This window comes from Coprococcus sp. AF16-22 (assembly GCF_003461545.1).
Taxonomy (GTDB): domain Bacteria; phylum Bacillota; class Clostridia; order Lachnospirales; family Lachnospiraceae; genus Coprococcus; species Coprococcus aceti.
Genome location: NZ_QTXH01000005.1, coordinates 1 through 57,671, shown reverse-complemented (window position 1 = coordinate 57,671; position 57,671 = coordinate 1). Strand labels below are relative to the sequence as shown.

Below are 57,671 nucleotides of genomic sequence, written 5' to 3'. Positions count from 1 at the left end.
CACAAGGTCAGCGATGGTGGTGGTGTCTACCACGTCCCGGATCGCTTTGTCCAGTCTGCGCCAAAGACCTATGGTGGAGCATCTTGCCTCGCGTTCGCACTGGAATTCATCTGCATCAAGGCACGCAACAGGAGATATGCCGCCCTCAGTGAGCCTTAAAACCATTCCAACTGTTATGTCTTCAGGGGCTTTTCGGAGAAGATAACCTCCCTGTGGACCTCTGGTGCTCTTCACCAGCCCGCCGGAGTTCAGCACAGAAGTGATCTGTTCAAGGTATTTCTCGGATATTTCCTCCTGTGCGGCAACATCCTTGATGCTCACTGGCTTGCCGTCTGTCCTCGATGCTATATTTATAAGAAAACGCAGAGCGTAACGCCCTTTTGTGGATACTTTCATAATATAAACCTCCCAAATGCCTGTATTTACTGATGATTTCACATCATTTACACGTCTATTATAACATCTGAAAAAAAACAATCAAGATAATTCATAAAAAACCTATTGACAAAGTGGGAATTAGGCTGTAATATACAGCTATGCTTAATTCATAGTTTCCGAGTAGGAATTATGTGAAAAGTAAAAATAATCACAGAAATGATACGATCAAGTCAAATTTCAAAGACGAAAATTGAGAAAGAGGTGTTGATATGCTGGGAAGTACATTTAAACCACAGTACCTTAACGAAGACAGACGAATGTGTTTCATAGAAGTCATGTGTTGCTGCTGTTAAAGCGAACACAGAACAAATAATCATGACACAGATATAAATAACAGATCATACATAATAGACAGAGAATAATAAAGAAGAGTATAATGCCACATGAGCTCATATACATGACAAGATGAATGGGCAGGTGCGCATGACAGATAAAATATTTGAATTTAAGGAGAATAAGATCATGGCAAAGAAGACAAGAGCAGAGAGAAATTTAAAGTTTGAGACATTACAGTTACACGTAGGACAGGAGACAGCAGACCCGGTTACAGATGCAAGAGCGGTACCAATCTACCAGACATCATCATTCGTATTCCACAACTCACAGCATGCAGCTGACAGATTTGCACTCAAGGATGCCGGCAACATCTACGGAAGACTTACAAATCCAACAGAGGATGTATTTGAGAGAAGAATCGCAGCCCTCGAGGGTGGCGTTGCAGCATTGGCAGTTGGCTCAGGTGCAGCGGCAGTTACATATACAATTCAGAACCTTGCACTTGCAGGAGACCACATCGTAGCAGCAAAGAATATCTACGGCGGAACATATAATCTCCTTGCACATACACTCAAGGATTACAATGTAGATACAACATTCGTTGATCCACTTGATCCACAGGCATTTGAGGATGCTATTCAGGAGAACACAAAGGCCCTCTACATCGAGGTTCTTGGAAATCCTAACTCAGAGGTTTCAGATATCGAGACAATTGCAAATATCGCTCACGCACACAAGATTCCACTTGTGATCGACAGCACATTTGCAACACCATATCTCGTAAGACCTATCGAGTACGGCGCTGACATCGTAGTTCACTCAGCAACAAAGTTTATCGGTGGACACGGAACAACTATCGGTGGCGTCATCATCGACAGCGGTAACTTCGACTGGAAGGCATCAGGCAAGTTCCCACAGCTCACTGAGCCAAATGAGAGCTACCACGGTGTAAGCTTTGTAGACGCAGCAGGTCCTGCAGCATTTGTCACAAGGATCAGAGCTATCCTCCTCCGTGACACAGGTGCTACGATCTCACCAATACACTCATGGATATTCCTTCAGGGACTTGAGACACTGTCACTCCGTGTTGAGAGACATGTATCAAATGCACTCAAGGTAGTTGAGTACCTGAACAACCATCCGCTTGTTGAGAAGGTAAATCACCCTTCAGTATCCACAGATCCTGAGCAGCAGAGACTGTACAAGAAGTACTTCCCTAACGGCGGTGGTTCGATATTCACATTTGAGATCAAGGGTGACGCAGAGACAGCCAAGAAGTTCATCGACAACCTGGAGATATTCTCACTTCTTGCAAATGTCGCTGATGTTAAGTCGCTGGCTATCCACCCGGCATCAACAACTCACTCAGAGCTGAACGAGGCTGAGCTTATCGATCAGGGAATCAAGCAGAACACGATCAGACTTTCAATAGGTACTGAGAACATAGACGATATCATCGAGGATCTTGACGAGGCATTCAAGGCAATTCAGGAGTAATATATTTGCGGTGCGGCTTGCGACAGATATACTTGGTTTTCGCACCGCAAATCATATATTAAAATTTTGCAGTTAGAAAGAGAGGTTTTATACAATGAGCAATATTTATAAGAGCGCAGCAGAGCTTATAGGTAAGACTCCACTTCTGGAGCTTTCAAACATAGAGAAGAAGGATAATCTCAAGGCAAATATCCTTGCAAAGCTTGAGTATTTCAACCCAGCAGGAAGTGTAAAGGACAGGATCGCATTCCAGATGATCGAGGATGCGGAGAAGGATGGCACACTTAAGCCGGGCGCAACCATCATCGAACCTACATCAGGCAACACAGGTATCGGTCTTGCATCCATAGCAACAGCCAAGGGTTACAAGGCGATCATCGTTATGCCTGAGACCATGAGCGTTGAGAGACGTAACATCATCAAGGCATATGGTGCTGAGATAGTTCTCACAGATGGAACAAAGGGAATGAAGGGAGCCATCGCAAAGGCTGATGAGCTTTCAAAGGAGATCCCTGGCAGCTTTGTAGCTGGACAGTTCGTAAATCCATCCAATCCAAAGGCACACAGACTTACAACTGGTCCTGAGATCTGGGAGGACACAGACGGCAAGGTAGATGTATTTGTAGCCGGTATCGGAACAGGTGGAACTATCACAGGCGTTGGCGAGTATCTGAAGGAGAAGAATCCAGATGTAAAGGTCATCGCTGTTGAGCCTGCCACATCACCAGTCCTCTCAAAGGGCGTTTCAGGAGCACACAAGATACAGGGAATCGGTGCAGGATTTGTTCCTGACACTCTGAATACAAAGGTATATGACGAGATCATCGCCGTTGAGAATGATGACGCATTTGCAGCAGCAAAGGAGATCGCATCAGCAGAGGGAATCCTCGTAGGAATCTCATCAGGTGCAGCTTACTTTGCAGCAAAGCAGATCGCAGAGCGCCCTGAGTATGCAGGCAAGAACATCGTAGTTCTTCTTCCAGACAGTGGAGACAGATATTACTCAACTCCGTTATTCGGCTAAATGGATAGATAGTAATTGCTGTGATATAGAATTTATATGAAAAAGCCACCACATCGTGTTTTGATGTGATGGCTTTTTTTGAAAGTACCCTTAATTAGCTGCATAAATAGTATACAATTGGATAACCTTAAAACTGATAGAACTTTGAGGGGAAATGCCCTTAATCGGGTTGACTTTCCCTTAAAATGTGCTAATATTTAAGGGAAAAGGAGTAAATTAAGGGAATGAGAACTTTTAATTACAGTAAAATAAAAGAAGAAAAATGGGATTCTGAAGTGCTTGGACTCATAGCTGCAATATATAGATATGCAGGTAAACAGGAACTGTATTTAAGACAGCGTCCAGATGAACTGGATAAGCTTGTGGAGATAGCAAAGATCCAGAGCACGGAGGCGTCCAATGCTATAGAGGGTATAGTCACAACAAATACAAGAATAAAGCAGTTGGTTGAGGAGAAGACCACACCGAAGAACAGAGCCGAGGAAGAGATAGCAGGTTACAGGGATGTGCTGGGGGTTATACATGAAAGCTTTGATGCAATACCTATAACTCAGAATTATATACTTCAGCTGCATAAGATGTTGTACAGTCATATGAATAACCCATTTGCAGGAAGAACAAAGACGGTGCAGAATTATATCAGCGCAACTTATCCTGATGGGCAAACGGAAGTCCTGTTCACGCCGATGGCTCCATTTGAGACACCGGAAGCGCTGGACAGGATATGTGGGGAATACAACAGGGTGATCGGTAATTTCGAGGTGGAGCCGCTGATCGTCATTCCTGTTTTCATACATGATTTTCTGTGCATACACCCGTTTAATGATGGCAATGGCAGAATGAGCAGACTGCTCACAACGCTTCTGCTATATAGAAGTGGATTCTATGTTGGAAAGTATATTTCTCTTGAGGCAAAGATAGCGGGGAATAAGGAGTTATATTATAAGTCGCTTGGGAAAGCCCAGGCAGGCTGGCACGGGGGCACAGAGGACGTGATCCCGTTTATAAAATATCTCCTTGGGACAATACTGGCTGCTTATAAGGATTTTGAGGAGCGCTTTGAAATCGTAGAGGAAAAGTTGCCGGCGATTGAGATGGTGCGAAAAGCAATACTGCTGAAAATAGGAAAGTTTACAAAGCAGGATATAATGGAACTTTGTCCGTCTCTCAGCATCAGTTCGGTAGAGGGAGCACTCAGAAAACTCGTAAAAGAGGGCGATATAGGCAGAGGCGGTACAGGCAAGTCTACCTATTATGTCAGAATGAAATAACAAATGCTTGTTTTTTTCACTTTAGCTTGTTAATCTATTGTACGAAACATGAGATCAGCCGCTAATTGCCGGTGCATTTGAGATGGTGGGCAGATTGGGATAAGACTGATCTGAATGAATTGATATTAGGGGAAAAGGGATATAAGACTATGAAAAAACTATCAGATAGACAGAAAACACTTATAAAATGGTTGTGTGTGCTGGTGCTGGTCGGACTTATCATATATGTGTTCCGTGACATGGCAGGCCCTATAATGTCGCAGCTTGTAAAGACAAGTCCTGTGGTCGTGGCAGCTATTCTCGGAGCGACGCTTTTATACGGAGTGATAGAGAGCTGCATAACGTTTATCCTCATGCGACAGGTGGAGAACAATATGACATTTTTCGATGCAAATATTATGACGTATTTTGTGTCATTTTACAGGGTGTCAACGCTTGGGAGCGGTACCATAGTGGCATCCACATTGTTCATGAAACACTGCAGAATACAGCCGTCGAAAGCTCTTGGTCTGTACTCTATTGATTATGCGATACACAAGATGACCATATGTGTTATGGCGGTGGCATTGTTTCTTGCGAACAGAGAATATATGCTTGGAGTATTTGGCAAATACAGTTCATATGTTGTCCTCGGCGTTATAGCGACCATACTCATAACGATGGCGATAGTGCTCTTTGCGTGCTGGCCGCCGTTTCACAGATTCCTCAGATGGCTTCTTGAAAAAGCTGATGCTTTGTTTAAAGGACGATTTGCAAAGCAGATTGACAGTTTAAGTGGGCAGACAGCTATGATGGAGGATGCCACCAGGGTTGTACTTAAGAAACCGTGGCTTATAGTGGTAGTCATGCTGCTTGATATATGCAAGTTCGCGTGCTGGTTTGCCATACCTTATATAGTGTGTCACAACTTGTGTGATATGAATATTGTCACGTCAATAGGTATAACAGCCATGAGTGTCATGCTGGCGGCAGTCATTCCTATGCCGGGAGGAATCGGATCAAGTGAGCTTGTTATGACAGCAATCTATTCGGGACTTGTTGGTTCTGCTGCAGCCGGAGCCATGGCACTTCTCTATAGATTTGCCACATTCATGTTCCCTTTTATCATAGGTGCATTTACAGCCATATTCTTCAAGAGGTTCAAGAGATATAAGGCGGCGCAGAATGAAAAACAGGGAATCTAGTATGGCGATAGTATGGCGGATACAGACTCATAGCTGAACCGTTAAATGAGTTTATAAAGAACCGATATATATCAATGGTCAGCAAGATGCGTGGCAGGTGATATATATCGGCTGGTGAAGGGAAAAAGATACATATGAAGAACATAGTCGCGGGCATACTGGCCCACGTTGATTCGGGTAAGACCACCCTGTCGGAGGCGATGCTCTATCAGGCAGGACAGATAAGAAAGCTTGGGCGGGTGGATCATCAGGATACATATCTAGATATGGACAGTCAGGAAAAGGACAGGGGGATCACGATATTTTCCAAGCAGGCGGAGCTTGCATATGCTGATATGCATATAGCACTGCTTGACACTCCAGGACATGTGGATTTCGGAACGGAGATGGAAAGGACTCTTCAGGTCCTCGATTATGCAGTTCTGGTCATCAATGGCATGGACGGAGTGCAGAGCCACACGGAGACGCTGTGGAAACTGCTTGAGAGATATGAGATTCCTGTATTTATATTTGTAAATAAGATGGACATGACGGGGTATGACAGGGAGTATCTCATGGACAATATCAGACACAGACTGAGTGATGGCTGTGTCGATTTTTTATGTGAAGATTCAGGAGAGCAGATCGCCATGTGCGATGAGGCCATGCTTGAACATTTCCTTGAGACTGGGGCAAATGATGAACAGGACGTGGTAAATGCCATTGCGGGCAGAAAGCTGTTCCCATGTTACTTTGGCTCTGCACTCAAGAATGAGGGCGTGTCAGAGCTTCTTGACGGCATGAACAGATATGTAGTGGAACCTGTGCGCGGGGAAGAATTTGGCGCCAGAGTGTTCAAGATAGGACGTGACGATAAGGGCGAGAGACTTACCTACATGAAGGTCACTGGAGGAGTGTTGAAGCTCAAGGATGTGCTGACGCTCAGAAACAGTCAGGGGGAGGATAGCCATGAGAAGGTCAACCAGATAAGGGTATACTCCGGTGCAAAGTATGACATGGTGGATCATGTCACTGCGGGCTGTGTATGTGCTGTTCCGGGACTGGTGAATACCTACGGCAGACAGGGAATCGGTGCCTGCCCGGATGGAGAGCTTCCAAGTCTGGAGCCGGTTCTCAGCTATAATGTCATGTACCCGACTGATGTGGATGCGGTCACGATGGTGTCAAAGCTCAGACTGCTTGAGGAAGAGGATCCCCAGCTCCAGGTGCAGTGGAATGAGACCGCAGGAGAGATATACATCAAGGTCATGGGGCAGGTACAGCTTGAGGTAGTGGCTCAGATGGTAAGAGACAGGTTTGGAATTGCCATCACATACGGACAGGGCAGGATATCATACAAGGAGACGATCGCGGCTCCAGTCATGGGTGTAGGACATTTTGAACCGCTCAGGCACTACGCAGAGGTACATTTGTTGCTTGAACCTATGGAGAATGGAAGTGGAATGTGCTTTGACAGCATTTGCAGCGAGGATGTACTGGATAAGAACTGGCAGAGACTGATACTCACCCATCTTCAGGAGCGTGAGTTCAGGGGAGTGCTTACGGGATCCCCGATCACGGATATGAAGATAAGCATCACTGCGGGGCGCGCACATCAGAAGCACACTGAGGGTGGAGATTTCAGACAGGCGACATACAGGGCGGTGAGACAGGGCCTTATGATGGCGGAAAGTGTCTTGCTGGAACCTGTGTATGCATTTAAAATAGAGGTACCACAGGAGTATGCCGGAAGGGTTCTTGCAGACATAGTGAAGATGAGCGGAACTATGGATGGTCAGGAGATATCCGGTGAGACGACAGTCATCACGGGACATGCCCCGGTATATACCATGAGAGAGTATTACAGTGAACTCACAGCATTTTCCAGAGGTACAGGCAGGCTTCAGGTGGATATAGACGGCTATCAGCCGTGCCACAACACCGAAGAGGTTCTGGCTGAGAGACATTATGATCCTGAGCTTGACAGGTTTAATCCATCATCATCGGTATTCTGCGCTCACGGTGCAGGTTATCTGGTTGACTGGTACGATGTGTATGAGAACATGCATGTGAAGGAGGATCCGGGATTTGAGATCTCAGGTCAGCTGGGGTATACAGAGGATGGTGATGTTACGGATATTCCTGTGAACAGGCCGGGAAAGAGCGTGTCGGATATGTCTATCACGGACGAGGAACTCAGCGAGATATTTGCAAGGACATTTGGCGGAGATTACAAGGATAAGGATGTGGCACTGAACGGAAGATTCAGGAGAACTACATCTGAATATAAGGTAAATGGAACTTCCGGCAGAGGAAGTGATGGCACAGCCGGAAACGGTATGTCTGCTGGTGCCGCAGGGACCTCGGTCCAGTCTGAATATCGAGGCGGTGCACGGTACAATAGAAGTCAGTCGAGAGACAGGCAGCCCGGAAATGGACCGTTTGTGGGCAGCAGACCCGCTGATAGAGGTATAGCCACGCCTGGAGCATTCAAGCGCAGAAAGAGTGGCGAGGACTATGTCATAGTGGATGGCTACAACGTCATATTTGCGTGGGATACACTTCGGGAACTGTCGGAGCACAACATAGACTCCGCCAGAGGTAAGCTCATGGACATACTGTCAAACTATCAGGGATATATGAACTGTAAGTTAATAGTGGTATTTGACGGCTACAAGGTGAAGGACAACAAGGGCGAGAGATTCCCTTATGATGATATAGAGGTGGTGTACACCAAGGAGGGTGAGACCGCGGATGCGCATATAGAAAAGCTCACACATGAGCTTGCGAGAAAGCACAAGGTCACTGTGGTCACATCGGACGGACTGGAGCAGATAGTCACCATGGGACAGGGCGCGATCCGCATGTCCTCACGGGACTTCAAGGCAGAGGTTGAGAGGGTGAACGAACATTTGAGAGAGAACTATCTGAAAAACGATTGAGAAAATTTGATCAAAACAATTAAGCTGAACTATTTGATTCTGGCTTATTTGATAGATACTTAAAAGAAAGAAGGAAAAAAGGTTTGTCAGGGCAAAAATGCCCGACGAACCATACATAATTACGGAGAACAGCGAGGCTTAACAGTGTATATAAACCAAGCTGATGGGTATGCCTTCGCAGGGGCATTTGAGCCCGCCGGTCCTTAGATGGTGCGCTAAGCAGCATCTTAGTACCGCTGCAGGGCGAAACGAGCGGGAGCGTCCCCTGAGAAGGCATACCCATCAGTTTGGTTGCAAAACACTAGAACCGAGCGTCCGTGTTAATAGGAGGGCAATTTGGCAGATTATATAATGGCGCTGGATCAGGGAACGACCAGCTCAAGGGCGATAATATTTGATAAGGAAGGCAGGATATGCTCAGTGAAACAGAAGGAGTTCACCCAGCATTTCCCGAATAACGGCTGGGTGGAGCATGACCCAATGGAGATATGGGCAACCCAGATGTCGGTGATGATGGAGGCGAGGGAGACCATGGGAATCCGCACCGAGGACATAGCCGCCATAGGAATCACCAACCAGAGAGAGACAACCATAGTGTGGGATCGAAAGACCGGCAATCCGGTGTATCATGCCATAGTGTGGCAGTGCAGGAGAACTGCGGACAGGATAGAGCAGCTTAAGGCTGAAGGATATGACAAGGTGATAAGAGAGAAAACGGGACTGATAGTAGATCCGTATTTCTCTGCAACGAAGATAGAGTGGATACTTGACAATGTGCCGGGAGCCAGGGAACGCGCAGAGGCAGGGGAGCTGATGTTCGGAACTGTTGACACATGGCTTATATACAAGCTCACAGGCGGAAGAGTCCATGCAACGGACTACACAAACGCATCGCGTACCATGCTATTCAACATTCATACACTGGAGTGGGACAGGGAATTGCTTGCAAAGTTCAACATACCGGAGAGCATGCTTCCGGCAGTGAGAAATTCCAGTGAGATATACGGATACACGGACAGAGAGATATTTGGCGGTGAGGTGCCTATAGCGGGAGTTGCCGGAGATCAGCAGGCCGCGCTGTTCGGACAGTGCTGCTTTGAGGCCGGTGATGTGAAGAACACCTACGGAACAGGTTGTTTCCTCCTCATGAATACGGGGGATAAGGCAGTTGACTCGCAGCAGGGACTTCTCACCACCATAGCCATAGGACTTGACGGAAAAGTCAGCTATGCGCTTGAGGGAAGTGTGTTTGTGGCTGGAGCAGCCATCAAGTGGCTCAGGGATGAGATGAAGCTCATAGACAGTGCGGCGGATACTGAGCGCATTGCTCTGTCGGTGCCGGACAGTAATGGTGTATATGTGGTACCTGCGTTTACTGGCCTTGGCGCTCCTTACTGGGATGCGTACGCCAGAGGGGCAGTGTTCGGCCTCACAAGGGGAACAAATAAGGCGCACTTTGTCAGGGCGACAGTTGAATCACTGGCATATGAGACATCGGATGTTCTTGCGGCTATGGAGATGGATGCAGGACTTTCAATCACAAGCCTTCGAGTGGACGGTGGTGCAAGTGCCAACAACTTCCTGATGCAGTTCCAGGCAGATATAGAGAATGCCGAGATAGTGCGGCCTGTGATCACGGAGACAACAGCTCTGGGAGCTGCATATCTGGCTGGACTTGCGGTTGGCTACTATGACAGTCTGGATGAGATCAAGGGCTACTGGAAGGCCGACAGAAGATTTAAGCCGGGGATAACTGAGGATAAGAGGGAGAAGCTCCTTGCAGGCTGGAAGGATGCTGTGGAGAGAACGAGAGTGACAAGGTGAATATAAAAATATATATAGAAAGAAAAAAACAATGGGTAATGAGAAAAGTAGGAGGGACTTATGTATTTAGTATTTGATGTAGGGGCAACATTTATAAAGTATGCGTTAATGGACGATGAGGGCAATATATCGGGAAAGGGTAAGACTCCAACCGACAGATATGCCGAGGCTGGAACTCCGGCATTTGTGGCGCAGATCAAGAAGGTGTATGACGAGAAGGTACTGGACTGTGACATAACAGGAATTGCCATGGGGCTTCCTGGACAGATAGATGTCGAGCGCGGCATAGTGTACGGCGGTGGCGGGATCAAGTATCTTGATGGTGCACATCTTGGTGATCTCATATCAGAGGCATGCGGCGGTGTGTCTGTAGCCCTTGAGAACGATGGCAAATGTGCGGCCCTCGCAGAGTTGTGGCTGGGCAATGCCAGCACGGCTACAAATGCAGCAGTCGTTGTCGTGGGTACAGGAATCGGCGGTGGAATAATCATTGACAGAAAGATCCACAGAGGCAAGAGACTTCTGGCAGGTGAATTGTCATATGCCCTCATGAACATGACAAGGGAAGAAGCTGATAATGTCAGATGCTGTGAAGAGCTGACTGTTGAGGAGACATTTGAATATAACCCGTTCATGGTAACCTCAACATGTACTGCAAGTTCCATTACATACAAGGCATCCAAGATCATGCATATGAAGCCTGAGGAGGTGACCGGTGAGATGGTATATCAGTGGATAGATGAGGGCAATCAGGAGATCGTAGATATGGTTGAGGATTCATACTTCTCCATAGCAAAGCTCTGCTGTAACCTGTACATGACGATAGATCCGGATGTCATACTTATTGGAGGCGGAATGAGTGCCAACCCGAACTTTGTTCCGGGGGTTAAGAAGTATGTGGACAAGATAAGAAAGATTACAAAGACCTACGATGGCATGGTTATCGACACATGCAAGTTCCGCAATGATTCGAATCTTCTTGGCGCGCTTTACAACTATAAGCAGAAGTATGAGGGTGTGAAATAAAATCGCAATAAAACAAACGTAAGGTGGAGATGAACTGGAACAGATGGTTCATCTCTTTTATAAATACTACTGAAAATGTAAATCTATGGAGGGAAAATTATGATAATCACAAAGAGACATGGACTCCCGGAGAATTTTCTCTGGGGAGCATCGACAAGCGCATATCAGGTTGAGGGTGCCAATCTGTCACACGGCAAGGGTCCAAGTGTGCAGGATATCAAGACAGTTCCAGCGGGAACAAGTGAGCTGGATGTGTGTGCTGATTTTTATCACAGATATGCAGAGGACATAGCCCTCATGGCTGAGATGGGATTCAAGACATTCAGATTCTCCATCGCGTGGAGCAGAGTCCTCCCAGAGGGAACCGGCAGAGTCAACCAGGAGGGAATTGACTTCTACAACAATGTGATAAATGAGTGCCTCAAGTACGGAATCGAGCCGCTTGTCACAATGTTTCATTTTGATCTTCCTGCGGCTCTTGAGAAAAAAGGTGGCTGGTCGAGAAGAGAGAGTGTTGACGAGTTTGTTGAATTTGCAAAGCTTCTCTACACAAATTATGGCGACAGAGTAAAGTACTGGCTGACTATCAATGAGCAGAACATGCTCACACTTGTGGGTGACGTGATCGGAACCTGCAACATGGAGGGCGTGACAAATAAATACAAGAAGCTTTATCAGGAGAATCACCACATGCTCCTTGCTCAGGCAAAGGCCATGAAACTTCTCCACGAGATGTGCCCTGGAGCAAAGATTGGTCCTGCCCCGAACATCTCTCTGGTATATCCTGCCACATGTAAGCCGAAGGATGTCCTGGCAGCACAGAACTTCAACGCGATAAGAAACTGGCTTTACCTTGATATGGCAGTGTATGGAAGATACAACGACCTGGTGTGGAAGTTCCTTGAAGAGCATGACGCTATCCCTGTTATTGAGGCTGGAGATATGGATATCATGGCGCAGGCAAAGCCTGATTTTATAGGTTTCAATTATTATAACACTGCAACGGTTGAGTGGGATGACAGCCCGGTTGCTGTGACGGACTCAGAAAAAAAAGATCAGCAATCAGCCGGTATTGAGCCGGGGGTATACAAGGCGTATCCAAATCCAAATCTTCTCCGCACAGAGTTTGGCTGGGAGATAGACCCTGACGGCTTCAGGGCAACTATAAGAGAGATGTACAGCAGATATCACCTTCCTATGATTGTGACAGAGAATGGTCTTGGCGCATATGACAAGCTTACAGAGGACGGCAAGGTACACGACGACTATCGTATAGAGTACTTAAGAAAGCATATAGAGCAGATTAAGCTGGCAGCAGATGAGGGCGCAGAGATGATGGGTTACTGCCCTTGGTCAGCAATTGATCTCGTGTCAACTCACGAAGGAATCACCAAGAGATACGGCTTTATATATGTCAACAGAGATGAGTTTGACATGAAGGATCTTGCGAGATACAGAAAGGATTCCTTCTACTGGTACAAGAAGGTCATCGAGACTAACGGCGAGGATCTGAGCTAAAAATTATCCAGAAATCAACAATTTAGGCCTAAAAGATACAAAGTTCCAGAAAGTTGTATCTTTTGGGCTATATTTCGCTTGTTTAGGATAAAATTATCCTAAGACTTTGCTTTCCCTGCGAAAAAGGATAAAAACAGAATCACCAAAGATTGCATTTTTGAATAAAGTCCTTGCATTAATTTATTTGTGTGCTATACTAAATAAAGTTACTAACATACACCAACGCGTTAAAGTGACGTAAGTTTAAACCGAGAAAACTGAGGAGAAAATCAAAACAAAAAACAAGAAGGAGGACACTATTATGATAGGCGGAGATCTGATCACCTACAGACCTGACATTCAGGTACTTGACGCAACAATAAGAGATGGAGGACTTGTCAACGATTTCTATTTTACTGACGAGTTTATAAGAGCCCTCTATGAAGCGAACATCAAGGCGGGGGTTGATTATATGGAATTCGGCTATAAGGCCTCCAAGGAAATGTTTGATGTGAACAAATTCGGCAAATGGAAGTTCTGCAACGAGGAGGATATAAGAGCCATCGTTGGAGAGAACAATACAGATCTGAAAATTTCAGTTATGGCTGATGTCGGAAGATGCGACTACAAGAAGGATATCATCGACAGAGCCGACAGTGTTATCGATCTGGTGAGGGTGGCGACATACATCAACACCATGCCTGCAGCCATCGAGATGATTGAGGATGCACATGCAAAGGGATACGAGACCACATGCAATATCATGGCAGTTTCAAAGGATCAGGAGTCGGATATCGATCTTGCTCTTGAGCTGCTTGGTAAGAGCAATGTAGATGGAATATACATTGTTGACAGCTACGGCTCACTGTACCCTGAGCAGATCAAGAAACTCGCGGAGAAATATGTCGCAGTTGGAGAGAAGTATGGCAAGAAGATAGGAATACATGCACACGACAACTTAAAGCTTGCCTATGCCAACACTGTTGAGGCAATGAGGAGTGGTGCGAGCATGCTCGATGGAACTGTAAGCTGTATGGGCAGGGGCGCAGGAAATTGTGCGCTTGAGCTTCTTCTTGGATTCCTCAGAAATCCAAAGTACAACCTGTACCACATCTTGAAGTTCATAGAGCAGTACATGGTTCCGCTCAAGGCAAAGGGAGATGCAGTATGGGGCTATGATGTGCCATACATGCTGACCGGAATGCTGAATCAGCATCCAAGGGAAGCCATCGATTTCATCAAGAATGAGAGACATGATTATGCAGATATGTACAGCTACCTTATGTACAGAGAGTAACATGCGGATTGTGGAACAACATATTTTACACTGTAGAATATGTGTAGCCGATAGAGATGCATAGTACAACATATATAGTGGGTTGGGTGCTTATTATGGTGCTCAAGATAAAGGGGAGGACTCCTGGTGTCAGTTATCGCTGGCATCAGGAGTTTTTCTTCTATTTTCCCGTCTGTGTGTTATAATCTGATATGGAGTGTCAAAATATGTCGAAAACAAAAAGAGATGTACTTTTGAAGATATATATGCAGTGTCAGCGCTGGAAAACAGATAGAAAAAACAGGAGGATGACAGCATATGAACATAGGAATATTAGGCGCAGGCAAGATCGCCGGTGTCATGGCAGATACGATAAATAAGATGGATGATGTGGAGCTGTATGCGGTAGGTTCAAGAACTTTGGAAAAGGCAAATGCATTTGCCAGGGAATTTGATATAGATAAGGCTTATGGAAGTTATGAGGAACTGGTAAGTGATGACGCGATAGATCTTATATATATTGCAACGCCGCATTCACATCACTATGAGCATATGAAGCTCTGCATAGAACATGGAAGAAATGTACTCTGCGAGAAAGCATTTACCTACGATGCTGCGCAGGCTGAGGAGATCGCAGCTCTGGCAGCGGAGAAGAAGGTGTATGTGGCTGAGGCAATATGGACGCGGTATATGCCGTCCAGACAGATAATAAATGAAATTCTTGAATCAGGTGTGATAGGGGATATCAGGACAATGACCTGCAATCTGTCCTATCCGATATCAAAGATAGAGCGCCTGATCAGACCAGAGCTGGCAGGGGGTGCCCTTTTAGACGTGGGAGTTTACGGGCTGAACTTCATTGTCATGCATATGGGAAAGGATATCTCGGATATTGAGTCCTCTGTTATGATGCACGAGACTGGAGTAGACGGACAGGAGAGTATAACCGTCAAATACAGAGACGGCAGGATGGCAGTGACAACCCACAGCATGTACGGAAGATCAGACAGAAAAGGCATCTTTTACGGTGAGAAGGGATACATGATAGTCCAGAATATAAATAATCCACAGTGGATAGATGTATTTGACTGCGAGGACAGACTGATAAGACATGTGGATGTGCCAAAGCAGATAAGCGGCTACGAGTACGAGGTCATGGAAAGCCTTGATATGATCAGACAGGGACAGTTCCAGAGTAAATCGATGCCTTTGTCAGAGTCTATATATATGATGAAGCTTATGGATGACATTAGAAAAGGGTGGAATAAAAAGTGATAATTATATATATACTTGGCGGAATCATAGCCATATTTCTGATGTACATACTTTTTCTCTTCGTGTGCAGTCTGTTCGTGAGAACTGACAGGCAGTATACGGAGGACAGCAGGTTCTACAGGCATCTGCTGTATGGTGCCACCGGATTTGCCATGTGGTTTCTAAGAGTGAAAATGCATGTGACTGGCATGGAGAAGATTCCAGTGGATGTCAAACCACTCTTTGTGGGAAATCATCTGTCAAATTATGATCCGCTGATAGAATGGCATGTATTTAAGAAGTGGGATGTGGCATTTGTATCCAAGCCGGAGAATTTTAAGATACCGATATTCGGCAGGATCATCAGAAGATGCTGCTTTATGCCGATAGACAGATCAGATCCGGGTAAGGCATTGTCTACGATCAAGACGGCTACCGAGATTCTCCAGAAGGGAGATATGGCAGTTGGAGTATACCCGGAGGGAACGAGAAACAGACAGGGCGGACTTCTGCCATTTCACACGGGTGTTTTCAGGATAGCCCAGAAAGCGCATGCGCCGATAGTCGTCATGGCGATACACGGAACGGAGAATATCTACAGGAATGTGCTGAGGCGCAGATCTGACGTCTATATAGATGTGGTGGATGTGATACCTGCCGATGAGGTAAAAGCAATGAAGAAGAATGAGATCAGCGACAGGGTGAGACTTGTCCTTGAGAAAGATGAAAAGGGTAAAAACTATGGGAAAGAAGTACATTTTATATAATTCACTGGCGGGCAACGGCAAATGTATGTATGACGTGCAGGCACTTGCAGATACATATCCTGATGCGATACTCAAGAAGATGACAGAGATCGCTTCATATGCGGAGTTCATGGGATCGCTTGCAGAGGATGACGAGGTTATCCTGTGCGGCGGTGACGGAACGCTGAACATATTTGTGAATGACATAAAGGACATGGATGTGAAGAATACCATCTACTATTATGCCTCCGGAAGCGGCAATGACTTTGCAAAGGACATAGGACATAACAGTCATGACACTCCGGATTACCAGATAAATCAGTACATACAGCATCTGCCGGAGGTGACGATCAACGGCAAAAAGTGGCTGTTCATGAACAATGTTGGATTCGGAATAGACGGTTACTGCTGTGAGGAGGGCGACCGCCAGAGGACAAAGAATGAGAAAACTCATAAGAACAAGCCTGTGAACTACACGGCTATAGCTATCAAAGGCCTGTTCTACGCATTCAAACCGAGAAATGCTGTGGTGAAAGTGGATGGAGTCCGTCATGAATATAAAAATGCCTGGCTCGTGCCAACCATGAATGGCAGATATTATGGCGGCGGAATGATGGCTACCCCCGGGCAGGACAGACTGAATCCGGAGCATACAGTTTCGGTTATGGTGTTCCACGGCAAGGGCAAGCTTGGAACCCTTATGATTTTTCCTTCTATATTCAAGGGGGAGCATGTCAAGTACGAAAAGCATGTTGATATATTCAACGCAAAAGAGGTTGAGGTTGAATTTGATCGTCCGACACCACTTCAGATAGACGGTGAGACGATACTTGGAGTTACATCATACAAAGTTAAAGCGTGGAGCCTGGATCAGAAATAAAAAAGTTTTGAAAATCCGAATAATATAAAGTTCAAAAAACTTGCAAATATGCTGACGTCATTTATACTATTTTAATAGATTGTACGCTGAAAAAGGAGGTATTGTATGCGGGAGATGCGGAGAAGTGACAGGATGATAACAGATCGTGAAGAGATAGTGGATGTACTTGATTCGTGTAAGGTGTTCCGGATGGCGGTTCACGATGAAGAGGGAATGTACATAGTTCCGCTGAATTTCGGTTATACCTACGAGGAGGATGTTCTGAAGCTTTATTTCCACTCTGCCGGTGAGGGCAGGAAGGTGGATGCTCTGGCAGCGGATCCGAAGGTGGCCATAGAGATGGACACAGATCACTATCTGGTTGAGGGACCAAATGCCTGCAGCTTTGGTTATCTCTACAGCAGTATCATGGGAAATGGCACAGCCAGAAAGCTGACAGATCCTGAGGAAAAGTGCGAGGCACTCAACTGCCTTATGAATCATCAGCTTGCGAGAAATACCGAGAATATGAGATCGTTTGACAAGGTAGAAAAGAAGAAGTATAACTACTCAGACCAGATGCTTGCAGCGGTAAATGTGTATGAGATAGTTGTGGAAAATTTTACGTGTAAGTCAAGGCGATAAGTATATGGAATCTATGCAATTGCCATTGTGGTTTAAGGAATTGACGTAAAACATAATACAAATTATAATCAGACAGGATATAATGAAGCGATCATCAAGCAGACTCTTGATGATAAGTGATATAGCAGAAAGGTGAAAACAGGAGATGGATTACAACAAATTAGCGGATTTGATATTTGCAGATATAACAGATACAGTGGATGACCTTGAGAAGAGATTTCCGGAGAGAAATCTTCCAGAGGGAGCAAGGGTAACAAGATTTGCGCCAAGCCCTACAGGATACATGCACATCGGTGGACTGTATGCAGCCATGATCTCAAGAAAGCTTGCAAAGCAGAGTGGCGGCGTGTTCTACCTCAGAATAGAGGACACTGACAGAAAGAGAGAGCTTGAGGACGGTGTAAATGAGATCATCAATTCGCTGAAGAAGTTTGACCTTGGATTTGACGAGGGACCATTTGAGGGCGGTGAGACTATATATGGTCCATATAAGCAGAGTGAGAGAAAAGAGATATATCAGACATGTGTCAAGAAGCTTATGCAGGAGGGATATGCATATCCTGACTTCACAACAGCCGAGGAGCTTGATGAGATCAGGGCAAAGCAGGAGGCTGCAAAGGTTGACATAGGATATTACGGCGAGTATGCAGTAGGAAGAAATCTGACATACGAGCAGATAGAGGAGAAGCTTGCAGCGGGCGAGCCATATGTTGTTAGACTCAAGAGTCCGGGCGAGGCAGGAAAGACTGTTATCTACAGCGATCCTATCAGGGGCAAGATCGAGATGCCTGAGAATGTCATGGATGTGGTACTTCTGAAGTCAGACGGAATACCTACATACCATTTTGCACATGCAGTTGACGATCATTTCATGAGGACAAATCTTGTCATCAGAGGTGACGAGTGGCTTGCATCATATCCACTTCACAAGCAGCTCTTTGATCTGTGTGGATTTGCGCTTCCAAAGTATGCGCACATCGCACCTATCATGAAGCTTGAGGTTACAGTGGACGAGGAGGGCGAGCACCAGAGAAAGAGAAAGCTCAGCAAGAGAAAGGACCCGGAGGCTGCGGTTGGCTTCTATGCAGAGCAGGGATTCCCATCAGTCAGCGTGCTTGAGTACCTTATGACAATAGCAAACTCCAACTACGAAGAGTGGCATGCAGCACATGCAGACAAGACAATAGACGACTTTACATTATCACTCAAGAAGATGCCTGTCAGCGGCGCACTTTTTGACATGGTGAAGCTTAATGATGTCAGCAAGGAGATGATCTCAAAGCTCACAGCCGAGGAGTGTTACGACCTCATCATGGAGTGGGCAAAGGAGCATGACGAGAACATATACACATTTGGCACACAGGATAAGGACGGCTTCATGAAGACCATCAATCTGTGGAAGATGTCAGGCAAGAAGGTCCGCAAGGATGTCGGCAAATGGTCAGATCTGCGCGCTATGTTTGGTTATCTGTACACTCCCGAGGACGAGTTGGATCTCCAGTATGAGATAGACGAGAAGTACACACCGGAGATGATCACAGAGGTTATCGAGGAGTACAAGAAGGATCTCTTCCTTGACTCAGAAGACTGGTTCTCAAGCATGAAGGTCATGGGCGAGAAGATCGGCTACTGTCCAAATGTCAAGGAGTACAAGCAGAATCCTGACGGATACAAGGGTAGCATCACAGATGTATGTACTATAGTCAGAGTTGCCATCACAGGCAAGCAGAACTCACCTGACCTGTTCACGATCATGAACGTGATCGGAAAAGACAAGACCATGGGTAGACTGGACAAGTTCCTTGCGTGGGTGAATAGATAGGATGTATCAATTGGATGTGCACATTAAGTTGACATAGTCTGTATCGTGTTTGACATAACCATGCAGGAGCGCTCCCGCTCAACTCAGGCTGCAGCGGCACTAGCGCTCGCAGGCTCACTGAGAGCCGGCGCCTTCGTATGTCCTGCATCAGTTAATGTCAAAACGATTACAGATTGTACTATATACTTGTGCACATCCAATTGATGAAGATTGGTTAAAATATATTTAGAAGGGATTGGATTACTATGAACAAGAAGATATATGACGGTTATACATATGTAGACGGTGGCGTGTGTGCGGCCAAGGGTTTCACGGCAAATGGACTTAACTGTGGACTGAACCCTGATAAGAACAAGAATGATCTCGGAATGGTATTTTCAGAGGTGCCATGTGTGGCAGCAGGCGTGTATACACAGAACAAGGTGAAGGGCGCGCCGGTTACAGTTACCAAGGAACACCTGAAGAAATCTGGCAACAAGGCACAGGCAGTCATTGTAAACTCCAAGAATGCCAACACATGCAACGCGGATGGAATAGAGAAGGCTGAGAAGATATCCCAGCTTGCAGCGGATGCCCTGGGTATAGATGTGAACCTTGTCATCAATGCTTCAACAGGCGTCATCGGACAGATCATCCCTATCGAGCCATTTGAGGAGCATATGAAAGAACTTGCAGACGGTCTCACAGCAGACGGCAACGACAAGGCGGCAAATGCTATCATGACCACAGACACAGTTGATAAGCAGGTTGCTGTCCAGTTTGATATAGACGGTGTGACATGTACTTTAGGCGGTATGGCAAAGGGAAGCGGAATGATCCATCCAAATATGGCTACAACGCTTAACTTCATCACATCAGACATAGCCATCACATCAGAGCTGATCCAGAAGGCGCTCTCAGAGATCGTAAAGGTTACATACAACTGCCTCTCCGTAGACGGAGATCAGTCCACAAATGATACCCTGACAGTCATGGCAAATGGCCTTGCTGGCAACAAGCTCATCGACACGGAGAACGAAGCTTATGAGAAGTTCAAGAAGGCCCTCTATATAGTTATGGAGTGCATGACCATGATGCTTGCATCAGACGGTGAGGGAGCAACCAAGATGATCGAGTGTACAGTTGCAGGGGCACCTGACCTTGACACAGCCATTATCGTGGCAAAGAGCGTTATCCGTTCCCCACTTACAAAGTGTGCTATGTTCGGCGAGGATGCCAACTGGGGACGTATTCTCTGTGCCATCGGATATGCGGAGGCTGACTTTGATATAGACAAGGTTGCAGTAGATCTCGAGTCGGAATTTGGCGTGGTTCCAGTATGCCGCAACGGCGCAGGCGTACCATTCTCAGAGGAGAAGGCAGCCAAGGTATTGAGCTCAGATGAAATCCACATCAACATAGATCTCGGAATCGGCGATGTTACAGCCAAGGCATGGGGCTGTGACCTGACATATGATTACGTGAAGATCAATGGGGATTATCGTTCATAATATATCAAACAAATCAGGGAGACAGCCGAATGCCATTTAAGATTATTAGAAGTGATATAACAAAAGTTCATGCAGATGCAGTAGTAAATACGGCAAATCCGCACGTTGCCGTGGGAGCTGGCGTGGACTCTGCAATATATGCGGCTGCGGGGCGTGACAGGCTTCTGAAGGCAAGGGCAAAGGTTGGAACTCTGGCGGCTGGAGAGGTTGGAATCACAAAAGCATTTGATCTTCCGGCGAGATACATCATTCATTCAAGCGGACCTGCCTGGGTGGATGGAAGACATCAGGAGCCGGAGCTTCTCAGAAGGTGTTATGACAAAGCATTAGTTATGGCATATGCACACAGATGCAAGTCGATTGCATTTCCACTGATGGCTATGGGCTCTTACGGCTTTCCTAAAGAGCTTGGAATTCAGATCGCAATTGATGCATTTACATCATTTCTGCAGGAGCATGAGATGGACATCACGCTTGTGGTGTTTGATGATCATTCATATCATGTATCAGGAAAATGGTATGATGATGTGAAGAGTTTAATAGATGACGAATATGTTGCTGAAAAAAATCTGAGTGAATATCGTACTTTGTCATCGTATGATGAATGCCAAGACACTGCAAGGTTCGATGAAGAATATCTTTGCGGTCAACATAGACCTCAGTTTATGGAATATGGAACACTGGCACAGTCAGGTAAGAGTTCGGGAATACATGAAAACAACTCAAATGGTTCTTTGGACGACATGCTTAAGGGCATATATACGGACAGCTTTGAAAAACATCTGCAGCAGTTAATCAACAAAAAGAGACTTAAGAATTCAGAGGTCTACACTGCGGCAAATATAAGCAAGCAGTATTTCTCAAAGCTCCTGAAGGGCAGGATAAAGCCGTCGAAGGAAAAAGTTCTGTCACTGGCAGTCGGGCTTCGCCTGAATCTTGATGAGACTGTTGACTTCCTGGGGCTTGCCGGATATGCACTCTCACCGATCTCTCAGACGGACAAGATCGTGGAGTATCATATAGTACATAAAGAATACAGCGTCATAAAGATCAATATAGTTCTGTTCGACTATGGACTTGCCTCGCTGTCAGAATAAAACAAAGTAAAATGAGAAGGTCGCCTGCGGGGTGACCTTTTTGTTTGTTATACAGGTTATTATTAACTCATATTAAGGGAAAGCAGAGTGGACATGCCAAGGTTAATTTCTAAAACGCACGTGCATGCAGATTGTTTACACATTTGCATTTCCTGACACATAAAAACAATAAGATAAAAGAATGTGAGGTTGATGATTATGAAAAAAGGACTTACGGAGATAGTATTTATTCTGGACAGAAGTGGTTCAATGCACGGACTTGAGGCTGACACGATAGGTGGATTCAATTCAATGATGGAAAAGCAGAAGAAAAATAGCGGTGATGATGGAGAGGCGTACGTTTCGACTGTGCTCTTTGACGACTTCAGCAGAGTACTGCACGACAGGATTCCTATTGAGAATGTACCAGAGATGACGGACAATGACTATTATGTGGGTGGCTGCACAGCACTGCTTGATGCGCTTGGAGGTGCGATTCACCATATCGGCAATATCCACAAGTATGCAAGAAAAGAGGATGTGCCTGAGAAGACATTGTTCGTGATAATCACAGACGGAATGGAGAACGCCAGCCGGAATTACAGCTATGAGATGATACAGAAGATGGTTAAGCGCCAGCAGAAAAAGTATGGCTGGGAATTCATCTTCATCGGAGCAAATATCGATGCTGTCATGGAGGCAGGACGCTTTGGAATAAGACCGGAGCGGGCGGTGAATTATGTGTGCGACGAGGCTGGAACAGAGAATGTGTATGGAGCTGTAGGGAATGCGGTGCATGCGATGCGCTCATCCGAGCCGATGGCGGGGGCTGCCGCCCTCGATGACAGGGAATGGAGTACAAAGCTTGATGAGGATTATATAAAGCGTGGCAGATGACAAACAACTATATCTTCCGTTTCCGGCAGTATGAATGGGGAGCAAACTGTCTGACTCGCTTGCGTTTTGCACAGCAAAAAGTTAAAGTTTTCCATATCAAAGTTTACTTGTATGATGTACAATATCACCATATGGAATTGAGCAAAGATATATTGGGAGGTAGGAAGATGGAAGATAGAGTACTTGACTGGGCAGTATATGAGAAGACAGCCCGTGAGATGGCTGCAGAGGGACTGGTTCTGTTAAAGAACGACAACAAAGCTCTGCCACTTAAGCAGGGAGAGACGGTTTCTGTATTTGGACGTATGCAGAACCATTATTATAAGAGTGGAACCGGTTCGGGCGGCATGGTGAATGTTGCCAGAGTGGTAGGAATCCTTGATGCACTTAATGAGTGCAAGGATGTGAATGTCAATCAGAAACTGGCAGAGACTTATGCCGCATGGGATAAGGAACATCCTGTGGAGTTGGGACTTGGCTGGGGACAGGAGCCGTGGTCACAGGCAGAGATGCCGGTTACAGAGGAGCTCGTGCAGGAGGCTGCCGGCGAGTCGGATTCGGCCATAGTGATAATCGCTAGGACGGCAGGCGAGGACAAGGACAATACACTTGAAAAAGGAGCATTTATGCTCACTGATATAGAGACTGATATGCTTAGACTTGTCAGAGAGAATTTCCAGAAGATGGTCGTTCTCTTGAATGTCGGCGGTCTTATAGATATGTCATTTCTTGACACGATTTCCCCGGATGCCTGCATGTATGTATGGCAGGGTGGAATGGTCGGAGGATATGGAGTGGCTGATGTCCTCGTAGGAGATGTCAGCCCTTCAGGAAAACTCACAGACACGATAGCCTACGATATCAAGGATTATCCTGCGTATGACAATTTCGGCGGCGAAGAGAGAAACTTCTACGCTGAGGATATCTATGTGGGATACCGTTACTTTGAGACATTTGCAAAGGATAAGGTCAGATATCCGTTTGGATACGGATTGTCATACACAGACTTCAAGATCGGCGTAAAGCATGCAAGCATGGATTTTGAAAAAGGTGTGGCGAATATCTGTGTCAAAGTCACAAATACAGGAAAGAGACTTGGCAAGGAGGTTGTCCAGGTGTACGGTGAGATGCCTCAGGGCAGGCTTGGCAAGCCATCCAGAGTACTCATTGATTTTGCGAAGACAAAGGAGCTTGTTCCGGGACTCAGCGATGAGCTGAAGTTTGAGATCCCGCTTGACCGTATGGCATCATTTGACGATTCAGGGGCGACAGGCCATAGAAACTGTTATGTGCTTGAAGCTGGAGACTACACTATCCATGTAGGAAACAGCATAAGAAATACAACAGAGTGTCTGTTCTTTGAGCTTGCCGAGACTGTGGAGCTTCAGAAGCTTCAGGAGGCACTTGCACCTTATGAGAAGTTTGACCGCATGAAACCATTCTGTGATGAAAACGGCAGGATGCTTATAGAGTATGAGGAGACACCTCTAGTCACTGTTGATATGTATGACAGGAGAGAGCAGGAACTGCCGGAGGAGATACCGGTTACCGGTGACAAGGGAATTACGCTTCTTGATGTAAGGGAAGGTAGGGCCACCATGGATGAGTTCATAGCGCAGTTTGATGATGAGGATCTGGCATGCTTTGTCCGCGGAGAGGGAATGGGAAGTTCTCTTGTGACGGCGGGAACAGCGTCAGCATTTGCCGGGGTATCGCCAAATTTGATCGCACATAAGATTCCATCGGTGTGCTGTGATGACGGACCATCGGGAATGAGACTCGACTCAGGTATGAAGGCATTCTCACTTCCAAATGGCACTCTGTGCGGATGTTCATTTAACAAAGAATTGAACACCAGACTGTATGCACTTCTCGGACTTGAGATGACAGCAAATAAGGTTGAGGTTCTTCTTGGACCGGGAATGAATATCCACCGTCACCCGCTTAATGGACGAAACTTTGAGTATTTCTCCGAGGATCCATACCTTACGGGTTACATTGCAACTGCACAGTTAGAGGGACTTAAGTCCAGCGGCGTGTCCGGAACGATCAAGCATTTCTGCGGAAATAATCAGGAGTATCACCGCCATACAACTGACTCGGTCATCTCCCAGAGGGCACTCAGGGAGATATACCTGAAGGGATTTGAGATAGCTGTCAAGTCAGGATATGCCGACTCTGTCATGACAACATATGGTCTGGTAAATGGTCTCTACACCGCAGGAAGTTATGATCTGAATACCACGATACTCAGAAATGAGTGGGGATTTACAGGCGTGGTCATGACAGATTGGTGGGCATCCATCAACCGTAGGGGTATGGAGCCGGATGCAAATGACTTTGCGACTATGATACAGGCACAGAATGACATGTATATGTGCTGCCCGGACGGCTCGAAGAACATGGGCGGAGATAATGTCATAGAGGCACTTCAGGACGGACGTATATTGAGAGCTGAGCTTCAGAGAATTGCAAAGAATGTGTGTAACTTTGCCATGAATACGAATGCATTTAAGCGTCTTGTGGGAGAGCCTGTAGAGGTAGAGATAATAAACCGTCCAAAGCAGGCGGACGATTTTTCAATTGATGATGTGGAATACATCAATGTCGACAGAGACATACTTATAGATCTGACAGAGAAGGCCAGCACCGCCGACACGAATTATGTCATAGCACTTGATGTTGAACATCCGGGAGAGTATGAGGTGAGCCTGAGGGGAAGCTCGACACTCGAAAAGCTTGCCCAGTTGCCGTGTACCCTGTTTTTCAACGGATTCCCTGTGAGCAACTTCACATTTAACGGAACTGACGGCAAGGATGTTGTGATCAGGAAAGAGGTCAAATTTTACGGCAGATTCAATGTGCTCCGACTGTATGTGAAATCGAATGGACTTGATCTCAAGGATATTAAGTTCAGTTTTGAAAAAGAATTTTGATCTGAAAATAAATATTGACATAGACTGCCATAGATGGTAACCTAAATTAACTCTTTGCACTGCATATAAATCTACAGTACAAACTGAGCAGACCATTGGCGAAAGCCAAGGAGTCGGGCCATCATGGCAGTGGAATCTTTACATCCACGGGACAGTAGTTACTAATACTGAGTCGTGGGTGTTTTTTTATACTCTTTTAGACATTCTATAAAATCTCCCACATATATTTAGTGATAAGAGCTTTCTGAAATTTATTGATCGCACAGCATCGGTCTTTTGATTAAGGTGATTATCAATAGACTGGTGTTCATTTAAGAAAGGATGGCTGATTATATGGAAAGCGCAAACAAAATAAACACGATGGCGGCATCTGCCGTATCAGAGGATGAGTTTAAAAAGGTTGCAAATAAAGTATCGTTTATAACGATAGTACAGAACGTACTGTTGTCAGTATTCAAATTATTTGCGGGAATATTTGCACATTCAAATGCAATGATAAGTGATGCGGTACATTCAGCATCAGACGTGTTCAGCACCATAATAGTGATAATTGGAGTAAAACTAGCGTCGAAGGAATCCGACAAGGAGCATCCTTACGGCCATGAGAGGCTTGAGTGTGTGGCAGCGATCGTGTTGTCTATAGTGCTGCTGTATACCGGTATCAAGATCGGCTCGCAGGCGGTTAAGGACATAATCGGAGGCAATTACCAAAGCCTGCAGAAACCGGGGATGCTGGCACTGGTGGCGGCTGTTGTATCCATTGTCACAAAGGAGATAATGTACTGGTACACAAGACACTATGCGAAGAAGATAGATTCAAGCGCACTTATGGCAGATGCATGGCATCACCGATCAGATGCGCTGTCATCGGTCGGCGCGCTTGTCGGTATCGGTGGTGCGATGATGGGATTCCCGGTTATGGATTCCATTGCAAGTATTGTTATCTTTGTATTCATAGCTAAGGCGGCATACGATATCTTCAAGGATGCCATGGATAAGATGGTGGATCACTCCTGCGATGAAGAGACAGAGAAAGAGATGAGGGATTTTGTGCTCGCCCAGAAAGAAGTTCTCAGTGTTGATCTTCTCCACACAAGGATATTTGGCAACAAAATATATGTAGATGTGGAGATAGGTGTAAACGGTTCATATACATTAAGACATGCGCATGAGATAGCGGAAGAGGTCCATGAGGGAATAGAGAAGAATTTTCCAAAGGTAAAGCATGTGATGGTGCATGTCAATCCTGCGGATGTGGCAGAATAATCATAGATTGATAACGCAGAGTAAGGCACGGATCAGATTTGGTCTGTGTCTTATTTTTGTGTGCTGGAAGCTGCAAAACGAGTACAAAGCCTGCAAATAGTCAAAAACAATCAAAATAATTCAAAAATCTTCAAAGATATGCAGAATAATGATTGACAATCTTCATTTGCGATGATATTATGCATATAGATTGATTGAAAGTGACTGAAATCAAGTGAAAACCACCTTGAAACAATCACAAATAATTGAAAACAGTCAAAAAATATGTTATCCTAAAGAAAAGTTAAAAGCACCGGATGCAGATATATGCATTCTGAAAAGCCACGAAAAAAGAAAATACACAAACACGAAAAACACATATACAGGAGACATACTTAAAAGGCAGGAGGCAATTATTATGATGACCGAGGATAGATACACAGCGATTTTAGATGCACTGAAAGAGAGAAAGTCTATGACAGTTGCAGAGTTCACGGAGATCACGGGAGCGTCAGAATCTACTATAAGAAGAGATTTGATAGCTCTGGACGATATGGGTAAGATCAAGAGATTCCATGGTGGTGCCAAGGCGATCGAGCATGAATATATCACCAATGAGGCACCGGTTTCAGCCAAGGCACAGCTCAACGTCGAAGAGAAAAGTGCCATTGCAAAATATGCGGCAACGATGATCAATGATGAAGATTTCATATTTATAGATGCAGGAACCAGCACGGAGCTCATGATCGACTATATCGGCGAAACAAATGCTACATTTGTCACCAATGGAATAGCACATGCCAAGAGACTTCTGAAGAAGAACCTCAGAACATACATGATAGGCGGACTTGTTAAGCCGATCACAGAGGCGATCATCGGAGCCGAGGCAGTCAATTCCATGAAAAAGTTCAATTTCACAAAGTGCTTTCTTGGAACGAATGGAATCCATATGGATTACGGATTCACAACGGTTGATGTGGAAGAGGCTATGGTGAAGATGGAAGCGGTGAACAGATCTTATGCGAGCATAGTCCTTGCTGACAGCAGCAAGTTCGACAAGGTGACGGCAGTGACATTTGCAGCAATCGAAAAAGCCTGTATTATCACTGACAGACTTGTAAATGATAAGTACATAGACGCCACAGTTGTAAAGGAGGTACTCAGATAATGATTTATACGGTGACATTCAATCCGGCGCTCGATTATGTTGTCAAGATGGACAGCCTTGAGCTTGGAATGGTGAACAGAAGTAAGTCAGAAGCCATATTCTATGGCGGTAAAGGTATCAATGTCTCCACCGTACTTAAGAACATAGGAGTTGATTCCGTAGCTCTCGGTTTTGTTGCTGGATTTACCGGTAAGGAGATTGAGGACGGAGTCAAGGCCATGGGAGTTAAGACAGATTTTATCCAGCTGAAGAATGGTCTCAGCAGGATAAACGTCAAGATCAAGGCAGAACAGGAGACGGAGATCAACGGACAGGGACCCGACATTAAGAAAGATGAGCTTCAGCAGATGTTTGACAATCTGGACAAGCTCCAGTCGGGAGATTGCCTGATACTTGCGGGAACCATCCCTGCTTCACTTCCATCTGACATATACGAGCAGATCATGGAGAAGCTTATGAACAGGAACATCGACATCGTGGTGGATGCGACAAAGGATCTTCTGCTCAATGTATTGAAGTTCCATCCATTCCTCATCAAGCCGAATAACCATGAGCTTGGCGAGATGTTCGGAGTAGTCTTAAAGAGCGACGACGAGATCGTTGAGTATGCGAAGAAGCTTCAGGTCATGGGTGCACGAAATGTACTCATATCCATGGCAGGGGATGGAGCAATACTTATCACAGAGACAGGAGAGGTTCACAAGATCGGAGTTCCAAAGGGAACAGTTGTGAACTCAGTAGGGGCAGGTGATTCTATGGTGGCAGGTTTTACAGCAAGCTACCTGAAGGATCACGATTACATGGAAGCGCTGAAGAGAGGAACAGCAACCGGAAGTGCCACAGCATTTTCAGAAGGCCTTGCCACAGCGGACAAAGTAGAAGAACTCTACAAGCAGTTATAGTAAAACGTACGTGTTCCGTCGTGAGAGGGAATACTTAGGAGATTCAGATATCGCACAGCAGCATATGTGGATGCGGCTGATTATTTAAGAGGAGGTTACGCTTATGAGAATCACAGAGCTTTTATCAAAGGAAAGCATTGCTCTGGGTGTAAAGGTAGATTCAAAGGATGCAGCGATCGACTACCTTGTAAACCTGCACGATGCAGCAGGCAACATCTCAGACAAGAAAACATACAAAGAAGGAATACTTAAGAGAGAGGAAGAGGGCTCAACAGCTATAGGAGAAGGAATAGCGATCCCTCACTCCAAGAACAAGGCAGTCAAGAGACCTGGACTTGCAGCTATGACAGTTCCAGATGGAGTTGATTACGACTCACTTGACGGACAGCCATCAAACCTGTTCTTCATGATCGCAGCACCAGAGAGCGGATCAGATGTACATCTTGAGGTACTTTCAAGACTGTCTATGCTCCTCATGGATGAGGACTTCAGAGCAGAGCTTCTGAAGGCAGCAGACAAGGATGCATTCCTTGCAGTCGTTGACAAATATGAGAACGCAAAGTTCCCAGAGGAGACAGCAGAGAAGCCTGAGGAAAAGGCAGTTGAGAAGGCTCCTGAGAAGAAAGGCTTTAGAGTGCTTGCCGTTACAGCGTGTCCTACAGGAATAGCTCACACATATATGGCAGCTGAGGCACTTGAGAAGGCCGGCGCCAAGATGGGATATGCCTTAAAGGCTGAGACAAATGGCTCAGGCGGAGCAAAAAATATACTTACTGATGAAGAGATCGCAAACTGTGATGGTATCATAGTTGCAGCTGACAAGAGTGTTGAAACAGCAAGATTTGATGGAAAGCCGGTTCTTTTCACAAGAGTGGCAGACGGAATACACAAGCCTGAGGAGCTCATACAGAAGATCGTGGATGGTCAGGTTCCTGTTCACCACGAGGAGGGCGGCAGAAAAGAGTCAAGCAGTGCAAATGGCAGTGTGGGAAGCAGAATATACAAGCATCTTATGAACGGAGTATCACACATGCTCCCATTCGTAATCGGCGGTGGTATCCTCACAGCTCTTGCATTCCTTATAGATACACTTTGCGGATTTGGTGCAACAGGTGGATCCAACTTCGGTTCCATGACCCCGCTCTCAGCATTCTTCAAGTATGCCGGTGGCCTGGCGATGGGCGTGATGGTTCCGGTGCTTGCAGGATTTATAGCAGAGTCTATAGCAGACAGACCGGGACTTGCGGTTGGTTTCCTTGGCGGTATCCTGGCATCTTCCGGAAATGCAGCCTTGTCTGGTTATGTATGGGCAGGAGATAACCTTGGCGGATTCCAGTCATTTATATCAAAGTTTGGATTTGTAGCAGAGGGCGGCGGAAATACAGTATCAGGTTTCCTCGGCGGTATCGCAGCAGGTTTCCTTGCAGGATATGTAGTTCTTCTTCTTAGAAAGATCTGCTCCAAATTCCCTAAGTCACTGGAGGGAATTAAGCCAACACTTATATATCCACTTGTTGGTATGTTTATAGTTGCAGTACTTATGATATTTGTACTCAATCCAATTATTGGACTTATCAATACAGAACTTTCAGATATGCTGACAGCCCTTGCAAATAAAAATCTTCTCATCCCACTTGGAATTATCCTTGGCGGTATGATGGCGATAGACATGGGCGGCCCTATAAACAAGGCAGCTTATGTATACGGAACAATGGTTCTCGCAACAGCGTCAGAGCTTGTCGCAGGCGGCGCACAGCTCTCAGATCCAGCAGTTCAGGCATGCTATATCTCAATGGCATCAGTTATGGTAGGTGGTATGGTACCTCCACTTGGAATTGCTCTTGCATGTATCTTCTTCCCTAAGAAGTTCACAAAGGCAGAGAGAAACTCAACAGTATCAAATATTGTAATGTCATGTGGATTCATCACAGAGGGTGCAATACCATTTGCAGCTGCAGATCCACTCCACGTAATACCATGTACACTCGTAGGCGCAGCAGTTGCAGGTGGAATGTCAGCAGCATTCAAATGTACACTGATGGCACCTCACGGCGGAATCTTTGTATTCGCAACAGTAGGCAACTGGTTACCATACATCTTCTCATGGCTTGTAGGATCAGTGATCACATGTATCATGCTCGGTCTTATCAAGAGAAACGTGCAGGAGTAAAAAATGCACAAAAGTAATGCACAAAAAACGACAGAATGTTATAATTTATACAATTGGGGTTTGCGAAAGAAATCTGATAAAAATATGGATCAAGTAAAGATGGCAGGTCATCTGGCTGTGATACCATATGGTTAGAATGAAACAGGATTATTTCACGAAATTCCACAAATATAAGATTTTATTAAGAGACAGGACCACGCACAGAATAGATTGGCTGCTGGATACTGACACATCCTTTGAAGGGAATTTGAGACCGCCGGTCCTTAGGTGGCGCGATAAGCGGCACCTTAGTACCGCTGCAGGTCGAAATAAGCGGGAGCGACCCTGAAAAGGATGTGTCATTAGCCCAAAGCTTCATAATGAATACCGGTGGTCCGTCCGTAAAAGAAGGAGAAGAAATTATGGTAGCACAGACAGTAAAAGTAGTAAATGAACAGGGACTTCACATGAGACCAGCAGGAGTATTTGCAAAGGAGATGACAAAGTTCTCATGCGCAGTAACTCTCGACGTAGCAGGCAAGAAGATCAATGCCAAGAGCGTAATGCTCATCATCGCAGCATGCATCAAGTGCGGTGCAGAGGTTACAATAGAGTGTGACGGTGCGGATGAGAAGGAGGCTCTTGCAAAGGCAGTTGAGCTCATCGAGTCAGGATTCGGCGAGTAATATAAGTACATTGCCCTGACGTCGAAGCGGACTATTTATATATGAAATCTGAAATCAGACTTCAGTACAGGTTACAGGCAAATGGTACTCGGCTGGAGTACCATTTGTTGTATAGAGAATAATTGGAGGTTTTCTTATGAATAAAGGAATCGCGGGTTCAGCCGGCTACGGCGTTGGAAAGGTTGTGATCATATCTGACGCAAAGCCGGAATATGAGAACAGAACAATCACAGATACAGATGCAGAGATTAAGAGATATGACGATGCAGTTGCAGCATTTACAGAGAAGACACATGCCATGGCAGAGGCCATGAAGGAGAGTGTCGGAGAGCACAATGCGGAGATCCTTGAGGGGCACATACTGCTCCTCACAGATCCGGGGATGGATGAGATCACAAAGGGCGCGATTATGAGCGGAACCTGTGCAGAGGCTGCATTTGAGAGCACATGCGATATGTTTGCCGGAATGTTCCAGATGGCGGATGATGAGCTCACAAGACAGAGAGCAACGGATATCGGCGACATCAAGGTGAGAATGCTCAAGATACTTACTGGCACGCCGGACATGAACATATCAGAGGTTCCAGCTGGAACTATCCTTGTGGCTGAGGATCTCACCCCTTCCATGACAGCAGGAATCGTCAAGGAGAATGTGGCAGGAATCATCACTGCGGTTGGCGGCAAGACATCCCACTCAGCTATTCTTGCGAGAGCACTTGAGATACCGGCGGTACTCAGCGTGGATGGAATAGTTGACATGGTTTCAGATGGAATGACAGCAGTAGTTGACGGATGCGATGGAATCTGCATACTTGATCCGTCCCAGGAAGAGGTAGATGAATATCAGGCAAAGAGAGAGAAGTACTTAAGTGACAAGGCTCTTCTTGAGGTATATAGAGGCAAAGACACAGTCACAGCTGATGGCGCAAAGGTACATTTGTATGGCAATATCGGTAATCCGGAGGATGCAAAGCAGGTTGCTGCATGTGATGGAGAGGGCGTTGGCCTTTTCAGAACAGAGTTCCTGTTCATGGGCGCATCGGAGCTCCCATCTGAGGAAGAGCAGTTCCAGGCGTACAAGGCGGCTGCCGAGACCATGGAGGGCAGAGAAGTCATCATCAGAACCCTTGATGTGGGTGGTGACAAGGATATCCCATACCTTGGACTTGAGAAAGAGGACAATCCGTTCTTAGGTTTCAGAGCAGTGAGATATTGTCTGCGGAATAAAGATTCATACAGAGTACAGCTGAGGGCACTTCTCCGCGCAAGTGCATTTGGCGATATCAAGATCATGGTACCGCTTGTCACATGTGTTGATGAGATCAGAAGCGTGAAGGCTCTTGTTAAGGAGCTCATGGCTGAGCTTGATGCAGAGAATATAGCATACAATAAGGATATCCAGGTCGGTGCAATGATAGAAACGCCTGCGGCAAGTCTCATAGCAGACCTGCTCGCAAAGGAGGCAGACTTCTTCAGTATAGGCACAAATGACCTGACACAGTACACCATGGCGGTCGACAGAGGCAATGCAAAGGTTGCGTATCTGTACTCGTCCTACAATCCTGCAGTTCTCCGCTCCATGAAGAATATCATCGAGGCGGCAAATGCAGCGGGCATCATGGTAGGCATGTGCGGTGAGGCGGCAGCAGATCCGTTGCTCATACCTCTCCTCATATCATTTGGACTGGGAGAGTTTTCAGTCAGTGCCACTTCAGTCCTTGCGACAAGAGGAACGATAGCCAAGTGGTCGAAGGCTGAAGCAGATGAGTTGGCAGCAAAGGCACTCTCACTTGCAACAGAGACGGAGGTTGCGGAACTTCTCAAAGCAAATGCAAGATAGATAAAAGTGCACAATATGGCTTGGTAAAAATATGAGTACATTTTTGTATGGTTCATGTGTTTGAGAAATCAATAATGAACAAAAACCATGACTCGTAGTGACTATTTTCACGAAAATAAAAAAAGTCGGCATTTTTAACTGGAAAAAGTGCCGATTTTTTTGTTACAGTATAATTAGTAGCAGGAAGAACACATAGTGAACAGAGTCAGCCTTGCAGATCGAAACAGACAGGTGCATCATATCGTAATTTTAGTGAGTTTGTTTTAACAGTATTGTAGATGGAAATAATATGGATAGGAGGATGTAATAATGTTTGAGAATGAAAAAGTAAACCATGTGAAGTTTGGTGAAGGCAGTGTGATGGAATGTGATGGAAGCCATATAAGAATTGTATTTTCTTATAATAATGTAGAAAAGACATTTGCCTATCCGGGAGCATTTGACAAGTTTGTCACCTTCCAGAGCAAAGAGGCACAGCAGGCAGCGGAGAGCGAGCTTGAGCAGATAAGGCTGAACCAGAAAAAGCTGGAGGGAATGAAGAAGCTTATAATTCAGGAGAACGAGAGACGGAAAGAGGAAGCGCTCAAGGCCAAGGCGAAGAGGAAGAGACAGTAATATAAAGTAAGATATAATAGTCCCTGCCAGAGAGAAAATTTTCTCTTTTGGCGGGATTTTTTGCACCTGAGGATCATTTTTAGAACAGTGCTATTTTTACATATACCTTGATTTTGTTGATATTTTTTGCTAAATTAAGTACGTACGTGTATAAATAGGGGCGTTTGCACCCATTTACAGAATAAAATGATCATAACAGTCAGAATTTGGCTGTCGGAAAGGACGGAGCACAGAGTGTATAAGATTACTAAGGTTGAACAGTTGACAGAGACCATATACCTCATGGACGTGGTTGCACCACGAGTTGCAAATAAATGTCTTCCGGGACAGTTTGTAATTGTCAGAGGTTCTGAGGATGGAGAGAGAATCCCTCTCACTATCTGCGATTACTCAAGAGAGGACGGAACCATCACTATAGTATTCCAGGTAGTTGGAGCTGCTACAGAGATGATGAAGAATAAGAAGGTTGGAGATTCATTTGCGGATTTCGTTGGACCACTTGGATGTCCATCAGAGTTCTGCAAGGAGGATATAGAAGAACTCAAGAAAAAGAAGATCCTCTTCGTTGCAGGTGGTGTTGGAACAGCACCTGTATACCCACAGGTAAAGTGGCTCCATGAGCAGGGCATCGATGCTGATGTCATCATCGGAGGAAGAAACAAGTCACTCATCATTCTTGAGGACAAGATGAAGAAGGTAGCCGGCAACCTGTATATCACAACAGATGACGGTTCATATGGAAGCAAGGGTGTCGTTACAAATGAGATACAGAAACTTGTAGACGCTGGCAACAAGTATGATGTATGTGTTGCCATCGGACCTATGATCATGATGAAGTTCGTATGTAAGCTCACAAAGGAGCTTGAGATCCCTACAGTTGTCAGCCTTAACCCTATCATGGTAGACGGAACAGGAATGTGTGGTGCCTGCCGTGTAACAGTAGGCGGAGAGGTTAAGTTTGCGTGTGTAGACGGACCAGAGTTCGATGGTCACAAGGTGAACTTTGAGGAGGCTATGCAGCGTCAGCAGCTCTACAAGACTGCAGAGGGCAGAGCATTCCTTGCAGCAAAAGAGGGCGATACACATCATGGCGGATGTGGAAACTGTGGAGGTGACAAGTAATGGCTATAGAAGTAGATGTTTGGAAGAGAGTGCCGGTTCGCGAGCAGGAGCCACAGGTACGTGCAAAGAATTTTGAAGAGGTTTGTTACGGATATAATGAAGAGGAGGCTATGGCTGAGGCTTCAAGATGTATAGGATGTAAGAACGCCCCATGTATGAATGGCTGTCCTGTATCTATCAATATCCCTGGATTTATAGCTCAGGTCAAGGAAGGCAACTTCGCTGAGGCATTCAAGATCATCAGCGAGTCATCAGCACTTCCTGCTGTATGTGGCCGTGTATGTCCACAGGAGACACAGTGTGAGCAGAAGTGTATCAGAGGAATCAAGGGCGAGGCGATATCCATCGGTAAGCTTGAGAGATTTGTTGCTGACTGGGCCCGTGAGAACGGAATCAAGCCAGAGCCTGCAAAGGAGATGAATGGTCACAAGGTGGCAGTCATCGGATCAGGCCCTTCAGGTGTGACAGCAGCCGGAGATCTTGCAAAGATGGGTTACGATGTAACTATATTCGAGGCACTTCACCAGCCGGGCGGAGTTCTCGTATACGGAATTCCAGAGTTCCGTCTTCCAAAGGAGAAGGTAGTTGCCAAGGAGATCGAGAACATCAAGTCACTTGGTGTTAAGATAGAGACAAATGTAGTAGTAGGAAAGTCAGTCACAATCGACTCACTCCTTGAGGATGAGGGATTTGACGCAGTGTTCATCGGATCAGGTGCAGGACTTCCTAAGTTCATGGGTATCCCAGGCGAGAATGCCAACGGCGTATTCTCAGCAAATGAGTACCTCACAAGAAGCAACCTCATGAAGGCATTTGACGAGAATTCAAATACACCTATCATGAGAGGTAAGAAGGTTGCCGTTGTCGGTGGTGGAAATGTTGCTATGGATGCAGCAAGAACAGCACTCAGACTTGGCGCTGAGACGCATATCGTATACAGACGTTCAGAGGAGGAGCTCCCAGCCAGAGTTGAGGAGGTTCATCATGCTAAGGAAGAGGGAATCATATTTGATCTCCTCACAAACCCAACAGAGATCCTTGAGGATGAGAACGGCTGGGTATGCGGTATGAAGTGTGTGAAGATGGAGCTCGGTGAGCCAGACGCATCAGGCAGAAGAAGACCTGTTGTGATTCCAGATTCAGAGTTCACAATGGACGTTGACACAGTAATCATGTCACTTGGAACTTCACCAAACCCACTTATCTCATCTACAACAGAGGGACTTGAGACAAACAAGTGGAAGTGTATCGTTGCAGAAGAGGCAAACGGACAGACAACCAAGGAAGGCGTATATGCCGGTGGCGATGCCGTAACAGGTGCTGCAACAGTTATCCTTGCAATGGAAGCTGGTAGAGCTGGTGCAAAGGGAATTGATGAGTACATCAAGAACAACAAGTAATAATTATATAGAGTCATAAAACGAGGCTGATGTGTATAGAGAATACTTCACATCAGCTTTGTTTTATATACGGGGGATTAGTTATGTATGATGAATTTGCAAAATGGTTAGACAGAATTTTAGATGAGAATATGCCGCTGCCGGGGGTGGCGATCAACTTCAATATATATGAAGAGGTGGACTTGCATTGGTCGATCCAGTTGATAAGTTCAACTTATTTTGACGAGGAGGACGAGGACTGGAATTGTTACGAGGAGTTCACGACAGGGGAAGATCTGTACGAATGGCAGCAGGGTGTAGGCTGGGAGAAGATACTTGATATTTCCTGTGAGATGATCAGAAAGTATCTCACAGAAGGAAAATATGCTGAGAAACTTAAGAAGTACGAGGCTGTTGCCGCTGGATTCGTGGACGGCGATGTGGAAATCCTGTACAGAAGATAGAGTGTTATGGAAACTAGTATGTAGTAGAAAATTGAAAATCTAGTGGGTAGTAGGAAATCGAGTGAATTGTGGGAAAACGAAAGCATTATAAGAAATAATGCACGTTGTATGAAAATGTGTGAGTTGTAGAAATATAGTATGTATTGCAGAAAAATTGTGATAGGTGGGTGACAACATGAAAACTTTATATGTATCAGATCTGGACGGTACGCTTCTTCGCAGCGATGAGACCACATCCGAGTATACAAACAGTGTAATCAATAATCTGACAGATAGAGGAATGATATTCTCTTATGCCACGGCGCGCTCCCTTATCACAGCTAAGAAGGTGACAAGCGGACTGCGGGCAGAAATTCCACTGATCGTATACAATGGGGCGTTTATCGTAGACAATGTTACCGGTGAAGTCCTTGCTGCAAATTACTTTGATGAATCGGTAGGATCAGTGCTTGACGATCTGTTCGGTAATCAGATATTTCCGATAGTGTATGCGCGGATAGATGGCAAGGAGAAATTTTCGTATGTTCCGGAGCTGTGCACAGATGGTATGAAGAAATTCCTGCTCAGCAGGCAGGGGGATGTCAGGACAAATATCGTAAAGTCAGCAGAGAACTTGAAAGTGGGAGATATTTTCTACATAACCTGCATTGACAGTCCGGAAAAATTAAAACCGTTGTACGATAAGTATAAGGATAAATTTCACTGTGTATATCAGAAAGACATTTATACAGATGAACAATGGCTGGAGATCATGCCGTTTGCAGCATCTAAGGCAAATGCAATAAAACAGTTGCAGGAACTTCTGGAATGCGACAGGGTGGTTGCCTTTGGAGATGGCAGGAATGATATAGATATGTTTGAACTTGCTGACGAAAGCTACGCAGTGCAAAATGCTGATGAACAGCTAAAAAGGTATGCCACATCGGTTATATCATCAAATGATGAGGATGGGGTGGCGCACTGGCTTGAGGATAATTATATCGTAAAATGACGAAAACTTATGGGTAAAAATCCAGGTTGGGTATAACGGTAAATATACATAAAAATCAGGTTGTAATTTGCGCAGAGCAGGGTATATAATGACACTACACATTTATAATCTTAAGTAAATATGCTAATATGATTGTGAAACACAAGTTGCACCACGAGATAAGGTGCTTGAATAGGGAAAAGGACAATTGCGGTTATGTAGGATAATATTGTAATTGCCTTAGAAAGTGAGAAGGAGAAGACATCTTATGGAAAAGAAAGAACTGATATACTACAGACTGGATGAGGTGGATGAGAAGATACTTGCCATGCTTCAGGACAATGCACGTGTATCACTCAAGGATATAGGCGCTGAGGTGTCCATGTCACCTACAGCAGTTGGAACAAGAATAGACAGGATGCTTGCCGAGGGCGTGCTTGAGGGATTTACGACCAAGCTCAACCCGGAGGCTATGGGTCATTATATCAAGGCATTTATCAATCTGGAGGTTTCACCTGAGCAGAAGGCTGAGTTCTATCCATATATAGACAGCGTGTTAAATGTTGTGGAGTGCAACTGTGTGACAGGAGATTACTCAATGCTCATTGAGGTACGTTTCAAGACAACAGCAGATCTCGATCATTTTGTTGGTGAACTTCAGAGATTTGGCAAGACAAAGACTCAGATCGTATTCTCCACAAATGTAAAGCACAGATGCAGATACTGGAAGAATGATCTTCACCACGATGAGGAGAAGAAGTAAAAAGTGAAAACTGTGTCGAAAAGACTTTAGACGTTTAACTCAGCGGGAAATACCCCAAAACAAGAAGAATGTTTATAAATAATAAGCTTAATTGATAAAAACAGGGGAAAATTAAGCAAAAACAAAAAAATACTTAGATTTCACAAGTTTTTTCTTTACAATCTTAATTTCCTATACTATAATAGGGAGCGTGGTCAGAAAATAATTAACAGGTCACGATATATAATCAGTTTAGGAGGATTTTTACTATGTCATATGTTGATGAAGTACTCGAGATAGTACAGAAGAAGAATGCAGATCAGCCTGAGTTCTTACAGGCAGTAACAGAGGTTCTTGATTCACTCAGACCTTGTATCGAGGCAAATGAGGAGCTTTACAGAAAGAATGCTATCCTCGAGAGAATCACAGAGCCAGATAGACAGCTCATGTTCAGAGTACCATGGGTAGATGACAACGGACAGGTACAGGTCAACAGAGGTTTCCGTGTACAGTTCAACAATGCCATTGGACCATACAAGGGAGGTCTCAGACTTCACCCATCAGTAAACCTTGGTATCATTAAGTTCCTTGGTTTCGAGCAGGTTTTCAAGAACTCACTTACAACACTTCCAATCGGTGGTGGTAAGGGTGGTTCAGACTTCGACCCTAAGGGTAAGTCAGACAGAGAGATCATGGCATTCTGCCAGAGCTTCATGACAGAGCTTTGTAAGTATATCGGTGCTGATGTCGATGTTCCAGCTGGAGATATCGGAACAGGTGCTAGAGAGATCGGTTTCATGTTCGGTCAGTTCAAGAGAATCCGTGGATCATACGAGGGAGTTCTCACAGGTAAGGGACTTACATATGGTGGATCACTTGCTCGTACAGAGGCTACTGGTTACGGACTGCTTTACCTTACAAACGCACTGTTAAAGGATCATGACATTGATATCGCAGGCAAGACTTGTGCAGTATCAGGTGCTGGTAATGTTGCAATCTACGCAATCCAGAAGGCACATCAGTTAGGTGCTAAGTGTGTTACATGTTCAGATTCTACAGGTTGGATCTACGATCCAGAAGGAATCGATGTTGCACTTCTTAAGGAAGTTAAGGAAGTTAAGAGAGCACGTCTTGATGCTTATGCTGCTGCTAGACCATCAGCTGAGTACCATGTAAAGAAGGATGCAAATGATCACGGCGTATGGTCAATCAAGTGTGACCTTGCTCTTCCATGTGCTACACAGAACGAGCTTAACCTTGACGATGCTAAGATGCTTGTTGCAAACGGCGTTATCTCAGTAACAGAGGGCGCTAACATGCCTACAACTCTTGAGGCTACTAAGTACCTTCAGGAGAATGGTGTTCTCTTCGTTGGTGGTAAGGCTGCAAATGCAGGTGGTGTTGCTACATCAGCTCTTGAGATGAGCCAGAACAGCGAGAGACTTTCATGGACATTCGAGGAAGTTGATGGCAAGCTCAAGGGAATCATGGAGACAATCTACGCTAACATCTCAGATGCAGCAAAGAGATACAACATGACAGTTGGCGGAAACGCAGACTATGTTGCAGGTGCTAACATCGCCGGCTTCGAGAAGGTTGTTGACGCTATGCTTGCTCAGGGCGTTTGCTAATCCTAAGCATTTGGCGGGAGCCTTATCTTCAAATCAACTAGACATAAGATTATAATATAAGACTATAGACGTCCATCTGTGGAGTGATCCACAGATGGGCGTTTTTGCGTTGCGGTTGTCTTCGGTGACTCCTGTTGGTGTAATCTCTATGTTGTATATCCAATCACGTTTGTCTACCCTCACTTTGACTTTGTTTCCATCGTGCACGCCGCGCCAAGCACGATAAGGGCGCCTAGCTCTCTGCGGCGGCACAGAAGCGTCAAAGTTCGGTCGCCGACACTACCGATTGGATATACAACGTAGAGAATACACACCAACAGGAGTCACCGAAGACAATTTTTTATATTTAAAGTTCGTTTAAGTTTTACAGGCTATTATAGCATCATCAAGAGGGAATAAGGTAAAGAAAGGATGATGCTTATGGCAGACAACACGTTTAAAAGATATGAACTTAAGTACATGTTAGATAGAGAACAGTACGAGCAGATAATGAGCGAAATGATAAGGTATATGCAACCGGACAGGTTTGCACATAGCCAGATCATTAACATATATTTCGACACTCCTTCCCACAGGCTCATCAGAGACTCCATAGAAAAGCCGGTTTACAAAGAAAAGCTCAGGCTCAGAAGCTATGGAGTCCCGGATGACGATTCAGAGGTTTTTATTGAGCTCAAGAAGAAATACAAATCTGTTGTGTACAAAAGAAGGCTGGAGGTGCCTGAACAGGAGGCTATGGATTATCTGGTGGGCGGCCAGCCGCTGCACAAGGATTGTCAGATCGGCAGAGAGATCGATTATTTCATGCAGGTATACAAAGATCTGGAGCCTGCGGTGGTTCTCTCGTATGAGAGAGATTCCTACAAAGGGATAGATGATCCGGAGTTCAGGATCACGTTTGATTACAATATACTGTGGCAGAATGATGATCTGACACTTCAGAAAGAACCATATGGGCACAAGGTCGTACCAGAATATAAGGTGTTGATGGAGATCAAGATGGCAGGTGGGTTCCCGCTGTGGCTGTCACATCTGCTGACAAAGTATGGAGCATACAAGACGTCATTTTCAAAGTATGGAGAGGCGTATAAACAGATGGTAGGCTGACATAAGTGGATCATATACATTTAAAGCCAGAAACTAAAAAAGACGAATTATGTAAATGATAAAGTGGCAAACATAGACAGGAGGAGATAGAAGATGACAGGATTATTTGACAGTATATTTGGAACGGCGACAACGATATCAGTGCAGGAGTTTCTGACCTGCATAGCGGTATCCCTTATAATAGGAGTATTCCTTGCGTTGGTTTACGCATTCAGAAGTAAATACACCCAGAGTTTTCTGGTGACATTGGCACTTATACCTGCGGTTGTGTGCGTGGTGATCATGATGGTAAATGGCAATGTTGGCGCGGGTGTTGCTGTGGCAGGTGCATTCAGCCTTGTAAGGTTCAGATCGGTTCCAGGTTCGGCAAAGGAGATATGCGCCATATTCCTTGCGATGGGAGCTGGACTTGTGACCGGAATGGGATTTATAGGATATGCAGTATTATTTGCCACCATACTAGGCGGAGCGATGTTCATTTGCAGCCTTACTGGATTTGGCGGCGGAAGGGATGAAGAGAGAGCCCTGAAGATCACCGTGCCTGAAAATCTCGACTATACAGAGGCATTTGATGAGATACTTGCCGACTGTACAGACAGTTACAGACTGATAAATGTGAAGACGACCAACATGGGAAGCCTGTTCAAGCTTACATATGTGGTGAAGCTTAAGAAGCACACAAATCAGAAGGATATGATAGATAAGCTCAGAGTGAGAAATGGCAACCTTGAGATCATGCTGGCGCAGGTGGATTCGGGGGACATGACATTGTAGAAGTCAGTTGATAAGGCAGATACTTAGTAAGGAGATGATCGTATGAGGAAGAATAAATATATGAGACATATAGCGGGAATCCGCAAATGTCTGGCTATAGGGTTGACAGCGGCCATGTGCATGGCAATGCTTGCCGGATGTTCAACCAGCCAGAGCACAAGCTCGACTTCAGATACTGAGGTGACAAGTGATGTGAGCACAGAGACGGACGCTGATAAAGAAAGCCCAAATGGCAGTGCGGATGCAGAGAATACCAGTGTAAAGACAGAGATGACTGCGGAGGAAATGCAGGCGGCTATAGATGAAGCCATGAGTGATGCGGCTATAGATATAACAGATATGTTCACGAAGCGGGATCTGGCGGGAACCTATGATGAGAGCGAGGCTGTAAAGATAACATTATCGGGAAAGACAGCCGCATGTAATAGTTCAAATGTTCAGATCGAGGATGAAGTGGTGACGATCAAAGCGGCAGGTGTATACGTTCTGTCAGGGACACTCACAGACGGCACCATCGTGGTGGATGCGGGCGATGACGATAAGGTTCAACTTGTACTTGACGGAGTATCGATCACGGCTGCGGATTATGCGGCAATGTATGCGAAGAACGCTGACAAGGTATTTGTGACGTTGGCGGAAGGGGCAGAGAACAGTCTTACGGTGTCCGGAGACTACGTTCAGACGGATGACAACAATGTGGATGCCGTGATATTTGCCAAATGCGACCTTACACTGAGCGGCACCGGAAGTCTGACGGTCAAAGACACTACGGGACATGGAATCGTGTCCAAGGATGACCTGGTGGTTACAGGTGGCACCTATACCATAGACAGTCAGGATCACTGCCTGAACGCTAAGGATAGCGTGAGAATTGCGGACGGAACATTTAACCTGAGCTGTGATGAGGATGGTATACATGCGGGAAATGACGACCAGCAGGATGGATATGTATATATAGAAGGCGGAGACATCAACATATCGGTTGGGGATGATGCGATCCATGCGGAGGGACTTCTGATAATAACCGGTGGAGATATAGATGTATCTAAGAGTTGTGAGGGGGTAGAGGGGGATAAGATCCTTGTGACTGGCGGTAATATAGATGTGATATCCAGTGATGACGGCTTCAATGCAGCTGGAGGCAGCTCAGGCTCGGGAGACAACCATGATGGTTTTGGAGGCGGCCTAGGCATGGGCGGAGTGGACATGGATGCCGATAGTGATGCATATATTCTTATAACAGGAGGAACGATAAATATAAATGCCAATGGTGATGGAATAGATTCCAACGGCTACATTGGAATCACAGGAGGCAGCGTATATGTACTCGGCCCTTCGGATAATGGCAATGGTGCGATGGACTACGGAATCTGTGCTGCGATAACAGGCGGCGAGATCGTAGCTGTGGGTGGTTCCGGTATGGCTCAGGGATTTGGAGATGAGTCCACACAGTGCTCGGCTCTTGTTAACTTTGATGAGTGGGTTGACGCCGGCGAAACGATCACACTTACTGATTCAGATGGCAAGGAGGTGCTCAGCTATAAGGTGGATAAGAAATTTAACTCGGTTGTTATCAGCACATCAGACATGAAACAGGGTGATAACTACACTTTGACTGTCGGTGACCAGAACAGTACATTTACACTGGATGATATTACATACAGCGAGGGCTCAGGCGGAATGCAGAGACCGGGCGGCAATTTAGATAATGGCGGAATGCAGAGACCGGGCGGCAACTCAGATGATGGAAATATGCAGAGACCAGGTGGCAATTCAGATGATGGAAATATGCAGAGACCGGATGGTGATTCAGATAATGGGCAGAATGACAGCGCAAATGGCAGTTCACAGAACAAAGACAATAGTTCGAGCTCAGACAGCATGAGCATATAGAAGATAATTACAGACGCTTTAATAGCCGAAAACAGTTGATTAATTTGCAAAAATGCTTAATATTATAAAGACATGAGATTTTTGTAGTTAATACACAGTTGGGAGAAAGAGCAGATATTCAATATGACTGGAAGGAGAAAACATATGAAGTTATATGTTGCAAGACACGGAGAGACGGAATGGAACAGACTTAATAAGGTCTGTGGCAGGACAGATTCCCCTCTTACAGATAAAGGACTTCAGCAGGCACAGCTCCTTGCAGAGAGATTGGATAGCTGCTCTATTGACGTGATAATAGCATCGCCGCTCTCCAGGGCACAGGAGACAGCACGAGCGGTGGCGGAGAGAAAGCATTTGCCGGTACTTACGGATGAAAGGCTTATAGAACAGGATTACGGTGTGTATGAGGGTGTCCAGAGGGACGACAGGGATTTCCTGAACAATAAAAGAATGTTCGCATACAGATATCCTGGTGGAGAATCCATGATGGATATCGCCAGGAGAACGTACGATCTGATAATTGAAACCCGCGAGACCTATCCGGATTCGTCGGTACTGTTTGTCTGCCATAACGGAATATGCAGGGTGATATGCAGCTATTTCATGGATATGACCAACGAGGAGTATTTTGGATTCAGTCAGGACAATTGTGGGTACAATATCTACGAGTGCTGATCTGAGAAGGAGTGTTTTATAATATGAAGGAATTGCTTATAGATTCATTTAAGGATGCACTGTTTGATACGGTGAAGCTCATCCCGTTTCTGCTCATCACCTATGTGGTCATGGAGTGGCTTGAGAGAAAAACTGCAGGCCGACAGGCACATGTGCTTGGAAAGGCAGAGAAGCTTGGGCCATTGATTGGCGGAGTGCTGGGAATAGTGCCACAGTGCGGATTTTCACTTATGGCATCCAACCTGTACAGCGGAGGCGTGATAGGGGCGGGCGTGCTCATAGCCGTGTTCATGTCAACCTCGGACGAGATGCTGCCGATCATGCTGTCAAATGACGCGATAAGCGCGGGGACAATAGTGAAGATCCTTGCGACAAAGGCGGTCATAGCCGTAATAACAGGCTATATAGTAGGATTTGTGCTGGACAGACTGAGAAAGCCGGTCCAGGTAAAGAAGATAGATCCAGTCCACAGACATGGCGGACATGATGAACACGAACACCATGGCGGACATGTGCACAGTGACACTGCAAAAGCGGCAGAAAGCTCCATACACACACAGAATATAGTGTATAAGGATGCTGCTGAGAAGAAAGGAAAGGGACATGTGCATGACTATGTCCATGAGCACAGTCACGACCACGGACATTTGGGAGAGAAGAATATCCATGAGGTGTGCGAACAGGAACACTGCGACTGCGAGGGTGGAATATTCAGATCTGCTCTGGTGCACACTGCAAAGATTGCGATATTTATATTTATATTCTCACTTGTGATAAATGTGATCATAGAGGCTGTAGGAGAGGAATCCATAGCCCGCATATTCAATGATGTGCCTGTGCTTGGAGAGGCGGCAGCAGCGTTGGTGGGTCTTATTCCTAACTGTGCGGCATCAGTCATAATAACCGAGCTGTATCTTCAGGGAATACTCAGCGCGGGTGCTATGATGTCAGGACTTCTGGTGAGTGCAGGAGTAGGCCTTGTGGTGCTCTTTAGGATGAACAGGCATAGACCTGTGGAGAATATAAGGATAGCAGTGGTGCTGTATGCTGCAGGACTTGCGTGGGGACTCATAATAAATGCTCTTGGAATCACATTTTAGCAGAGTGTAGAGAAAATAAATGTAAGCGATGCGCAGTGACCGCATTGCAATAAAGTAAAAAAGGGCTGCGAAAAAACTCAATCGAGTTTTTTCACAGCCCCTTGTGTGTGTTGTTACTTTGTGCGTTTCTTACCGCAGACAGGACAGATATCCTGATCCGTAGGCTGTCCGCATCCCCAGCAGATCCAAGTGTCCCCTTCACTGGATGGTTGCTCCGCCAGCTTTTGTGTCGGCTTCATCTTGAAGTTTTTGGAAACAATCTCCACATTGCCGTCCTCGTCAAGAGTAGTCTTGATATCTGCGGCGGCGGGAGTTGTGTCCGATGAAATATTTTTCTTCTTTTTCCCAAATCCAAATCCCATTTTATAACCCCGATTCTATAACATATATAAAATATTCTAATGCAATATATACAATTAAGCAATAGAAATTTGGACGAAATTGCCTATACTGTTGTAAAATTTGATGAAAAGCACCTATTGCCATGCGCCATCAAATGTGATCACCTGACCATTCAGGTATTCTCCACACTCGGCAATGTGCACAATGAAATCTGCCGCTTCAGAAGGTATGGCCATTCTTCCTGCAGGTATTTCATCCTCTAGCATCTGGCGTTCCTCCGGTGACAGATGACCGTTCATGGAGGTGTCAATTGCGCCAAATGCTATGGCGTTGACAGTTATACCGCTTGGAGCAAGCTCTTTTCCAAGAGCCTTTGAGAAGGAATTTACAGCACCCTTGGAGGCTGAATATGCGACCTCACACGACGCACCGACATTTCCCCACACGGATGAGATATTGATTATGTGTCCTTTGTGGTGCTGGATCATGTGAGGAACCACGAGTCGGCAGCTATTGAAAACCGAGTACACATTTGACTTCATGGTTCTGTCAAAATCCTGTGCGGTCATATCGTTTATAAGCCCCACATAAGATATGCCGGCATTGTTGATGAGGAGATCGATGTCGCTGCCGAGATGATCTATGGTATTTTGTATAAACTTCTCCATAAATTCCATATCCCCGGCGTCTCCGGTCTCACAGTAACAGATGCAGCCTTTTGCCATAAGTTCGTCTCTCAGAGAGAGAAGCTCTTCTTTGTGTTTGAATGAAGTGATAGATATGCTGTTATATTTGCCTGAAAGCGCCAGTGCTGTCGCCCTTCCGATGCCTGTCGAGGCGCCAATTATTATCGCTGTTTTCAAATCTGTACCTCCGCTATTTGTGAACAAAAATTTAATTCTAGTATATCATGCGAATTAAATGTTGAAAATAAAAAAGCACTTTGGTATACTCTAGTTGTTTTTGTTAACAAATGAGAATATACATTTATATTGAGATGGAGGCTATATAATGGGTAAGAAAGTAATGAAATTATTCTTAGATACAATGCTCAGAGCAGCGGTTATCATACTTGCAGTGGCTATAGTTGTCATGCTCGTACTGCTTGCACGAACCGTCAGCAAGAGCAAGAAATCAGACGCATCGGACACGGGCAATAAGACAAGCATCGTGACTGAGGAGTCAGATCCGTCAGATCCTACATTTGGAGGTTCAGGCGATGCTGCAGACAGCTCAGACACATCAGCGGATGACAGCTCACAGGACGCTTCAACAGAGGATGCAAATGCAGGAAATGGCAAGGATGCAAAAGTAGTAGTGCTCAACGCATCAGGCGTGTCAGGTGTGGCAGCTACATGGCAGACAACACTCACAGCGGATGGATACACATCAGTAGATATAGGAACATATGACAACGGAGATCAGTCAACAACAGTTATCTACACATCAGATTCATATGATGTGAGCGGACTTGTAAGCCTTCTGGGTGGAGCGGCAACGGCTGACAGATCAGATATTGACTCATCTGTTGCTTCAGATGTTGACATTTCAGGTGCAGACATTGTCGTAGTAATAGGTGTGGACAACGCAGCCAACAACTAGATATAGAAGAATATGTAGAAAATATATAGAAAACTCTGCTGATATCGGAATAGAAAACGCCGATATCAGCAGAGTTTTTTTACTGTAGTACAAAATGTTACAGATTTTGCCGGCTGTTCTACATTTTTCTGGTTTGTCAAGTATATATATGAGTAAAAACAATAGGCAAAAGTAATAAAATATACCGAAAACGTGACGAAAAACCCTATTGACATAAATGGGTATGGTGAAGGTTTCACAAAAAAGGAAGTTTAAACCAAGGGAAAACGGTTCGAAAATCGTCAAAATGTTGCAAAATTTGTGCACGTATACAATTTAGACAAAAGTTTAAAAATTTTTTTGAGCAATAATCACATAGAATGAAAAATGCCAATGATGTAGAATAACAATAGTTTTTAGGGTGAACAAAAACAAGATTATATACACTACGGAGGTAATTTCAAATGGCAAGTTTATCACTTAAGAACATTTACAAGGTATATCCTAACGGATTCAACGCAGTTAAGGACTTCAACCTTGAGATCGAAGACAAGGAGTTCATCATCTTTGTTGGACCATCAGGATGTGGAAAGTCAACAACTCTTAGAATGATAGCAGGACTTGAGGATATCAGCTCAGGTGAGTTATGGATCGGCGACAAGCTCGTAAACGATGTAGAGCCAAAGGACAGAGATATTGCGATGGTATTCCAGAACTACGCTCTGTACCCACATATGTCAGTATATGATAACATGGCATTTGGACTTAAGTTAAGAAAGGTTCCAAAGGAGAAGATCGACAAGGCTGTACATGAGGCAGCTAAGATTCTTGATATCGAGCATCTTCTTGACAGAAAGCCAAAGGCTTTATCAGGTGGACAGAGACAGCGAGTTGCTATGGGACGTGCAATTGTCCGTGAGCCAAAGGTATTCCTTATGGACGAGCCTCTTTCAAACCTTGACGCTAAGCTTCGTGTACAGATGCGTGTTGAGATCTCAAAGCTTCATCAGAGACTCCAGACAACTATCATCTACGTAACACATGACCAGACAGAGGCTATGACACTTGGTACAAGAATCGTAGTTATGAAGGATGGTATCATCCAGCAGGTAGATACACCTCAGAACCTCTACGACAAGCCATGTAACCTGTTCGTTGCCGGATTCATGGGTATGCCACCTATGAACTTCATCGATTGTAAGGTTGTTAAGTCAGGTGCTGACGTTCTCCTTATGTTCGGTTCACATTCAATCAAGGTTCCAGACAGCAAGGCTGAGAGACTTATCGCACTTGATGCTATCGATAAGGAAGTTGTTCTTGGTATCCGTCCAGAGGATATTCATGATGAGCAGCTCTTCATCGAGTCATCACCAGAGAGCGTAATCGATGCAAGAATCAACATCTACGAGATGCTTGGTGCCGAGGTTTACTTATACTTCACAATCGACCAGTTCGATATCACAGCAAGAGTAAATGCTCGTACAACAGCTAGACCTGGCGACACAGTTCAGTTCGCATTTGACTTAAGCAAGATTCATATCTTCGATAAGGAGACAGAGGAGATCCTTGTTAACTAGTCTTAGATAACACATAGAACTTACAATTACACTCCAGATAACTGGAAACAGTAGTTTAATTCTTGGAAAATTGAGAAAATGCAGAAAATACATATAAAAAATCTGCATTTTCTCTTTTTTTTTCTGCATTTTTGCTTTAAAATAAGAGTAATGGATTACGGGATAAAACGTATAATGAGTATAAGGAGTGAAAAGAATGATATCAAACCAGATTCTTCAGGATACAATAGACGGATTAAAAGGTATAACAAGAACTGACCTGTGCGTGTTGGACACAGAGGGAAAAGTGCTTGCGTCAACACTTAAGGATATAGATGACTGCGAGGATTCAGTTCGTGCATTTGTTGATTCACCGGCAGAGAGCCAGGTTGTAAGAGGTTATCAGTTCTTCAAGGTGTTTGACGATAACCAGTTAGAGCATATTCTCATGGCAAAGGGCGAGACCGATGATACATATATGGTCGGCAAGATTGCAGCATTTCAGATCCAGAACCTTCTGGTCGCATACAAGGAGAGATTTGACAAGGACAACTTTATCAAGAACCTTCTTTTAGACAATCTCCTTCTGGTTGATATCTACAACAGAGCAAAGAAGCTCCACATAGATACTGATGTGAGAAGAATCGTATTTATCATAGAGACAAAGAATGAGAAGGATACCAATGCACTTGAGACAGTACGTAATATCTTCTCAGCCAAGACAAAGGATTTCATCACTGCTGTGGACGAGAAGAACATCATTCTTGTCAAGGAAGTCAAGTCCAACGAGACATATGACGACATGAACAAGATTGCCAAGGTCATCGTTGACATGCTCAATACCGAGGCGATGTCATCTGTACATGTATCATTCGGAACAATTGTCAATGAGATAAAGGAAGTTTCACGTTCATACAAAGAGGCTAAGATGGCTCTGGATGTTGGAAAGATATTCTATGAGAACACAGATATCATAGCATACAGCAATCTTGGAATAGGACGACTTATTTACCAGCTTCCACTTCCTCTGTGCAAGATGTTCATCAGAGAGATATTTGACGGCAAGAGCCCTGATGAGTTTGACGAGGAGACTTTGTCAACTATCAACAAGTTCTTTGAGAACAGCCTGAACGTATCAGAGACATCAAGACAGTTGTACATCCACAGAAATACTCTGGTATACAGACTTGATAAGTTGCAGAAGAGCACAGGCCTTGATCTGAGAGTATTCGAGGATGCCATCACATTCAAGATCGCTCTTATGGTTGTAAAGTACATGAAGTACATGGAGTCACTGGATTATTAAAATGTCCGGTGGACAGTTATCTGGAATATAGATTGCATAGAAGCGGCAGCCTTACATATGGATATATGAAGACTGCCGCATCGTGTATTAATTTTAATTCACAAACTATACACAACAAAACAATCAATATGTAGTATAATGAAGCGAGGATGAAATGAATCAGAATCATCCGACTATGGACAAATGTAAGATAATGTACAGTTTATGCCGTAAAGAGGCAATATAGGAGACATGAGATGATAGAGTTAGAGAACGTGAGTATGACATACCCTGGGGGCAATCAGGCGCTCAAGAATGTGAACATCAATATAGAAAAAGGCGAGTTCGTATTTATAGTTGGAAGCAGTGGATCAGGCAAGACCACTCTGTTTAGGCTTCTGCTCAAGGAGCTCGATCCTACGGAGGGAAATATCACTGTTGCCGGATACGACTATGGCAAGATAAAGAGAAAAGATATACCGAAGGTCAGAAGAAGGATTGGAGTCGTATTCCAGAACTTCAGGCTTCTGAAGGACAGGACTATATACGAGAATGTTGCATTTGCACAGAGAGTTATCCAGACTCCGGCGAGATACATCAGAAGACGTGTTCCGGCCATGCTGACGCTGGTTGGACTTGCAGACAAGTACAAATCATATCCAAAAGAGCTCTCAGGTGGTGAGCAGCAGAGAGTTGCCATGGCGAGAGCACTGGTCAACAATCCTGACATCATACTGGCGGATGAGCCTACAGGAAATCTCGATCCTAAGAACTCATTGGATATCATGAACCTCCTTGAGGATATCAACAAGAGAGGAACCACAGTTGTCGTGGTAACCCACAACAAGGATATCGTCAATGAGATGAAGAAGAGAGTTATCACCCTGAAGAAGGGTGTAATTATCAGCGACGAGAAGGAAGGAGGATATATAGATGAAGATTAGTACATTTTTCTATATCCTCAGACAGGGCTTTGCAAATATAAGAAGAAATATTCTGTTCTCACTTGCATCACTTGGAACCATCATATCATGTCTGTTCCTCTTTGGAATCATATATGCGGTGGTTGTAAACTTTCAGTCCGGTATGCAGGAGCTTGAGAATACAGTTACAATATCAGTGTTCTTTGACGAGGATGTGTCGGACGACACGATACAGCTTATCGGATCACAGATAAGAACTCTGGATTATGTAAACACGATGGATTACGTGTCGGCGGATGACGCATGGAATAAATTTGTTGAACAGAACTACGATGATCCACAGGCGGCAAAGAATGCATTTGGCGAGGACAATCCACTTAAGAATTCGGCCTCATATGAGGTTACGCTCAAGGATGTGGCCAGACAGCCGGAGTTCGTGGCATTTGCCCAGGGGCTTTCAGGAGTCAGAAAGGTCAAGAGCTCTGACGTGACTGCGGACAGCATCACGACACTGTCATCCCTTGTCGGATATGCATCCATAGGAATAGTTGTGATACTGATGCTGGTATCTATCTTCCTTATAAGCAACACTATCACCATAGGTATCACGGTGCGAAAGGAAGAGATAGGGATCATGAAGCTGATCGGTGCGACAAATGTATTTGTACGGGCGCCGTTCATCATAGAGGGTGTGATCATAGGTGCGGTCGGTTCGGCTATACCTCTGGTTCTTCTGTACTACATGTATGATAAGATACTGACATATGTTGCCGGAAGGTTTAAGGTTGTCACAACGCTGTTTGCATTTGTGAGCCAGCATGACCTGTTCAAGACCATGATACCGGTTGGACTTGTGCTTGGTATCGGTGTTGGACTGGTAGGAAGTATCCTTACCACGAGGAAGCATTTGAGAGTATGATATAATGAGCATTGCGACGGATGCGCTTGCGCAAGACGTCATAATGCGAATGCCCTCATTGAGCCGGCAGGCGATATAATATAATGAAGCACGCTGATGCGTGCGCAGGTCATCGCGCTCACGCACGACGACATAAGATATACTAGTTAATTGTTAGATGGGGATAACAAGGAGTAGTAGATTATGAAAAAGAAAGTCAATGTAAAAGGGAATATCAGAAGGATGGCATTGCTTGTTGCGGGATGTGTAGTCATGGGGGGCATGGCTGCGTCTCAGACCGGGGGAAATATGGCATATGCCATGACGAAGGAAGAGGCTGAGCGTCAGAAGGATGATGCCAGTGAAAACGAGAAGAATGCCAAGGACGTTCTGGATTCTCTGGAGGAACAGCAGAACAAGATCGTTCAGGACGTTGCGGATCTGGATGCCAAGATGACATCCGTCCAGACTCAGATAACGAGCCTGCAGGAGCAGACAGACGAGCTCCAGACGGAGATAGACACAACTCAGAAAAGTCTGGATGAAGCTCAGAAGGCAGAGGATGAGCAGTATGAGGCGATGAAGCAGAGAATACAGTATCTGTATGAGGAGGGGGAGACGGAATATGTCGATGCCCTGCTCAAATCCATATCATTCAGCGATCTCCTGAACAAATCAGAGTATATAGACCAGATATCGGAATACGATCAGAGGCAGCTTGCAAAGCTGATCAAGACCAAGACAGATATAGCCAATTATGAGGCGCAGCTTGAATCTGACCTCAGACAGGTGGAGTCGGTCAAGACGGATCTGGAGGGTAACGAGGCTGAACTGCAGACCCTTATAGATCAGAAGCAGGAAGAGATCACTAGATATGATGGTGATATAGAAGCCCAGAAGTCGTTGATGAACAAGTTCACTGTGGCCCGTGAGGAAGCCGAGAGACGTATCGCGGAGATATCCAGACAGGAGATGGGCAAGGCAAATGCAAATGGTACGGGTGCGTATACGAAAGATGGAAAGGTATACGACACCTCCAAATATAAGGGCAAATTCATGTGGCCGGTATCGACCGGAGGTGTTATCACGGATGAATTTGGTTACCGAGATGCTCCTACAGCGGGAGCAAGTACATATCATCAGGGACTTGATATAGGCTGTGATTATGGAACAGATATTGTTGCGGCGGAGGCCGGCACAGTCGTGATGTCCTGCTACAATGGCGGCGGTGGCAACATGGTCATGATCAGCCACGGCGGCGGAATATGTACGGTATATATGCACAACTCACAGCTATGTGTAAATGTTGGCGACAAGGTTGTGAAAGGTCAGGTCATAGCAAAGGCAGGAAGTACGGGTGTGTCGACAGGTCCGCATTGCCATTTTGGAGTGTCGATAGACGGAACGTATGTCAATCCGCATGACTTCCTTGGACAGTAGACCGGGCAGGGGATATGGAGAGATTCAGGTATTTGATGGCAATACAAGGTTAGGAGATAATGATATGAGGAAAATGTTGAAGAAGACAGTAGTGACAGCGGTGCTGGCAAGTACGGTGATCGGTCTGACGGGCTGCGGTACATCAGGTGTGTTCAGTGGCACACTCAGCGGCAAAACCGGCAGTTCCACTAAGATAACCTATGATGGCAATCTGTTGGATGCGGACGTACTTGACAAGACAGCGAAGATCGAGAGTATCATAGACAATTATTATTACAATGATATTGACGATGATACGATCAGGGAGGGCATATACAAGGGTATAATGGAATCCCTTGACGATCCGTATGCACAGTATTACACCAAGGAAGAGTATGCCAAGCTGCAGGAGGATGATTCAGGTGAGTATGCCGGAATCGGAGTTACGGTCAGCAAGGATGAGGATACGGGATATGTCCGTGCGGTAAATATCCTTGAGGGTGCACCGGCTGAGAAGGTGGATATACAGCCTGATGACATTATTGTACAGATAGATGATCACGAGATCACTACAGACGATGATCTTGACTACCTCGTATCACTCATAAGAGGCGATGCTGGAACTGATGTTACGCTGAAGATATACAGGGAGCGTGATAAGGCTTACCATGATGTTACCATCACCAGGGAGATCGTTGAGTACAGCACGGTATCATCATTTATGATAGACGACAAGATCGGATATGTGAGGATCACGCAGTTCATAGACAACACAGACGAGCTTTTCCAGAAGGCAGTTGAGGAGCTCAAGAATGAGGGCATGCAGGCACTGATGATCGATGTCAGAAGTGATCCGGGTGGAATGCTTACCACGGTCGTAAACATTTGCGACTATCTGCTCCCAGAGGGAACCATAGTGTCCATCAAGGACAAGACCGGCAAGGTTGTGGACGAGTATAAATCGACAGATGATGAATACCTCGATATGCCTATGGTAGTCCTGACAAATGAGTACAGTGCCAGTGCGTCAGAGATACTTACATCGGCACTCAAGGAATTCGGGGCTGCAACTGTTGTAGGAAAGAATACCTACGGTAAGGGAATCGTGCAGAGTGTTATACCACTTGGTGATGGCACAGCGATCAAGCTCACGACACAGAAGTATTTCACACACGATGACAACGATATCCACAAGAAGGGTGTTGCGCCTGATATTGAAGTGGATCTTCCAGATGATTATACCTATGAGGATTTCCAGGGCAAGAATGACAGCCAGTACCAGAAGGGTATTGAGGTTCTGAAGGAGAAGCTGAAGTAGGGATTAAGATAGAGATTGGTATAAATATAGTTATATAATAGATTTCAATATTGAGTGGGCAGGGCAGATGACGTTACTGCGTTATATAAATTTGTCAGTGAAGTATCCGTTCGAATTCTATCGTATATGTAAAATGCATAAATAATTAAAACAACATAATTTTTAGATAATATGCAGCACAAAAGTGCTGCATATTGTGTTATACTAGGAAATGTTCAGGAATCTGTTATAAGTAATAAAAGGCAACAAAGGAGATATACATGGATAAGGAACTGATTATCGTATTGGACTTTGGCGGACAGTACAACCAGCTGATCGCCAGACGCGTAAGAGAGTGTAATGTATATGCCGAAGTACATCCGTACACATTGCCGCTGGAGAAGATCAAGGAGATGAACCCTAAGGGAATCATCTTTACCGGCGGACCAAACAGCGTATACAAAGACGATTCACCTAGCTGCAGCAAGGAGATATTCGAACTGGGTATTCCTATTCTCGGAATATGTTACGGTTCACAGCTCATGGCTCATCTGCTGGGCGGCAAGGTCAGCACGGCCCCTGTCAGCGAGTATGGAAGAACAGAGGTTGAGGTTGACAAGACATCCAAGCTGTTTGCAGATGTGAATGACAAGACCATCTGCTGGATGAGTCACACAGATTATATTGCAGAGGTACCAGAGGGCTTCAAGAAGACAGCTTACACTCCTGTATGCCCAGTGGCAGCCATGGAGAATGCTGAGAAGAAGCTGTATGCGACTCAGTTCCACCCAGAGGTTATGCACACCGAGGAAGGTATGAAGATGCTCAGAGCATTTGTCATGGATGTATGCCAGTGTGCAGGCGACTGGAAGATGGATTCATTTGTAAAAGATACAATAGAGAGTCTCCGTGCCAAGATAGGCGATGGCAAGGTGCTGTGCGCCCTGTCAGGCGGTGTTGACTCATCAGTAGCTGCGGTTCTCCTGTCCAAGGCGATAGGCAAGCAGCTCACATGTGTGTTCGTAGACCACGGCCTTCTTCGTAAGAACGAGGGCGACGAAGTTGAGGCGGTATTCGGACCAGATGGACCTTACGACCTGAACTTCATCAGAGTAAATGCGCAGGACAGATTCTACAGCAAGCTTGCCGGAGTAACCGAGCCTGAGGCAAAGAGAAAGATAATAGGCGAGGAATTCATCCGTGTATTCGAGGAGGAGGCCAAGAAGATCGGTGCCGTTGACTTCCTCGTACAGGGAACCATATATCCTGATGTCATCGAGTCGGGCCTTGACAAGTCAGCGGTCATCAAGTCCCACCACAACGTAGGCGGACTTCCTGACTATGTAGATTTCAAGGAGATCGTGGAGCCACTCCGTCTTCTCTTCAAGGACGAGGTCCGCAAGGCCGGCCTTGAGCTTGGAATCCCAGAGTACCTGGTATTCCGTCAGCCATTCCCAGGCCCAGGCCTTGGAATAAGAATCATCGGAGAGGTCACAGCCGAGAAGGTCAAGATCGTTCAGGATGCCGACGCCATCTACCGCGAGGAGATCGCAAAGGCAGGCCTCGACAGAAGCCTCGGTCAGTACTTCGCAGCCCTGACCAACATGCGTTCAGTTGGCTGTATGGGAGATTTCAGAACGTACGATTACGCCGTAGCACTCCGTGCTGTAAATACAACAGACTTCATGACAGCTGATTGTTCAGAGATACCATTTGAGGTCCTTCAGAAGGTTATGAACAGGATTATTAATGAGGTCAAGGGTGTTAATAGAGTAATGTATGATCTGACTAGTAAGCCGCCTGGAACGATTGAGTTTGAATAAATCGAGTTGCTTAAAAAAGCCAGTGTTTATGCGGGTTTCAGCGATTTCGATTAGTCTTTTGATAACAAATTGATAACAGTCATAGTAAAATGTACCCTATAGATTAGACAGTATGAGTTTTTAAAA

47 protein-coding genes and 1 riboswitch (1 of these 48 running past the window's edge) are annotated in these 57,671 nt (G+C 45.3%); of the genes, 44 read left to right on the top strand and 3 right to left on the bottom strand.

Annotated elements, in window-relative coordinates; genetic code table 11:
* Positions 1-396: the 5' portion of an RrF2 family transcriptional regulator gene (locus DWW60_RS07375; RefSeq protein WP_015534027.1), read on the bottom strand. The gene continues 39 nt to the left of window position 1, outside the view; only the first 396 of its 435 coding nucleotides appear in the window; its start codon is at positions 394-396; the stop codon falls past the left edge of the window.
* 504 nt (positions 397-900) lie between these two features.
* Between DWW60_RS07375 and DWW60_RS07370 the strand changes: the two genes are divergently transcribed.
* The 36 genes from DWW60_RS07370 (at position 901) to DWW60_RS07195 (ending at position 46,421) form a co-directional block, all read left to right on the top strand.
* Positions 901-2,211, top strand: coding sequence for an O-acetylhomoserine aminocarboxypropyltransferase/cysteine synthase family protein (locus DWW60_RS07370; RefSeq protein ID WP_015534026.1), 1,311 nt, complete (start codon positions 901-903; stop codon positions 2,209-2,211).
* A gap of 94 nt (positions 2,212-2,305) precedes the next feature.
* Positions 2,306-3,235: a cysteine synthase A gene (gene cysK, locus DWW60_RS07365; protein ID WP_117874828.1), complete on the top strand. Its 930-nt coding sequence runs from the start codon at positions 2,306-2,308 to the stop codon at positions 3,233-3,235.
* A 224-nt stretch (positions 3,236-3,459) separates the two neighbouring features.
* Complete coding sequence (locus DWW60_RS07360; RefSeq protein ID WP_117874827.1) at positions 3,460-4,506, top strand: Fic family protein; 1,047 nt, start codon at positions 3,460-3,462, stop codon at positions 4,504-4,506.
* 149 nt (positions 4,507-4,655) lie between these two features.
* Complete coding sequence (locus DWW60_RS07355; protein WP_117874825.1) at positions 4,656-5,690, top strand: lysylphosphatidylglycerol synthase transmembrane domain-containing protein; 1,035 nt, start codon at positions 4,656-4,658, stop codon at positions 5,688-5,690.
* 134 nt (positions 5,691-5,824) lie between these two features.
* Complete coding sequence (locus DWW60_RS07350; RefSeq protein ID WP_117874823.1) at positions 5,825-8,611, top strand: translation factor GTPase family protein; 2,787 nt, start codon at positions 5,825-5,827, stop codon at positions 8,609-8,611.
* A 336-nt stretch (positions 8,612-8,947) separates the two neighbouring features.
* Complete coding sequence (gene glpK, locus DWW60_RS07345; protein WP_117551172.1) at positions 8,948-10,435, top strand: glycerol kinase GlpK; 1,488 nt, start codon at positions 8,948-8,950, stop codon at positions 10,433-10,435.
* A 60-nt stretch (positions 10,436-10,495) separates the two neighbouring features.
* The gene (locus DWW60_RS07340) at positions 10,496-11,461 is read left to right on the top strand and encodes an ROK family protein (RefSeq protein ID WP_117874821.1); all 966 of its coding nucleotides are present in this window, start codon (positions 10,496-10,498) and stop codon (positions 11,459-11,461) included.
* A gap of 99 nt (positions 11,462-11,560) precedes the next feature.
* Positions 11,561-12,979: a glycoside hydrolase family 1 protein gene (locus DWW60_RS07335; RefSeq protein ID WP_117874819.1), complete on the top strand. Its 1,419-nt coding sequence runs from the start codon at positions 11,561-11,563 to the stop codon at positions 12,977-12,979.
* 301 nt (positions 12,980-13,280) lie between these two features.
* Positions 13,281-14,255 carry an aldolase catalytic domain-containing protein gene (locus DWW60_RS07330; RefSeq protein WP_015534020.1) on the top strand — a complete coding sequence of 325 codons (975 nt, stop codon included), beginning with the start codon at positions 13,281-13,283 and terminating at the stop codon, positions 14,253-14,255.
* A 297-nt stretch (positions 14,256-14,552) separates the two neighbouring features.
* On the top strand, positions 14,553-15,509 hold the full coding sequence (locus DWW60_RS07325) for a Gfo/Idh/MocA family protein (RefSeq protein WP_117874817.1): 957 nt from the start codon (positions 14,553-14,555) through the stop codon (positions 15,507-15,509).
* Positions 15,506-16,255: a lysophospholipid acyltransferase family protein gene (locus DWW60_RS07320; RefSeq protein WP_055147142.1), complete on the top strand. Its 750-nt coding sequence runs from the start codon at positions 15,506-15,508 to the stop codon at positions 16,253-16,255. The genes DWW60_RS07325 and DWW60_RS07320 overlap by 4 nt, the downstream gene beginning before the upstream one ends.
* Complete coding sequence (locus DWW60_RS07315; protein WP_117874815.1) at positions 16,230-17,114, top strand: diacylglycerol/lipid kinase family protein; 885 nt, start codon at positions 16,230-16,232, stop codon at positions 17,112-17,114. Before DWW60_RS07320 ends, DWW60_RS07315 begins: the two co-directional genes overlap by 26 nt.
* A gap of 105 nt (positions 17,115-17,219) precedes the next feature.
* Positions 17,220-17,738 (top strand): pyridoxamine 5'-phosphate oxidase family protein, encoded by a 519-nt coding sequence (locus DWW60_RS07310; RefSeq protein WP_015534017.1) that lies wholly within the window; start codon positions 17,220-17,222, stop codon positions 17,736-17,738.
* A gap of 145 nt (positions 17,739-17,883) precedes the next feature.
* Positions 17,884-19,560, top strand: coding sequence for a glutamate--tRNA ligase (gltX, locus tag DWW60_RS07305; RefSeq protein ID WP_117874814.1), 1,677 nt, complete (start codon positions 17,884-17,886; stop codon positions 19,558-19,560).
* Positions 19,561-19,805: 245 nt separating this feature from the next.
* Positions 19,806-21,050, top strand: a complete 1,245-nt coding sequence (argJ, locus tag DWW60_RS07300; protein WP_022216915.1) for a bifunctional glutamate N-acetyltransferase/amino-acid acetyltransferase ArgJ — start codon at positions 19,806-19,808, stop codon at positions 21,048-21,050.
* Between the two features lie 29 nt (positions 21,051-21,079).
* The gene (locus DWW60_RS07295; protein WP_117874812.1) at positions 21,080-22,147 is read left to right on the top strand and encodes a macro domain-containing protein; all 1,068 of its coding nucleotides are present in this window, start codon (positions 21,080-21,082) and stop codon (positions 22,145-22,147) included.
* Positions 22,148-22,345: 198 nt separating this feature from the next.
* Positions 22,346-23,023, top strand: a complete 678-nt coding sequence (locus DWW60_RS07290) for a vWA domain-containing protein (protein WP_015534013.1) — start codon at positions 22,346-22,348, stop codon at positions 23,021-23,023.
* A 167-nt stretch (positions 23,024-23,190) separates the two neighbouring features.
* Positions 23,191-25,959: a glycoside hydrolase family 3 protein gene (locus DWW60_RS07285; protein ID WP_117874810.1), complete on the top strand. Its 2,769-nt coding sequence runs from the start codon at positions 23,191-23,193 to the stop codon at positions 25,957-25,959.
* 73 nt (positions 25,960-26,032) lie between these two features.
* Positions 26,033-26,116, top strand: a riboswitch (NiCo riboswitch).
* 176 nt (positions 26,117-26,292) lie between these two features.
* Positions 26,293-27,225, top strand: coding sequence for a cation diffusion facilitator family transporter (locus DWW60_RS07280; RefSeq protein ID WP_015534011.1), 933 nt, complete (start codon positions 26,293-26,295; stop codon positions 27,223-27,225).
* A gap of 397 nt (positions 27,226-27,622) precedes the next feature.
* Complete coding sequence (locus DWW60_RS07275) at positions 27,623-28,372, top strand: DeoR/GlpR family DNA-binding transcription regulator (RefSeq protein WP_015534010.1); 750 nt, start codon at positions 27,623-27,625, stop codon at positions 28,370-28,372.
* Positions 28,372-29,274, top strand: coding sequence for a 1-phosphofructokinase (gene pfkB, locus DWW60_RS07270; protein ID WP_117874808.1), 903 nt, complete (start codon positions 28,372-28,374; stop codon positions 29,272-29,274). Before DWW60_RS07275 ends, pfkB begins: the two co-directional genes overlap by 1 nt.
* Positions 29,275-29,377: 103 nt before the next feature.
* The gene (locus tag DWW60_RS07265; RefSeq protein ID WP_117874806.1) at positions 29,378-31,444 is read left to right on the top strand and encodes a PTS fructose transporter subunit IIABC; all 2,067 of its coding nucleotides are present in this window, start codon (positions 29,378-29,380) and stop codon (positions 31,442-31,444) included.
* Between the two features lie 401 nt (positions 31,445-31,845).
* On the top strand, positions 31,846-32,109 hold the full coding sequence (locus DWW60_RS07260) for an HPr family phosphocarrier protein (protein ID WP_015534007.1): 264 nt from the start codon (positions 31,846-31,848) through the stop codon (positions 32,107-32,109).
* Positions 32,110-32,245: 136 nt separating this feature from the next.
* A complete protein-coding gene (ptsP, locus tag DWW60_RS07255; protein ID WP_117874804.1) occupies positions 32,246-33,949 on the top strand; it encodes a phosphoenolpyruvate--protein phosphotransferase in 1,704 nt (567 codons plus the stop codon).
* Between the two features lie 309 nt (positions 33,950-34,258).
* Positions 34,259-34,564: a hypothetical protein gene (locus DWW60_RS07250; RefSeq protein WP_022216907.1), complete on the top strand. Its 306-nt coding sequence runs from the start codon at positions 34,259-34,261 to the stop codon at positions 34,562-34,564.
* Between the two features lie 234 nt (positions 34,565-34,798).
* Entirely contained in the window at positions 34,799-35,686 is an 888-nt protein-coding gene (locus DWW60_RS07245) for a sulfide/dihydroorotate dehydrogenase-like FAD/NAD-binding protein (RefSeq protein WP_117551339.1), read from the top strand.
* Positions 35,686-37,086 (top strand): NADPH-dependent glutamate synthase, encoded by a 1,401-nt coding sequence (gene gltA / locus DWW60_RS07240; protein WP_022216905.1) that lies wholly within the window; start codon positions 35,686-35,688, stop codon positions 37,084-37,086. The genes DWW60_RS07245 and gltA overlap by 1 nt, the downstream gene beginning before the upstream one ends.
* A gap of 83 nt (positions 37,087-37,169) precedes the next feature.
* A complete protein-coding gene (locus DWW60_RS07235; protein ID WP_004851321.1) occupies positions 37,170-37,529 on the top strand; it encodes a hypothetical protein in 360 nt (119 codons plus the stop codon).
* 175 nt (positions 37,530-37,704) lie between these two features.
* Positions 37,705-38,520 carry a Cof-type HAD-IIB family hydrolase gene (locus DWW60_RS07230; RefSeq protein ID WP_055147172.1) on the top strand — a complete coding sequence of 272 codons (816 nt, stop codon included), beginning with the start codon at positions 37,705-37,707 and terminating at the stop codon, positions 38,518-38,520.
* 247 nt (positions 38,521-38,767) lie between these two features.
* On the top strand, positions 38,768-39,262 hold the full coding sequence (locus DWW60_RS07225) for an Lrp/AsnC family transcriptional regulator (protein WP_015534003.1): 495 nt from the start codon (positions 38,768-38,770) through the stop codon (positions 39,260-39,262).
* 248 nt (positions 39,263-39,510) lie between these two features.
* A complete protein-coding gene (gene gdhA, locus DWW60_RS07220; protein ID WP_004851315.1) occupies positions 39,511-40,872 on the top strand; it encodes an NADP-specific glutamate dehydrogenase in 1,362 nt (453 codons plus the stop codon).
* 420 nt (positions 40,873-41,292) lie between these two features.
* Positions 41,293-41,979, top strand: a complete 687-nt coding sequence (locus DWW60_RS07215; protein WP_117874802.1) for a polyphosphate polymerase domain-containing protein — start codon at positions 41,293-41,295, stop codon at positions 41,977-41,979.
* Positions 41,980-42,072: 93 nt separating this feature from the next.
* Complete coding sequence (locus DWW60_RS07210; RefSeq protein ID WP_117874800.1) at positions 42,073-42,753, top strand: DUF4956 domain-containing protein; 681 nt, start codon at positions 42,073-42,075, stop codon at positions 42,751-42,753.
* Positions 42,754-42,795: 42 nt separating this feature from the next.
* Positions 42,796-44,646 (top strand): carbohydrate-binding domain-containing protein, encoded by a 1,851-nt coding sequence (locus tag DWW60_RS07205; protein WP_117874798.1) that lies wholly within the window; start codon positions 42,796-42,798, stop codon positions 44,644-44,646.
* A gap of 144 nt (positions 44,647-44,790) precedes the next feature.
* Positions 44,791-45,321: a histidine phosphatase family protein gene (locus DWW60_RS07200; RefSeq protein ID WP_022216900.1), complete on the top strand. Its 531-nt coding sequence runs from the start codon at positions 44,791-44,793 to the stop codon at positions 45,319-45,321.
* A gap of 23 nt (positions 45,322-45,344) precedes the next feature.
* Entirely contained in the window at positions 45,345-46,421 is a 1,077-nt protein-coding gene (locus DWW60_RS07195) for a putative manganese transporter (RefSeq protein ID WP_055273844.1), read from the top strand.
* A 113-nt stretch (positions 46,422-46,534) separates the two neighbouring features.
* Here DWW60_RS07195 and DWW60_RS07190 read toward each other — a convergent pair whose 3' ends face one another.
* Together DWW60_RS07190 and DWW60_RS07185 are read right to left on the bottom strand one after the other, a co-directional pair.
* Positions 46,535-46,783 (bottom strand): hypothetical protein, encoded by a 249-nt coding sequence (locus tag DWW60_RS07190; RefSeq protein WP_015533997.1) that lies wholly within the window; start codon positions 46,781-46,783, stop codon positions 46,535-46,537.
* A gap of 114 nt (positions 46,784-46,897) precedes the next feature.
* Positions 46,898-47,626, bottom strand: coding sequence for an SDR family NAD(P)-dependent oxidoreductase (locus DWW60_RS07185; protein ID WP_055147186.1), 729 nt, complete (start codon positions 47,624-47,626; stop codon positions 46,898-46,900).
* Positions 47,627-47,774: 148 nt separating this feature from the next.
* Between DWW60_RS07185 and DWW60_RS07180 the strand changes: the two genes are divergently transcribed.
* The 8 genes from DWW60_RS07180 (at position 47,775) to guaA (ending at position 57,545) form a co-directional block, all read left to right on the top strand.
* Positions 47,775-48,365, top strand: coding sequence for a LytR C-terminal domain-containing protein (locus DWW60_RS07180; RefSeq protein WP_015533996.1), 591 nt, complete (start codon positions 47,775-47,777; stop codon positions 48,363-48,365).
* A gap of 443 nt (positions 48,366-48,808) precedes the next feature.
* Positions 48,809-49,921 carry an ABC transporter ATP-binding protein gene (locus DWW60_RS07175; RefSeq protein ID WP_004851294.1) on the top strand — a complete coding sequence of 371 codons (1,113 nt, stop codon included), beginning with the start codon at positions 48,809-48,811 and terminating at the stop codon, positions 49,919-49,921.
* Positions 49,922-50,117: 196 nt separating this feature from the next.
* On the top strand, positions 50,118-51,206 hold the full coding sequence (locus tag DWW60_RS07170; RefSeq protein ID WP_055224350.1) for a PucR family transcriptional regulator: 1,089 nt from the start codon (positions 50,118-50,120) through the stop codon (positions 51,204-51,206).
* A 236-nt stretch (positions 51,207-51,442) separates the two neighbouring features.
* Positions 51,443-52,129 (top strand): cell division ATP-binding protein FtsE, encoded by a 687-nt coding sequence (gene ftsE, locus DWW60_RS07165; protein ID WP_022216898.1) that lies wholly within the window; start codon positions 51,443-51,445, stop codon positions 52,127-52,129.
* The gene (ftsX, locus tag DWW60_RS07160) at positions 52,119-53,027 is read left to right on the top strand and encodes a permease-like cell division protein FtsX (protein WP_015533994.1); all 909 of its coding nucleotides are present in this window, start codon (positions 52,119-52,121) and stop codon (positions 53,025-53,027) included. Before ftsE ends, ftsX begins: the two co-directional genes overlap by 11 nt.
* 183 nt (positions 53,028-53,210) lie before the next feature.
* Complete coding sequence (locus DWW60_RS07155; RefSeq protein WP_022216897.1) at positions 53,211-54,446, top strand: murein hydrolase activator EnvC family protein; 1,236 nt, start codon at positions 53,211-53,213, stop codon at positions 54,444-54,446.
* Between the two features lie 64 nt (positions 54,447-54,510).
* Positions 54,511-55,743 carry a S41 family peptidase gene (locus DWW60_RS07150; protein ID WP_055147201.1) on the top strand — a complete coding sequence of 411 codons (1,233 nt, stop codon included), beginning with the start codon at positions 54,511-54,513 and terminating at the stop codon, positions 55,741-55,743.
* 260 nt (positions 55,744-56,003) lie between these two features.
* Complete coding sequence (gene guaA / locus DWW60_RS07145) at positions 56,004-57,545, top strand: glutamine-hydrolyzing GMP synthase (protein ID WP_055147204.1); 1,542 nt, start codon at positions 56,004-56,006, stop codon at positions 57,543-57,545.
* Positions 57,546-57,671: the final 126 nt, after the last annotated feature.

Coding starts and splice junctions, on each gene's coding strand:
- DWW60_RS07150 (WP_055147201.1), top strand. CDS start 54,511: ATGAGGAAAATGTTGAAGAAGACAGTAGTGACAGCGGTGCTGGCAAGT.
- DWW60_RS07235 (WP_004851321.1), top strand. CDS start 37,170: ATGTATGATGAATTTGCAAAATGGTTAGACAGAATTTTAGATGAGAAT.
- ptsP (WP_117874804.1), top strand. CDS start 32,246: ATGAATAAAGGAATCGCGGGTTCAGCCGGCTACGGCGTTGGAAAGGTT.
- ftsE (WP_022216898.1), top strand. CDS start 51,443: ATGATAGAGTTAGAGAACGTGAGTATGACATACCCTGGGGGCAATCAG.
- DWW60_RS07265 (WP_117874806.1), top strand. CDS start 29,378: ATGAGAATCACAGAGCTTTTATCAAAGGAAAGCATTGCTCTGGGTGTA.
- cysK (WP_117874828.1), top strand. CDS start 2,306: ATGAGCAATATTTATAAGAGCGCAGCAGAGCTTATAGGTAAGACTCCA.
- DWW60_RS07310 (WP_015534017.1), top strand. CDS start 17,220: ATGCGGGAGATGCGGAGAAGTGACAGGATGATAACAGATCGTGAAGAG.
- DWW60_RS07275 (WP_015534010.1), top strand. CDS start 27,623: ATGATGACCGAGGATAGATACACAGCGATTTTAGATGCACTGAAAGAG.
- DWW60_RS07195 (WP_055273844.1), top strand. CDS start 45,345: ATGAAGGAATTGCTTATAGATTCATTTAAGGATGCACTGTTTGATACG.
- DWW60_RS07315 (WP_117874815.1), top strand. CDS start 16,230: ATGGGAAAGAAGTACATTTTATATAATTCACTGGCGGGCAACGGCAAA.
- pfkB (WP_117874808.1), top strand. CDS start 28,372: ATGATTTATACGGTGACATTCAATCCGGCGCTCGATTATGTTGTCAAG.
- DWW60_RS07205 (WP_117874798.1), top strand. CDS start 42,796: ATGAGGAAGAATAAATATATGAGACATATAGCGGGAATCCGCAAATGT.
- DWW60_RS07295 (WP_117874812.1), top strand. CDS start 21,080: ATGCCATTTAAGATTATTAGAAGTGATATAACAAAAGTTCATGCAGAT.
- guaA (WP_055147204.1), top strand. CDS start 56,004: ATGGATAAGGAACTGATTATCGTATTGGACTTTGGCGGACAGTACAAC.
- ftsX (WP_015533994.1), top strand. CDS start 52,119: ATGAAGATTAGTACATTTTTCTATATCCTCAGACAGGGCTTTGCAAAT.
- DWW60_RS07360 (WP_117874827.1), top strand. CDS start 3,460: ATGAGAACTTTTAATTACAGTAAAATAAAAGAAGAAAAATGGGATTCT.
- DWW60_RS07325 (WP_117874817.1), top strand. CDS start 14,553: ATGAACATAGGAATATTAGGCGCAGGCAAGATCGCCGGTGTCATGGCA.
- DWW60_RS07230 (WP_055147172.1), top strand. CDS start 37,705: ATGAAAACTTTATATGTATCAGATCTGGACGGTACGCTTCTTCGCAGC.
- DWW60_RS07290 (WP_015534013.1), top strand. CDS start 22,346: ATGAAAAAAGGACTTACGGAGATAGTATTTATTCTGGACAGAAGTGGT.
- DWW60_RS07200 (WP_022216900.1), top strand. CDS start 44,791: ATGAAGTTATATGTTGCAAGACACGGAGAGACGGAATGGAACAGACTT.
- DWW60_RS07155 (WP_022216897.1), top strand. CDS start 53,211: ATGAAAAAGAAAGTCAATGTAAAAGGGAATATCAGAAGGATGGCATTG.
- gdhA (WP_004851315.1), top strand. CDS start 39,511: ATGTCATATGTTGATGAAGTACTCGAGATAGTACAGAAGAAGAATGCA.
- DWW60_RS07175 (WP_004851294.1), top strand. CDS start 48,809: ATGGCAAGTTTATCACTTAAGAACATTTACAAGGTATATCCTAACGGA.
- DWW60_RS07355 (WP_117874825.1), top strand. CDS start 4,656: ATGAAAAAACTATCAGATAGACAGAAAACACTTATAAAATGGTTGTGT.
- gltX (WP_117874814.1), top strand. CDS start 17,884: ATGGATTACAACAAATTAGCGGATTTGATATTTGCAGATATAACAGAT.
- DWW60_RS07260 (WP_015534007.1), top strand. CDS start 31,846: ATGGTAGCACAGACAGTAAAAGTAGTAAATGAACAGGGACTTCACATG.
- DWW60_RS07215 (WP_117874802.1), top strand. CDS start 41,293: ATGGCAGACAACACGTTTAAAAGATATGAACTTAAGTACATGTTAGAT.
- DWW60_RS07370 (WP_015534026.1), top strand. CDS start 901: ATGGCAAAGAAGACAAGAGCAGAGAGAAATTTAAAGTTTGAGACATTA.
- DWW60_RS07180 (WP_015533996.1), top strand. CDS start 47,775: ATGGGTAAGAAAGTAATGAAATTATTCTTAGATACAATGCTCAGAGCA.
- DWW60_RS07350 (WP_117874823.1), top strand. CDS start 5,825: ATGAAGAACATAGTCGCGGGCATACTGGCCCACGTTGATTCGGGTAAG.
- gltA (WP_022216905.1), top strand. CDS start 35,686: ATGGCTATAGAAGTAGATGTTTGGAAGAGAGTGCCGGTTCGCGAGCAG.
- DWW60_RS07285 (WP_117874810.1), top strand. CDS start 23,191: ATGGAAGATAGAGTACTTGACTGGGCAGTATATGAGAAGACAGCCCGT.
- DWW60_RS07210 (WP_117874800.1), top strand. CDS start 42,073: ATGACAGGATTATTTGACAGTATATTTGGAACGGCGACAACGATATCA.
- DWW60_RS07280 (WP_015534011.1), top strand. CDS start 26,293: ATGGAAAGCGCAAACAAAATAAACACGATGGCGGCATCTGCCGTATCA.
- DWW60_RS07190 (WP_015533997.1), bottom strand. CDS start 46,783: ATGGGATTTGGATTTGGGAAAAAGAAGAAAAATATTTCATCGGACACA.
- DWW60_RS07335 (WP_117874819.1), top strand. CDS start 11,561: ATGATAATCACAAAGAGACATGGACTCCCGGAGAATTTTCTCTGGGGA.
- argJ (WP_022216915.1), top strand. CDS start 19,806: ATGAACAAGAAGATATATGACGGTTATACATATGTAGACGGTGGCGTG.
- DWW60_RS07170 (WP_055224350.1), top strand. CDS start 50,118: ATGATATCAAACCAGATTCTTCAGGATACAATAGACGGATTAAAAGGT.
- DWW60_RS07225 (WP_015534003.1), top strand. CDS start 38,768: ATGGAAAAGAAAGAACTGATATACTACAGACTGGATGAGGTGGATGAG.
- DWW60_RS07250 (WP_022216907.1), top strand. CDS start 34,259: ATGTTTGAGAATGAAAAAGTAAACCATGTGAAGTTTGGTGAAGGCAGT.
- DWW60_RS07330 (WP_015534020.1), top strand. CDS start 13,281: ATGATAGGCGGAGATCTGATCACCTACAGACCTGACATTCAGGTACTT.
- DWW60_RS07340 (WP_117874821.1), top strand. CDS start 10,496: ATGTATTTAGTATTTGATGTAGGGGCAACATTTATAAAGTATGCGTTA.